At 35.1% G+C, this 56,972-nt stretch carries 56 protein-coding genes and 1 pseudogene; 21 read left to right on the plus strand and 36 right to left on the minus strand.

Going from position 1 to position 56,972, the window contains the following annotated elements:
• Positions 1–190, plus strand: a 190-nt coding sequence (locus tag DBX25_RS21355; protein WP_240620277.1) for a superoxide dismutase family protein, incomplete at its 5' end; no start/stop codon positions are given.
• A gap of 335 nt (positions 191–525) precedes the next feature.
• Here the strand turns inward: DBX25_RS21355 and DBX25_RS11905 are convergent.
• On the minus strand, positions 526–1,329 hold the full coding sequence (locus tag DBX25_RS11905) for an EcsC family protein (RefSeq protein ID WP_108671022.1): 804 nt from the start codon (positions 1,327–1,329) through the stop codon (positions 526–528).
• Between the two features lie 192 nt (positions 1,330–1,521).
• Between DBX25_RS11905 and DBX25_RS11910 the strand changes: the two genes are divergently transcribed.
• From DBX25_RS11910 to DBX25_RS11925, 4 genes are all read left to right on the plus strand, one after another.
• Entirely contained in the window at positions 1,522–2,196 is a 675-nt protein-coding gene (locus DBX25_RS11910) for a response regulator transcription factor (protein WP_108671023.1), read from the plus strand.
• Positions 2,193–3,569 (plus strand): sensor histidine kinase, encoded by a 1,377-nt coding sequence (locus DBX25_RS11915; protein WP_108671024.1) that lies wholly within the window; start codon positions 2,193–2,195, stop codon positions 3,567–3,569. Before DBX25_RS11910 ends, DBX25_RS11915 begins: the two co-directional genes overlap by 4 nt.
• 90 nt (positions 3,570–3,659) lie before the next feature.
• On the plus strand, positions 3,660–4,745 hold the full coding sequence (locus DBX25_RS11920) for an ABC transporter permease (RefSeq protein ID WP_108671025.1): 1,086 nt from the start codon (positions 3,660–3,662) through the stop codon (positions 4,743–4,745).
• The gene (locus DBX25_RS11925; RefSeq protein WP_108671026.1) at positions 4,746–5,423 is read left to right on the plus strand and encodes an ABC transporter ATP-binding protein; all 678 of its coding nucleotides are present in this window, start codon (positions 4,746–4,748) and stop codon (positions 5,421–5,423) included.
• 41 nt (positions 5,424–5,464) lie between these two features.
• Here the strand turns inward: DBX25_RS11925 and DBX25_RS11930 are convergent, their stop codons facing one another.
• From DBX25_RS11930 to DBX25_RS11980, 12 genes are all read right to left on the minus strand, one after another.
• Entirely contained in the window at positions 5,465–5,854 is a 390-nt protein-coding gene (locus DBX25_RS11930; RefSeq protein ID WP_108671027.1) for a Ger(x)C family spore germination C-terminal domain-containing protein, read from the minus strand.
• The gene (locus DBX25_RS11935) at positions 5,820–6,632 is read right to left on the minus strand and encodes a Ger(x)C family spore germination protein (protein WP_108671028.1); all 813 of its coding nucleotides are present in this window, start codon (positions 6,630–6,632) and stop codon (positions 5,820–5,822) included. Before DBX25_RS11935 ends, DBX25_RS11930 begins: the two co-directional genes overlap by 35 nt.
• Positions 6,629–8,146 carry a spore germination protein gene (locus DBX25_RS11940; protein ID WP_108671029.1) on the minus strand — a complete coding sequence of 506 codons (1,518 nt, stop codon included), beginning with the start codon at positions 8,144–8,146 and terminating at the stop codon, positions 6,629–6,631. The genes DBX25_RS11935 and DBX25_RS11940 overlap by 4 nt, the downstream gene beginning before the upstream one ends.
• Positions 8,127–9,296: a GerAB/ArcD/ProY family transporter gene (locus tag DBX25_RS11945; protein WP_108671030.1), complete on the minus strand. Its 1,170-nt coding sequence runs from the start codon at positions 9,294–9,296 to the stop codon at positions 8,127–8,129. The genes DBX25_RS11940 and DBX25_RS11945 overlap by 20 nt, the downstream gene beginning before the upstream one ends.
• 220 nt (positions 9,297–9,516) lie before the next feature.
• On the minus strand, positions 9,517–9,975 hold the full coding sequence (locus DBX25_RS11950; RefSeq protein WP_108671031.1) for an SAM-dependent methyltransferase: 459 nt from the start codon (positions 9,973–9,975) through the stop codon (positions 9,517–9,519).
• A 156-nt stretch (positions 9,976–10,131) separates the two neighbouring features.
• Positions 10,132–11,151, minus strand: a complete 1,020-nt coding sequence (locus DBX25_RS11955; protein ID WP_108671032.1) for an STAS domain-containing protein — start codon at positions 11,149–11,151, stop codon at positions 10,132–10,134.
• A 140-nt stretch (positions 11,152–11,291) separates the two neighbouring features.
• Positions 11,292–11,672: a hypothetical protein gene (locus tag DBX25_RS11960; protein WP_108671033.1), complete on the minus strand. Its 381-nt coding sequence runs from the start codon at positions 11,670–11,672 to the stop codon at positions 11,292–11,294.
• 90 nt (positions 11,673–11,762) lie between these two features.
• Positions 11,763–13,478, minus strand: coding sequence for an ABC transporter ATP-binding protein (locus DBX25_RS11965; protein ID WP_108671034.1), 1,716 nt, complete (start codon positions 13,476–13,478; stop codon positions 11,763–11,765).
• A 269-nt stretch (positions 13,479–13,747) separates the two neighbouring features.
• Positions 13,748–13,885, minus strand: coding sequence for a hypothetical protein (locus tag DBX25_RS20630; RefSeq protein ID WP_157950956.1), 138 nt, complete (start codon positions 13,883–13,885; stop codon positions 13,748–13,750).
• A 39-nt stretch (positions 13,886–13,924) separates the two neighbouring features.
• Positions 13,925–14,062, minus strand: a complete 138-nt coding sequence (locus DBX25_RS20635; protein WP_157950957.1) for a hypothetical protein — start codon at positions 14,060–14,062, stop codon at positions 13,925–13,927.
• 278 nt (positions 14,063–14,340) lie between these two features.
• Positions 14,341–15,147 carry an alpha/beta fold hydrolase gene (locus tag DBX25_RS11975; RefSeq protein WP_108671036.1) on the minus strand — a complete coding sequence of 269 codons (807 nt, stop codon included), beginning with the start codon at positions 15,145–15,147 and terminating at the stop codon, positions 14,341–14,343.
• A gap of 139 nt (positions 15,148–15,286) precedes the next feature.
• The gene (locus DBX25_RS11980; protein ID WP_240620287.1) at positions 15,287–15,703 is read right to left on the minus strand and encodes a peptidylprolyl isomerase; all 417 of its coding nucleotides are present in this window, start codon (positions 15,701–15,703) and stop codon (positions 15,287–15,289) included.
• A gap of 165 nt (positions 15,704–15,868) precedes the next feature.
• Between DBX25_RS11980 and DBX25_RS11985 the strand changes: the two genes are divergently transcribed.
• Positions 15,869–16,132 (plus strand): YpbS family protein, encoded by a 264-nt coding sequence (locus DBX25_RS11985; protein ID WP_108671038.1) that lies wholly within the window; start codon positions 15,869–15,871, stop codon positions 16,130–16,132.
• Between the two features lie 342 nt (positions 16,133–16,474).
• Positions 16,475–17,191 (plus strand): L,D-transpeptidase family protein, encoded by a 717-nt coding sequence (locus DBX25_RS11990; protein WP_240620279.1) that lies wholly within the window; start codon positions 16,475–16,477, stop codon positions 17,189–17,191.
• 67 nt (positions 17,192–17,258) lie between these two features.
• Here the strand turns inward: DBX25_RS11990 and DBX25_RS11995 are convergent, their stop codons facing one another.
• From DBX25_RS11995 to DBX25_RS12010, 4 genes are all read right to left on the minus strand, one after another.
• The gene (locus DBX25_RS11995; RefSeq protein ID WP_108671039.1) at positions 17,259–18,017 is read right to left on the minus strand and encodes an exodeoxyribonuclease III; all 759 of its coding nucleotides are present in this window, start codon (positions 18,015–18,017) and stop codon (positions 17,259–17,261) included.
• A 348-nt stretch (positions 18,018–18,365) separates the two neighbouring features.
• On the minus strand, positions 18,366–18,971 hold the full coding sequence (gene clpP, locus DBX25_RS12000) for an ATP-dependent Clp endopeptidase proteolytic subunit ClpP (RefSeq protein WP_276309604.1): 606 nt from the start codon (positions 18,969–18,971) through the stop codon (positions 18,366–18,368).
• 8 nt (positions 18,972–18,979) lie between these two features.
• Positions 18,980–19,681: a sigma-70 family RNA polymerase sigma factor gene (locus DBX25_RS12005; protein ID WP_108671041.1), complete on the minus strand. Its 702-nt coding sequence runs from the start codon at positions 19,679–19,681 to the stop codon at positions 18,980–18,982.
• Between the two features lie 75 nt (positions 19,682–19,756).
• The gene (locus DBX25_RS12010) at positions 19,757–20,545 is read right to left on the minus strand and encodes a phosphotransferase family protein (RefSeq protein WP_108671042.1); all 789 of its coding nucleotides are present in this window, start codon (positions 20,543–20,545) and stop codon (positions 19,757–19,759) included.
• A gap of 138 nt (positions 20,546–20,683) precedes the next feature.
• On the opposite strand from DBX25_RS12010, the gene DBX25_RS12015 reads away from it, so the two are divergent.
• Positions 20,684–21,403, plus strand: a complete 720-nt coding sequence (locus tag DBX25_RS12015) for a hypothetical protein (RefSeq protein ID WP_108671043.1) — start codon at positions 20,684–20,686, stop codon at positions 21,401–21,403.
• A 34-nt stretch (positions 21,404–21,437) separates the two neighbouring features.
• Here the strand turns inward: DBX25_RS12015 and DBX25_RS12020 are convergent, their stop codons facing one another.
• Together DBX25_RS12020 and DBX25_RS12025 are read right to left on the minus strand one after the other, a co-directional pair.
• Positions 21,438–22,526 (minus strand): branched-chain amino acid aminotransferase, encoded by a 1,089-nt coding sequence (locus DBX25_RS12020; RefSeq protein ID WP_108671044.1) that lies wholly within the window; start codon positions 22,524–22,526, stop codon positions 21,438–21,440.
• A 138-nt stretch (positions 22,527–22,664) separates the two neighbouring features.
• Positions 22,665–23,177 carry an HD domain-containing protein gene (locus tag DBX25_RS12025; RefSeq protein ID WP_108671045.1) on the minus strand — a complete coding sequence of 171 codons (513 nt, stop codon included), beginning with the start codon at positions 23,175–23,177 and terminating at the stop codon, positions 22,665–22,667.
• A 151-nt stretch (positions 23,178–23,328) separates the two neighbouring features.
• Here DBX25_RS12025 and DBX25_RS12030 point away from each other — a divergent pair, with 151 nt between their 5' ends.
• Positions 23,329–24,183: a formate/nitrite transporter family protein gene (locus tag DBX25_RS12030; protein WP_108671046.1), complete on the plus strand. Its 855-nt coding sequence runs from the start codon at positions 23,329–23,331 to the stop codon at positions 24,181–24,183.
• 63 nt (positions 24,184–24,246) lie between these two features.
• Here DBX25_RS12030 and DBX25_RS12035 read toward each other — a convergent pair whose 3' ends face one another.
• Positions 24,247–24,930, minus strand: a complete 684-nt coding sequence (locus DBX25_RS12035; protein ID WP_108671047.1) for an HAD family hydrolase — start codon at positions 24,928–24,930, stop codon at positions 24,247–24,249.
• 118 nt (positions 24,931–25,048) lie between these two features.
• Between DBX25_RS12035 and DBX25_RS12040 the strand changes: the two genes are divergently transcribed.
• A complete protein-coding gene (locus tag DBX25_RS12040; RefSeq protein WP_157950958.1) occupies positions 25,049–25,540 on the plus strand; it encodes a DUF1648 domain-containing protein in 492 nt (163 codons plus the stop codon).
• Positions 25,541–25,601: 61 nt separating this feature from the next.
• Here DBX25_RS12040 and DBX25_RS12045 read toward each other — a convergent pair whose 3' ends face one another.
• The 6 genes from DBX25_RS12045 to DBX25_RS12070 all read right to left on the minus strand — a co-directional run bounded on the left by DBX25_RS12045 (position 25,602) and on the right by DBX25_RS12070 (position 32,291).
• Entirely contained in the window at positions 25,602–26,489 is an 888-nt protein-coding gene (locus DBX25_RS12045) for a CPBP family glutamic-type intramembrane protease (protein ID WP_108671049.1), read from the minus strand.
• Between the two features lie 12 nt (positions 26,490–26,501).
• On the minus strand, positions 26,502–27,356 hold the full coding sequence (locus DBX25_RS12050) for a hypothetical protein (RefSeq protein ID WP_108671050.1): 855 nt from the start codon (positions 27,354–27,356) through the stop codon (positions 26,502–26,504).
• A 109-nt stretch (positions 27,357–27,465) separates the two neighbouring features.
• Positions 27,466–28,950 (minus strand): D-alanyl-D-alanine carboxypeptidase/D-alanyl-D-alanine endopeptidase, encoded by a 1,485-nt coding sequence (dacB, locus tag DBX25_RS12055; RefSeq protein ID WP_108671051.1) that lies wholly within the window; start codon positions 28,948–28,950, stop codon positions 27,466–27,468.
• A gap of 134 nt (positions 28,951–29,084) precedes the next feature.
• Positions 29,085–30,329 (minus strand): S8 family peptidase, encoded by a 1,245-nt coding sequence (locus DBX25_RS12060; protein WP_108671052.1) that lies wholly within the window; start codon positions 30,327–30,329, stop codon positions 29,085–29,087.
• Between the two features lie 166 nt (positions 30,330–30,495).
• Complete coding sequence (locus DBX25_RS12065) at positions 30,496–31,425, minus strand: ABC transporter permease (protein ID WP_108671053.1); 930 nt, start codon at positions 31,423–31,425, stop codon at positions 30,496–30,498.
• Complete coding sequence (locus DBX25_RS12070; RefSeq protein WP_108671054.1) at positions 31,422–32,291, minus strand: ABC transporter permease family protein; 870 nt, start codon at positions 32,289–32,291, stop codon at positions 31,422–31,424. Before DBX25_RS12070 ends, DBX25_RS12065 begins: the two co-directional genes overlap by 4 nt.
• Positions 32,292–32,675: 384 nt before the next feature.
• Between DBX25_RS12070 and DBX25_RS12075 the strand changes: the two genes are divergently transcribed.
• Together DBX25_RS12075 and DBX25_RS12080 are read left to right on the plus strand one after the other, a co-directional pair.
• Positions 32,676–33,647: a nuclease-related domain-containing protein gene (locus DBX25_RS12075; RefSeq protein ID WP_108671055.1), complete on the plus strand. Its 972-nt coding sequence runs from the start codon at positions 32,676–32,678 to the stop codon at positions 33,645–33,647.
• Positions 33,648–33,778: 131 nt separating this feature from the next.
• A pseudogene (locus tag DBX25_RS12080) lies at positions 33,779–34,338 on the plus strand (AAA family ATPase).
• A 68-nt stretch (positions 34,339–34,406) separates the two neighbouring features.
• Here the strand turns inward: DBX25_RS12080 and DBX25_RS12085 are convergent.
• Both DBX25_RS12085 and DBX25_RS12090 read right to left on the minus strand, forming a co-directional pair.
• Positions 34,407–35,339: a manganese-dependent inorganic pyrophosphatase gene (locus tag DBX25_RS12085; protein ID WP_108671056.1), complete on the minus strand. Its 933-nt coding sequence runs from the start codon at positions 35,337–35,339 to the stop codon at positions 34,407–34,409.
• Positions 35,340–35,413: 74 nt separating this feature from the next.
• Positions 35,414–36,640, minus strand: coding sequence for an alanyl-tRNA editing protein (locus tag DBX25_RS12090; protein WP_108671057.1), 1,227 nt, complete (start codon positions 36,638–36,640; stop codon positions 35,414–35,416).
• 225 nt (positions 36,641–36,865) lie between these two features.
• On the opposite strand from DBX25_RS12090, the gene DBX25_RS12095 reads away from it, so the two are divergent.
• Entirely contained in the window at positions 36,866–37,639 is a 774-nt protein-coding gene (locus DBX25_RS12095; RefSeq protein WP_108671058.1) for an MBL fold metallo-hydrolase, read from the plus strand.
• 62 nt (positions 37,640–37,701) lie between these two features.
• Positions 37,702–38,112, plus strand: coding sequence for a hypothetical protein (locus DBX25_RS12100; protein WP_240620281.1), 411 nt, complete (start codon positions 37,702–37,704; stop codon positions 38,110–38,112).
• Positions 38,113–38,446: 334 nt separating this feature from the next.
• Here the strand turns inward: DBX25_RS12100 and DBX25_RS12110 are convergent, their stop codons facing one another.
• A complete protein-coding gene (locus DBX25_RS12110; protein ID WP_108671060.1) occupies positions 38,447–38,992 on the minus strand; it encodes a GNAT family N-acetyltransferase in 546 nt (181 codons plus the stop codon).
• A gap of 172 nt (positions 38,993–39,164) precedes the next feature.
• A complete protein-coding gene (locus DBX25_RS12115) occupies positions 39,165–40,397 on the minus strand; it encodes an aminopeptidase (protein ID WP_108671061.1) in 1,233 nt (410 codons plus the stop codon).
• A 156-nt stretch (positions 40,398–40,553) separates the two neighbouring features.
• On the opposite strand from DBX25_RS12115, the gene DBX25_RS12120 reads away from it, so the two are divergent.
• Positions 40,554–42,752: an AAA domain-containing protein gene (locus tag DBX25_RS12120; protein WP_108671062.1), complete on the plus strand. Its 2,199-nt coding sequence runs from the start codon at positions 40,554–40,556 to the stop codon at positions 42,750–42,752.
• A gap of 65 nt (positions 42,753–42,817) precedes the next feature.
• On the opposite strand, the gene aceA is transcribed toward DBX25_RS12120, so the two are convergent.
• Both aceA and aceB read right to left on the minus strand, forming a co-directional pair.
• Positions 42,818–44,116: an isocitrate lyase gene (gene aceA, locus DBX25_RS12125; RefSeq protein ID WP_108671063.1), complete on the minus strand. Its 1,299-nt coding sequence runs from the start codon at positions 44,114–44,116 to the stop codon at positions 42,818–42,820.
• A gap of 15 nt (positions 44,117–44,131) precedes the next feature.
• Entirely contained in the window at positions 44,132–45,724 is a 1,593-nt protein-coding gene (gene aceB / locus DBX25_RS12130; RefSeq protein WP_108671084.1) for a malate synthase A, read from the minus strand.
• Positions 45,725–46,004: 280 nt separating this feature from the next.
• Here aceB and DBX25_RS12135 point away from each other — a divergent pair, with 280 nt between their 5' ends.
• On the plus strand, positions 46,005–46,526 hold the full coding sequence (locus DBX25_RS12135) for a MerR family transcriptional regulator (protein ID WP_108671064.1): 522 nt from the start codon (positions 46,005–46,007) through the stop codon (positions 46,524–46,526).
• 284 nt (positions 46,527–46,810) lie between these two features.
• Here the strand turns inward: DBX25_RS12135 and DBX25_RS12140 are convergent, their stop codons facing one another.
• A complete protein-coding gene (locus DBX25_RS12140; RefSeq protein WP_108671065.1) occupies positions 46,811–47,389 on the minus strand; it encodes a hypothetical protein in 579 nt (192 codons plus the stop codon).
• A gap of 147 nt (positions 47,390–47,536) precedes the next feature.
• Positions 47,537–48,484: a hypothetical protein gene (locus DBX25_RS12145; protein ID WP_108671066.1), complete on the minus strand. Its 948-nt coding sequence runs from the start codon at positions 48,482–48,484 to the stop codon at positions 47,537–47,539.
• A 439-nt stretch (positions 48,485–48,923) separates the two neighbouring features.
• Between DBX25_RS12145 and DBX25_RS12150 the strand changes: the two genes are divergently transcribed.
• Positions 48,924–49,160 carry a hypothetical protein gene (locus DBX25_RS12150; RefSeq protein WP_108671067.1) on the plus strand — a complete coding sequence of 79 codons (237 nt, stop codon included), beginning with the start codon at positions 48,924–48,926 and terminating at the stop codon, positions 49,158–49,160.
• Between the two features lie 676 nt (positions 49,161–49,836).
• Here the strand turns inward: DBX25_RS12150 and DBX25_RS12155 are convergent.
• Both DBX25_RS12155 and DBX25_RS12160 read right to left on the minus strand, forming a co-directional pair.
• Positions 49,837–50,664: a HEPN domain-containing protein gene (locus tag DBX25_RS12155; protein WP_157950959.1), complete on the minus strand. Its 828-nt coding sequence runs from the start codon at positions 50,662–50,664 to the stop codon at positions 49,837–49,839.
• A gap of 240 nt (positions 50,665–50,904) precedes the next feature.
• A complete protein-coding gene (locus DBX25_RS12160; protein ID WP_108671069.1) occupies positions 50,905–52,017 on the minus strand; it encodes a hypothetical protein in 1,113 nt (370 codons plus the stop codon).
• 959 nt (positions 52,018–52,976) lie between these two features.
• Here DBX25_RS12160 and DBX25_RS12165 point away from each other — a divergent pair.
• The 4 genes from DBX25_RS12165 (at position 52,977) to DBX25_RS12180 (ending at position 56,628) form a co-directional block, all read left to right on the plus strand.
• Positions 52,977–53,852 carry a nucleotidyltransferase-like protein gene (locus DBX25_RS12165; RefSeq protein ID WP_108671070.1) on the plus strand — a complete coding sequence of 292 codons (876 nt, stop codon included), beginning with the start codon at positions 52,977–52,979 and terminating at the stop codon, positions 53,850–53,852.
• Positions 53,853–54,040: 188 nt separating this feature from the next.
• Positions 54,041–54,943, plus strand: a complete 903-nt coding sequence (locus DBX25_RS12170) for a nucleotidyltransferase domain-containing protein (protein WP_108671071.1) — start codon at positions 54,041–54,043, stop codon at positions 54,941–54,943.
• A gap of 5 nt (positions 54,944–54,948) precedes the next feature.
• Positions 54,949–55,569: a Cap15 family cyclic dinucleotide receptor domain-containing protein gene (locus DBX25_RS12175; RefSeq protein ID WP_108671072.1), complete on the plus strand. Its 621-nt coding sequence runs from the start codon at positions 54,949–54,951 to the stop codon at positions 55,567–55,569.
• A 198-nt stretch (positions 55,570–55,767) separates the two neighbouring features.
• Complete coding sequence (locus DBX25_RS12180) at positions 55,768–56,628, plus strand: hypothetical protein (RefSeq protein ID WP_108671073.1); 861 nt, start codon at positions 55,768–55,770, stop codon at positions 56,626–56,628.
• Positions 56,629–56,972 lie beyond the last annotated feature (344 nt).

The raw sequence follows: 56,972 nt of genomic DNA on the forward strand, positions 1-56,972 counted from the left end.
GGTATCCGATGATGGTAAAGTCGATATTGAAATGCACGCTTCAGAAGTAACATTAGTCCAAAGGAAAAACAATTCACTATTAGACGAGGACGGAAGCGCTTTGATTATCCACGAAAAGGCGGATGATTACAAAACAGATCCAACGGGCAATGCAGGTAACCGAATTGCTTGTGCTCCTATCGTAAACTAAAAATTTTTTAAATAATTTAACAAAGGCAGAGGCTGACTCAAAGGTTGAAAAATATCTTGAGATTCGCCTCTTTTTTTAATGGAAGCGTTGAAAATTAGTTTTGTGAAAAAATGAATGTAGAAACCTGAGCTAATTGGATTGGTCGGCGCGAAGACTCCAGGGCGATTGGCTGGACAGCTGAGACCCCGCATACGCTATTGGTGGCGAGGGTGATCAGCGTCAGCCCCACGAAAAGCGAAGCGCCTGAACATAAAATCAACGTCATTTTGACAAGCAGTCCCAAGAAGAAGGAGGTGCCCAAAAAGTTTATACCTTTTGGGACACTCTTTTACTTATCAATGTTCCATCCCTTCCATTCTTTCTAAAATCCTTCTTTTCCGATATAGCATAATTCCTACTTCTGCCAAATCATTAATCATGCTACGATTTGTAAAAGCACCAAAAATTAATCCCGCAATAGGAACCATTTGGAATAGCTTTTTCCAGCCAAAATTGTCTCTATATGTATACACGACTTCACGCCATCCCTGCAATTGAGAAATCATCTCCACTGATTTAGTACGTTCTTTATTAAGTGATGACAGCTCATTTAATATGGCTCGCTTTCCCACAATGTCAGCAGATGAGAATTGCAAGCATTTAACAATGAATACCCGTTCGCTTTTTTCATTTGGATCGTATCCATGTATGATGGCGATTTCTTGTAACGTCTTTAATGAAAGTGCCAAAATCGCAGGAATGTCAATAGCAAGGGTAAATATCCCCCCAATGCCTGTACTAGCACCTTGAATTGTGGCCATTTTTTTTCTTTGCCCCATTACCTTTTGACTTACCTGATCCATCGTTTGTAATGGGATATTCTTAATTTCTTCTATATTTTCAATAGGTTTTCCTAGTACATTTTCTAACTCTTTGAAAATATTCTTTTCACTAATTAAGTACTTCCCACCGTTTTGTATGTATCCACCTAATTCGTCTAGCAATGTACCGATTTTAGTATGGATAAATTGTGGAGTAATTTTATCTAGGATTTTAAATGGAAGCCTTCCAAGCTTTTCCCAAAACCATAAATCACCTTGATCTTCTTCCCACTTTTTAATGATGTCTAATTCTTTGATTAATTGTTCCTTAGATTCCATAATTATCACCTACTTCTTGTTATCTAAAGACTATTTTGAAATATGCTTTAGGAAAATAGCCTTTCAAAATTAATCTTACCACTAAATGATGGAGCTTAAAAATTCCTATCCTCCATTCAACCCTGCTTCTTTTTTTTCTCGTAATCGTTTATCGTAATAGAAGTATTATTAAAAGAAGGAGTGTACTCACCTATGGTTTCGATATTAATCGTAGATGATGATTCAAATATTCGGGAATTAGTAAAACATCATCTTCAACTTGAAGGATATATGGTTGTTGAAGCGATTGACGGAGAACAGGCATCCTTCATTCTTGGGCAAAAACAGATTCATTTAGCAATTGTAGATGTCATGATGCCAAATAAAGATGGGTATCAACTATGTCAAGAAATTCGAAAACACTATGATTTTCCGGTCATCCTTTTGACTGCAAAAGATCAATTAGTTGATAAAGAAAAAGGATTTTCAGTTGGTACAGATGATTATTTAACGAAACCATTCGAGCCAAAGGAACTAATTTTTCGTATCAAAGCTCTACTAAGACGTTATCAAATAGTTAGTTCGGAAAAGATAAAGTTAAATGGAACAGTTATTGATCGAAAAAGCTATGAAGTTCTATGTAATGGGAATCTTCTCATGCTACCAATGAAAGAATTTGAATTATTATCACAATTGGGTAGCTTTCCGAATCGCATTTTTTCAAGAGAAGAGTTAATTAACTTAATTTGGGGTTCTGATTATGAAGGTGATGATCGGACAGTAGATGTACATATTAAACGACTAAGAGAACGCTTTTTAAATAAAACCGATGATTTTTCCATAAAAACTGTTCGAGGTGTTGGATACAAACTGGAGGTCAAAAAGTGAAGACTCTTTATTTACGTATCGTGGTAACTACCATCCTGTTTATGATCATCAGTAGTGTTATAGCCTTTATCTTATCGAATGGATACTATCAATATTACTTAAAGTCCTTTAATGATCGCAAAGTAACCAACATGGCATTGAACGTTCAAAAGTATTATGAATCGAATGTGGATGGTAATATGAATGACTATTTTCAAAACATTGGTGCATTAGGATATCAAATGTATCTCACAAATGGAAAAGAGATGGAATCTTTCTTCGGTGAACCGTTCCGAAAAAAAGAGTTATCATCAAACATTATTGAGGAGGTACTAGAAGGTAATATCTATCACGGAATCTCACAATACCCTTCTAAACCTTTCAATACTGGATTTTTTGAAGATTCATTAATTAATTCAATTGGTGTCCCGATAAACGTGGAAGGAAATACACATGCTCTTTTTATTAGACCAAATGTGAAAGTCCAATTCGGTGAATTGCGTTTCTTCTTTGCTCTTCTTCTTGTAGTAACTGTTGTTTTAAGCATCATTTTTGTGGCAATCAGTACTAGGTATATTGTGAAACCGATAATCAAATTAACTGAGGCAACTAAACAAATTTCAAAGGGAAATTATGATATTCAATTATCTACGAATCGGAAAGACGAAATGGGTCAATTAGCAACACACTTTTCACAGATGACAAAAAGCTTAGAGAATCTTGAAGCAATGCGCCAAGAGTTCGTTTCTAATGTATCCCATGAACTGCAGACCCCCCTCTCTTCTATACAAGGATTTTCAAAAACCTTACAATCAAGTAATCTTTCAGAACAACAAAGGAACGAATATTTGTCTATCATAGAAGATGAAAGTAAAAGATTGTCCCTATTAAGTAAACAATTATTAACTTTAGCTTCATTAGATAAGGAACAGAATAGTATTGAAATGCAGACGTTTGATGTGGCCGAACAAATTAAACAAGTATTGTTCTTGACCGAGTGGAATTGGAGAGAAAAGGATCTTGCAATAGATTTGGATATCCCTTCAACCTTCATCAACGGAGACCGTAGACTACTACACCAAGTTTGGACAAATATTTTGACAAATAGCATTAAATTCACAGCCCCTGCTGGGACGATTGGAATACGATTATTCGTACATAACGAAATATGCCATATCGAAATAAAGGATTCCGGAATAGGAATTGCATCCTCTGACCTACCATACATCTTTAATCGTTTCTATAAAGCTGACAAATCAAGAAGTAGAAAGGAAGGGACGGGATTAGGTCTTGCCATTTCCAAAAAAATCATTGAAATGCATCATGGTACAATTTCTGTTAATAGCACTTTAGGAAAGGGCTCCACATTTATTATTCAACTTCCTCAGTTGTAATCTGTTGTTCATATTCCGTTCATGTTTCATTCGTATACTTCAAAATGAAGATAGTAAATCATCATTATTTTGAAATGGAGCTGAACGGATATGTTTCTTGCCTTTCGGGAATTAAAATTTGCCAAGCTGCGGTATATTCTCATAGCCTCAATTATGGTCCTAATTTCTTGGCTAGTCCTTTTTGTTTCGGGCCTGGCAAATGGACTTAGCACTGACAATGCATCTGCTATTCAAAACATCGATGCAGAATTTTTTGTGCTTCAGGAGCACTCTGAAAATCGATTAAACCGATCCATCATATCTGAAGAAATTTTTCAAAGTGTAAAGAATCTTGATAGCTCTACTACCCCATTGGGGATGCAAATGTCGAGTATTTCTAAAAAGGGCTCTGAACAAAAATGGGACGCCACCTTTTTTGCTATAGATTTTTCAAGTATGTTAGCACCTAATATCGTCGAAGGAAAATCGGTTTCAAACAAAACATCAAATGAAGTTGTTGCTGACGTGTCTTTAAAAAATGAAGGATTCGTAATTGGGGATTATATAACTGATCAAATATCCCGTAAAGAATTTAAAATCATTGGTTTTACTAATGGACAAACCTATAGTCACTCACCTGTCATTCATATGAATTTGAACGATTGGGAGGAATTGCATTCAAATAAATTACCTTCATTTAACGCTCTAATTATTAATTCAGATATAAAAACATCAAATACCATAGCCGCTGATATTTCAGGAATAGAGGTTATTAATAAAGATGATGTGTTAAAAGGAATACCTGGATTCAAAGAGGAACAAGGCTCTTTAATGATGATGATCGTATTTTTATTCGTCATCGCAGCTTTTGTTTTAGCCGTTTTCTTTTATGTAATGACCATCCAAAAAATAAATCAATATGGTGTCCTTAAAGCAATTGGAGCTAAGTCTAGTTATTTAGCACGTTCTATAGTCTCACAAGTATTATTGACATCGATTCTTAGTCTAACAGTAAGTGTTACCCTTTCCTATTGTGTAGCATGGATCCTGCCAAATGATATCCCTTTCTCCTTAAGTCCGACATTGGTAATCGGTTGTATAGTTATCTTTTTAGCCGTATCAATCATAGGATCTTTGTTATCACTTTATCGAGTTGTAAAGGTGGATGCTATTGAAGCAATCGGGAGGGCTGCTTAAATGAATACAAAGCTGATTTTGCATAATATCACCAAGGTGTATGAAGACGGTGATCATTCAGTTTCTGTACTAGATGGAATTAATTTACGTGTTAAGGCAGGTGAATTCGTTGCAGTAGTTGGTCCTTCTGGTTCTGGTAAAAGTACATTTCTATCGATCGCCGGTGCATTATTATCTCCTACAAGTGGAACCATCATTGTTGGAGATTATGAAATTAGTAGATTATCTCCTCATAAAATGAATGAAGTACGGTTAAATAACATTGGATTTATTTTTCAATCATCAAATCTAATCCCTTATTTAACTGTACGAGATCAGTTATTACTAATTTCAGAATTAGCTAATAATCGCTCCAAACATTCTGAGCAAAAAGCAGATGAATTGCTAGAGAGACTTGGTATGAAGCACAGGATGAATTACTATCCAGAGCAATTGTCTGGTGGAGAACGTCAACGAGTGGCTATTGCGCGGGCCTTGATGAATGAACCTGAATTAATTCTTGCAGATGAACCAACCGCTAGTCTAGATGCTGAACGTGGAAGAGACGTCGTTCAATTGCTTGCTCACGAAGTAAAATTATATCAAAAAGCAGCGATTATGGTTACTCATGATAAACGAGTGTTGGATTTATGTGATCGAATTGTATATATGGAAAACGGAAGATTAATTGAAAAATAAAATTAAAGGTAAAACCCTGACCACTATTTCGGTCAGGGTTTTTATTTAAATACTGGTTCTTTCTTGTTTTTACCCCCATGCATCACTTTAATTTTCACTTTTACTTCACTAATAGAATCTTTGTCTAATGGGACTTTTCCATCTTGTTCTACCTTTTTCCAAGTATCCAATTTTTTTCGATATAAAACCTCAGATAGCCTATAAACATCAGAATCAATCTTTAGTCCTTCTTTGTAGGTTTTCAGTACTTGTTCCTTAATTTTTTTACTAGCTTCTTCCTCAATTTTTTTCATGGGTACATCCTGCTGCAATTGATCAATGATTGCTTTACCCTCAATACTTAACTTAAACGTAACCTTCTCCCCTTTTACCTTTGGATCAATTTTAGTTTTAACTTTAGAAACAAGTAAAATTAACTGGTGAGTATCCAGGGACCTCTACGGTTAATTCGTCTCGCTTAAGTTCGTTATTCATCCATTTCAATCCCATAGCATTGATTCCTTTAATGTGGCCTTTAATCTTATTAGAAGTGACCACTGTAACACCACTAAACATTAATGCATCATGTTTTTGTTTTTCAGTCGAATATCTTTCTTTCGAAATTGAAACATTAGGTATTTTTGCTTCGTGAGGGGGTTCGTGTATAGACAATAGTATCTCTCTTAAATCCAAAGATCGTATAATTGAGCTTTGATTATAGGAAGCTTCCGGATTGCTTAAAAGAGAATCACCAGTTGATTTTTGGTACATCGGAATGGTAGTAAAAACTTTATCAATCGAATCTCTAGAAGAATACAGCCATATTCTATACCTAGTCTCACGATAACGATCCATTAATTCTAACAATTGTTCAAGTGCACCATGATTCAAAGCTTCATCTGTTAATACAAGATAAGCCAAATGCCCCCAAAATACTTGTATTTGAGTAGTATGATATAAATTGAATGCGGCTGCGTCAATCGTGTCACCTGAAGCATGGCCAACCTCTACCTTTGTTTCAGCCGCACCGCCTGCAACCTCTGATTTTGCTAATAAACCCAAATTTATAATCTCTAGATAAACTGTATATACACCATCTTTATAATCCACTCCTAACCCATGTGCGTAAACCATTCCCTCTGGCTCGTTCGAATCCCAACAGCCTGACATCAGCAAGAGAGAAAAAGTAACAAATATGAGAAGCACTGTTTTTTTTATATAATGCTTCATTCATTGCCACCTTCTCTTCTGGTTGCATCTTTTGGATTTAACATACTGGGTCTTTTCAATCTCTTTTGCTCTGGTATTCTTAAAATAGAGTTTAAGATATGGGCCATATCGATTCTTGTCGCAAGTGCCATGTAAGGAACGCCAAATGTCCTGATTTTTGCAATGTACACAAGTATAAAAAACAATGAAATAAATAATCCAAAGAATCCAAATACAGATACAAACAAAATCACAAAAAAACGAATGAGTGAAACAGTACCCACTAATGATTGATTGATTAATGTAAAAGTTGCAACCGAGGAAGCTGCAATGACAACCAAAGTCGCAGGGCTTGTTAAACCTGCCCTTATTGCAGCGTCACCGATGATCAATCCACCAATTACACTCAATGTTTGACCAACTGCAAGTGGAAGACGTAATCCCGCCTCTTTAAAGAGTTCAAATAGTAATAACATTAAAATGACTTCAGCTGTTGTTGATAATGGTACACCCCGCCTCGACTCGACAACGGTAGCTAAGAAGGTGAGAGGCAGCTGATTTTGATGGAAGGCGGTTAATGCAATCCAAATCCCCGGAAGAAAGGTGGCAACTAACATACCTACAATTCTTATAATCCTTTCAAATGAGTTGTAGGCGAAAGCGTATTCCTTATCTTCTGAGCTTTTTAATAAGTAAAACATATTAACAGGTGTAATATAGGCAATTGAAATGCCGTCAACTAAGATAATGACCCTTCCGTTTAACAAGGACTGAGTAGCAAAATCAGGACGACCTGTATAGTAATAACGTGGAAACATTGTAAACCATTGATCGTTTAATAATTCTTCTAGCTGAGTTCCACTAAATAAACCATCAATTTTAATGGAATTAAGCTTATCTCGAATCTGCTTTAGAAACTCATCATTTGCTATATCTTCCATATATAATAAAGCGACCTTCGTTTGGGTTCTCTCTCCAATTTCAAAGGCTTCACTTACTAATGTTGTAGTTCTTAGCCTTTTTCTGATTAAAGCCATATTAACAATAATATCCTCGATAAAATTATCCCTTGGCCCCATCAAACTCATTTCTGTTTTTGTTTCCTCTGGATTCCGTTGAGGTCGATCACAAATATCTAATGAAAAAACAGTTCCCTCAATACCAAAATCAATAAAAAGCTTTCCAGCAAAAATATCCTTGATCACTTGTTTTGAATCCGTAACTTCATCAATAGAAGGAATATGAATTCCGTTAAGAATATTCTCTTTTGTCGGCTCTCCGTCTAACGTTTCGAAAAATGCTTCCAGTGTCTCTGGAATTTTTCTATATAAAATTTCTGTACTAACAAGTCCAATACAATAAAAAAGGACGACTTTATGCTCGTTATAATTTAAAGTTACAAATTTAACATCTGAACATTTTTTAAACAGTTCAGCCAAACTCTGTTCATTGACGGGCACTGAAGGTTCAGAGGTATCTCTTTCTATTTGTAAGTCTTGTTCATTATTCTTCGCCTTATTTTTCTGGAACCACATTTTTTGTCCTCCTTTCCCTATTCGCAAATATTGCTACGATTGCACCAAGGAAAATGGATATACCGAAAATAAACCAAAAAGTCCAAGGTAGAATATTTTTTGTCAATATGTCGCTATATTGAAAATCACTAATTGGCAAAAGGGTAAAGCCTGCAATCACTAAAATTACAATTCCAATGCACCATCTTTCTGCTACTTTCTTTAAAGGAATCAATTCACGAATCACAAGCAAAAGTAACGATATCCTGATGAATGCACCCGATAACCACTGATAGATTGATAAAAAATCAACATGTTCGATAAAGTGTCCAATTGTAACAAGTCCCCATTGTTCATAGGCAGGAAATCGAAGTTTTCTAGCTTCAATAGGTCCAAATTCCACGATAGCGCCCATTAATGGTCCCATCGTTAGCCCAGTTAAAATAAGAGCGATAATAGCTAAATGTTTATATTTAAAAGGTTTATCTGTTTTATGTTGAAGAAATACAAATAATAATATCTCAACCATTCCTGATGCTTGATAAACCATACTGTTCAAAACGGGTTTATATCCATTCTCAAGAATTGGTGTCAATAAAGTATAATTTTTAAATTTGATATTAGAAAATGCTACAAAAAAACCTAATATTACAATCATTATTAATAAGAAAAAATTGACGATACTAATGGTTCTAAAATCTGTACTAGCAAGAATCCACGCTAGTAGGCAGAGGACAAAAATCAGCAAAAAAGCTGGCGTTTCTGGCAGGAATGCAATCCCAATCCATGTAATCGTCTCTCTAAGAGTAACACCCGCAAGTATGGTCAAATAACAGATGACTGAAAAAAGAATGATATAAGTTGTAACCCTACCAATTTTTCCACTTAGCCATTCAAACAGATTTTCGCGCTTAGTTTTCTTTTGAATATAGAGTAAGAGAAAACACCATATAAGGGTTATGATTAGAACTAAAATGGTCCCCATCCAAGCGTCTCTTCCCCCTGCCTTAATCATAGGTGGAATAACAATGACATGATTTTGCAATCCTACAGAGGTCATTAATAACAATATCAATTGCAACACAGTAATTGAATCTGAGTTCTTTATTTCAACCACCCCGAACAGAATTATATGGAAATTAGTATTTGTTGAAATAGATTGCTTATGCATGACAGGATCATTTGCTAAGTAGGTACCTTAATTTAAAAACCTAGACTAGCGCCAAGTCCTAGCTGTAAAAGGCCTAGATGCAATAATACTTGATTGCGAAAATTATCCACTGCAACGACATACTACTATGCTGAAAGCTTTCTTTTAAAATGCAAAAAACCCGCCAATGGCGAGTTTATATTCTTTAACTATTACACATAGTTTATTGTATTTACATCTATTATTTCCAATAATCTTCCATAAGCTCTGCTACCCAAGAGGGTTGCTTAATCTCTTCTCGAGGTAAAAATTCCTTCATCACTGGTTTAATATCAAGTATTGGTGTCCCATCAATTGCATCTAAGCCTTTTACATAAAGTTTTTTTCCTTCTTTTTTTATGAGAGATACAATGGTTGCACCAATTTTATTCGGTCTATTTTTGCCTCGTTGTACAAAAATTCCAACCTTCGGCCATTCCTTGTTGTTTCTTGGGTGTCTCGAGCCATATTGGATTTTCTCGTCATCAACGAGGTGAAACAGATAAATAATTTCTAAATGTGAGAATGCATCGATTTCTTCAAGACTACTTTCATCCAGATCTTGTGAGATTTCAATCACTGACGTTACCTCACCCCAAAAATCATCCTCTACTTCACTACGATTATTTGTTACGGTTCCAATCGGTTTAATAGAAAACATACTTACCCTCTCCTTACTAATAATATCCTAGACATACTTAATTCGCCATTTATTCACCAAATTTTCCCTAATTTCAGTATATCTTACGCCTATCCGGCTAGCTAGTATAATGAAAAAAGCTATCGAGTGTCACTCGATAGCTTTAAAGGAAATAAATTATATAATCTTTCTTCCATTTTGAGCTAAGGCATAGTGGATGCCATGCTGTAATGTTTGGAAGCATTGGAACTTGGAAAAATCAATGTCCGTTTGTGAAATGATTTGACCTAGAGATGAAGTTATCCCAACTAAAATCGTATCTGTTCCAATAAGCTTAGCTGCCGAACCTAGTTTTTCTATTAGGCTTGCTGTGTGGTTTGTCATATCCTTATCGAGACCCGTCAAGTCTAAAACAAGGTATTTCACTTTATATTTAGGCAAATTATTTAATGTTTTAACGATTAATTCCTCAGACCGTTCTTCATCATATTTTCCCAATAATGGGACTACAACAATATCTTCTAGCACGGGGATGATTGGCGAAGAAATAGTTTTCACTAATTCTTTTAACTCTTTCGTCTTATCCTCGACTAGTGCTTCGAGATGTTGAATTTGCGTAGCTTCTTTGCTTCTCGCAAGCTGATGAATATTTTGCTGGACAGTAATATCAGATTGGAAGTATTCAATTACACTATAATCATGACCTTCAATTTGATATTGTCGAACCTTATACCACATATTTGTTTTAAGTAAGCCGGAAAAGATTCCTGCATAATGGGCCGGAAGGAATGGTCCACCTTTTTTCTTCCCTTGGGCAATGTTCATTTTATATTCCCAATCATCTTTTAACACTACCAATAAAGTTTTTTCCTCTAAATTGATTTCATTTAGAAAAGCTACTCCCCACCCAGCAGTGGCATAAGTATTCGTAATTAATGATGAAATCTCTTCTAAGCTTTTTCCTTTTATATTTTGAAAATATTCACCCACTAACAATCCTTGACGGAATCCTGTAGTTTCCAATACAAGAGTTGTTGCTTCTTCCCCAGACACCTCTTCAATTGTATCAAAGAACGTTTTCATGGCTGAGGAAATCCAAAATAGAACCGCATCCTCACCTTCATAAGTAAACTTTCCTTTTTCTACATCCCACCCAAAATCGATTCCTGCAATTTTATGTTTAATGTTTAAATCCATAGTATTGTCCCCTTTAGTTCTGTCCATCATTTTATTTATTGTATTAGTATAACCAAATAACTAATTGACAAGCTAGTTTAAGCTAAACTTAAAAACAGTGTGAAGGATAAATCCCCCACACTGGATTAATCACTATCCTTTTATTTAAACAGTCTTTCCTTCTTCATTGTCTCAGAAAAATACTCGTACACCTTCCAAGACATTGACCCTTCCTTAATCCACTCATTCACTTGGTTTTTATTAAAGTACTTTTTACCTTTCAGCTCAATATAAGGAATAAAATTATATGTATCGAATGACTGTAAGGTTTTTCGGTATTGATCCTGCTGATAGATAAGAGTTTCAAAGTCGTCAAACGGCATACTTAAGTATTCTGCCGTTTCCTCCATCGTCATCAATCCGGTTTCAACCTTTTCCTCTACATTTGGTTTTGCCTGAATAGATGACTTAAATTGAAAACCACAGTAGATTAGAGAAATACTTAGAATTATAATTGAAACTGCTAAAATATTATTTTTCATTAGCGTACCTTCTTCCGTTATTTTTCAAACCTATTATTATACATTGAATAGTAGATAAATTTAAATGATTATTTGAAGAATGTAATCTAGTTATTTCTGAAACTGTACACGGTGTAAGTTTGCAAATACACCATCCATTTGCAATAGTTCTTCATGGTTACCTTGCTCACTTATACCTTCGTCTGTCACGACAATAATGCTGTCTGCATTACGAATAGTAGCAAGTCTATGCGCAATAACAAGAGTCGTTCTGTTTTTAGAAAGCTCTGTTAAAGCATTTTGGATAATTTGTTCTGTTTCAGTATCCAAGGCTGAGGTAGCTTCATCTAATATCAGAATAGGTGGGTTCTTTAAGAACATTCTAGCAATCGCAAGTCGTTGCTTCTGACCTCCAGAAAGCTTCAAGCCCCTCTCGCCAATTTGAGTATCGTAGCCCTCTGGCAAGGATTGAATGAATCCTTCCAAATGAGCACGTCTTGCTGCAGATTTAATTTGTTCATCCGTTGCATCGAGCATACCGTAAGCGATATTTTCTCGAATCGTACCAGTGAAAAGGAACACATCCTGCTGAACAATTCCAATTTGAGCGCGAAGTGACTGCTTTGTCATATTTCGAATGTCTATTCCATCAATCGTAATAGCACCTGATTTCACATCATAAAAACGAGGAATCAAGGAACAAATCGTGGTTTTCCCCGCACCTGATGGTCCAACAAATGCTACTGTTTCACCCGCATTGATTTTGAAGGAGATGGAATCTAGGACTGGTTTTTTATCATCATAAGTAAAGGTTACATTATCGAATTTGATATTCCCTTTTAAGGAGTCAACCTCAACAGCATCCTCCACATCGATCACATCAGGCTCTTGATCGAGTAATTCTGTAAACCGTTTAAAGCCTGCCATCCCTTTAGGATACAATTCCATTAAAGCACTTATTTTATCAATAGGCTTGAAAAGTATATTCACATATAGGACAAAGCCAACAAGCTCCCCGTATGAAAGCTGTTTTGTAAAACTCAACCAAGCACCCACAACTAGTACAGCAAGCGTCACAAATCGGGTCATCATATAAATACCTGAGGAACTAAACGACATTACTTTATAGGCACCTAATTTTGCTTTTCTAAAACGATTATTATCGACCGTGAATCTTGAAATCTCGAAATCTTCATTAGTAAATGATTGCACAACACGGGCACCAGACACACTATCCTCTACACGAGCATTTACATCTGCAATATTGCTATACATATTGCCCCATGCTTTATTCATCTTCAAATTGCTGATTACAATAAGGAGAATTAAGAATGGTAGAATGCAAATTGTTACAAGTGCAAGTTTCACATTGATTGTTAACATAATCCAGAACGCACCTACAAAGGTCATAATCGTAATGAATACGTCCTCAGGACCATGGTGGGCAAGCTCTCCGATATCAAATAAATCATTTGTTATTCTACTCATGATATGCCCCGTTTTCGTATTATCAAAGAAACGGAAAGATTGCCTTTGTACATGAACAAACAACTGTCTCCTCATATCCGTCTCGATATTAATACCAAGCATATGCCCCCAATAATTGACGACAAACTGAAGAAACGTATTAATTACATAAAGTGTCAGTAGCGCAAGACTGACCGATACAATCGTTGACCAATCTTCACTCGGCAGCAGCTTATCTATAAACCATTGAACTGCCAAAGGAAATGCCAATTCAAGAATAGCCACAAAAATCGCACTACTAAAATCCAAGATAAATAGTTTTTTATGTGGCAAATAATAAGAAAAAAATCTCTTTAACATAGTTGTCTCCATTCAAATTTAATAAGCCTAATAGTAGGATTATAGTTTGAAATTTTGAAGAATTCAATATTTTGGTAGGTTGAGTGTGGGATTAAGCCTATGAAAGCAAGATAACTTAAGTCAAGTTTTCTGGTTATTATTAGGTCATTAGGAAGGTTATCCTTCGCTTCGCACGTTTTACTCTTCACTTCGTACTCGATATCCTTCACTTGCCCCCGAATATCCTTCACTTTCATCCCTTATACCTTTCACTTTTCAAAATTTACCCTTCACTTTTTGGGGAAATCAGATTTTTTCCCACGGGAATCTACTTTTATCCACTTTTGTAGGCTGTTATCCTTCACTAGACCCGCTTTACTCTTCACTTCGTACTCGATATCCTTCACTTGCCCCTGGATATCCTTCACTTTCATCCCATGTACCTTTCACTTTTCAAAATTTACTCTTCACTTTTTGGGAAAATCAGATTTTTTCTCACGGGAATCTACTTTTATCCACTTTTGTAGGTTGTTATCCTTCACTAGACCCGCTTTACTCTTCACTTCGTACTCGATATCCTTCACTTGCCCCCGAATATCCTTCACTTTCATCCCTTGTACCTTTCACTTTTCAAAATTTATCCTTCACTTTTTGGGAAAATCAGATTTTTTCTCACGGGAATCTACTTTTATCCACTTTTGTAGGCTGTTATCCTTCACTTGCCCCGCTTTACTCTTCACTTCTCCTTGGTTTTCATTCACTCTCTATACGTCGGAGAAATTACATCAATATTTCTCTCGCATATTATACTTTACCTCACCCCCACAAATTCAGAATTCTCTCATCTAACTACCCCAACAAAAAACGGGCATTCGCCCGCAAATTACGCTCTTAAAAATAAAAATAACTCTCTATTAAACTTTTCCAATTCATCAAAGAACAGTCCATGGCCGCTTTTTTCAAAAGGAACTAATGTTGAACCCTTAATAGCTTTGTTCATCTCTTTTGCAAACTCAAATGGACATATTTTGTCTAGGACACCATGAAAGATAGCCGTTGGCACCGTTATGCTAGTAAAATCTTTCCTTAAATCCTCATCACGTAGGGCTTCTAACGAAAAGATTGTACCGTAGCTAGATGCCTCCCATTCTAGTGATTGAAACCAAAGACTAAAGCTGGGATCCACCTTTTTGTAAAAGAAAAGCTTCCCAAAATCCTCAAGCGCCTTTGGACGATTTGTTTGAACTGATTTAATTAGAACATTCACTTCTTCTCGTGTTTTACCATAGGAATAACCCGGCCGCTGGACAAAGGATGGTGCAGCAGCTCCAAATAGCATTAACTTTGATACACGATGAGATTTATGGCGTGCCATATAACGGATTGCGACTGCCCCTCCCATCGAAAACCCAGCGAGAATAAATTTTTTTAGTTTCAAAGCGTCTACTACTTTACGAATATCATCCGCCATGCGGTCATAAGTATAACCCTCCCACGGATGACTCGACTTGCCAAATCCACGTAAATCCACACCGATAAAGCGGAATCCTTTTTTTGGAATCTCATTCATTTGGTATTCATACATTTTGTGATTGACTGGCCAACCATGAATACACAAAATTGGTGTTCCTCTACCAATATCATTTACAAAGAGGGAAACATTTTTTTCAACCTTGATGTAATGTTCCATGAATTTCCCCTTTCATCCATGTAATCTCCATTGATTGTTGTAATAAGCCCCAATTTTATTTATGCGGATCACGGTGAAAATAGAATTTCAACTGAAATCAAAAAGACACTTGGAAAATCCAAGTGTCTAATCATTAAAATTATTCAGCGTCAAAAACTTTAACTTCTTTCATAACATCGCCATTTCTCATGTTCAATGCTGTTTCTAATCCAGAAGTTACTTTTCCGAAAACAGTGTGAACACCGTTTAAATGTGGTTGTGGCTCATGTACGATAAAGAATTGGCTTCCGCCTGTGTCTTTACCAGCATGTGCCATAGAAAGAGCTCCTGCAACGTGCTTATGTGGATTTCCTTGTGTTTCACATTTGATTGTGTAACCAGGACCACCAGTTCCAGTTCCAGTTGGACAACCACCTTGGCTAACGAAGCCAGGGATTACACGGTGGAAATTCAAACCATCGTAGTAGCCTTCTTTTGCAAGCTTTTCGAAGTTTTCTACCGTACCTGGTGCTTCATTTGGATATAATTCGAATTCGATTTTCTCGCCGTTTTCCATTAATATGTATCCTTGTTTTGTCACAGAAATCATCTCCTTAGTAAATAAAATCAGTTATTATCATATCATTTTTCATATTGGAATGAAAAGCGTGACACATTAGCCCTTACGTAATCTTTCAAATCCTGTTATGATAAAGTCGAAAACGAACATAGGAGAGACAATATGAGTGTACATAAAGCAATTAGCAAACATGTAAATGGTCAGAATGAAATTATCCGTCATTTTGCATACTTAGATGAACAACGAGAAAGATTCATTGAGGAAGCTACGACACTTTGTAAAAATGGTCAACCATTTTCGACCGATCTAATTAATGCGGTGACAAAGGAAATGAATGAGCTCTCAATGAAAATTGAGAACCTTCCATCACGTAAATTGGTTACACAAGAAATGATTAAAGATTATGTGAATCTGCTCGAACAATAATAATCATTTTTTTAAACGAAATTATCCGAAAAAGGACTAAATTTGGCAGAAGAAATTCTGTCAATTTTAGTCCTTTTTATTTTCCAATTTATTACCTTTTTATTTATTTCGATTCTAAACGCAAGTTACTGCAACCAACAACTTTTCATCACATTATTTTTTTCTACAAATTCCAATGTTTAGATAAAAATGAAATAGGTAATTTTAAGGATAAATGGGATTAATATTTTGGAGGTACAAAGAATAGTAGTAATGGACTGTATGGAAATAAGTCCTTTGCCTTTTCAATAGCGGAATTCTTTCACCTACTATTATAGAAAGTATTGAAAATTGGAGGGAAGCATGAAGAGGAATTTATTAACCATCATTGCCATAGTATCCATATTTATTTTGAATCACGGTAGCACTACTCTTGCTGCAACACCAATAAGTGATTCAAATCTACGAAATACTCTAACGAACGTAAAAGATACTGATCAAGTTATTATTGTCAAAGCTAAACCAAATTCCACAACAGCCTCTGTGCAAGGATTCGAGAAAATCAATGGACAATGGATGGCTTCATTCCAACCAATTCCTGCTGTGATTGGGAAAAATGGAATCGGAAAGACAAAAGAAGGCGATGGAAAAACACCGGTAGGAGCTTTTCAAATTGGAAATACATTTGGTTGGGCGAAAAGTCCAACTAATATGAAAATGCCTTATAAACAAACAAATAAATTTCATTATTGGGTCGATGATGTAACCTCTAATGATTATAACAAATGGATGTATTATACAGGCAACCCTTCTACTCGTTGGAAGTCTTTCGAAAGGTTACTTCATCCATTATATAAATATTCATTTGTAATTCGGTACAATGACCAGCCGATTGTAAAAGGAAAAGGAAGTGCGATTTTCTTTCACGTATGGAAGGGGCCAACCTCCTATACAGCAGGATGTGTAGCAGTTAGCGAGAAACACACCGTTAACATATTAAGATGGCTAGATGAGAATAAAAAACCAATCATAGTGATTGGCGAACATAGCAAAATTAACTCCTATTTAAATAATTATTAAAAAGACTTGGAAAACCCAAGTCTTTTTCATTTTTCACTATTTGCTTTACAGTTTGTTCTGGCTTGTCTTAATCCAATTCAATCTCAAGCATTACCGGACAATGGTCACTACCCATGATTTCTGCATGAATTTGTGAGTCCTTGATAGAAGGAGCTAACCGGTTTGAAACTATGAAGTAATCAATTCTCCAACCAATATTTCTCTCTCTTACTTTATTCATATATGACCACCAAGTATAAGAGTCGGTCTTCTCAGGATATAAATAACGGAATGTATCAATGAAACCAGTGTCCAATAGTTGTGTCATCTTCCCTCTTTCTTCTATAGTAAATCCTGAATTGCCAAAGTTGGATTTCGGATTTTTTAAATCAATTTCTGTATGTGCGACATTTAAGTCCCCACAGTATATAACGGGCTTCAATTTATCTAATTCTATTAAATGAGCTAGAAGTTCTTCTTCCCATTGAAGACGGTAAGATAATCTGGCAAGGTCTCTTTGTGAATTCGGGGTATATACATTTACCAGGTAGAAGTTCTCGTATTCTAGAGTTAAGATTCTACCTTCTGCTTCTTCATTAGCTAACCCGACACCATACTTTACAGTGATCGGTTCAGTTTTTGTGAATACCGCTGTCCCTGAATACCCTTTTTTCAAGGCGTAATTCCAGTATTGGTGGTACCCTTCAAGTTCCAGTAAAATTTGTCCCTCTTGCAATTTTGATTCTTGGATACAAAATATATCTGCATTAATAGCATGGAAATAATCGAGAAATCCCTTTCCTACACATGCCCTGATTCCATTCACATTCCAGGAAACTAATTTCATTTATATATTCTCCTCTACCTTTTTCATGATGAGTTACTGCTATAATTAGAAAACTTGGCTAGCTCCAAGCCTAAGCGCATGCTAGTTGTACTCATACTTTATTTCGATAATTGGCCATTACGTCGAGTTCCTTCTGCCATTTTAAACTCTCATAAAGTATAAAATAACATAATTGAACTAAACAATGTAAGTTTATTAGAAACCTAGTCGCTAGCCAAGCTTAAAACCAAGACGTATGCATCATTACACAATTTTTCCCCTACAAGTTGCCACGACCTTAAAATTTTTTCCTAAAGTATAAATAAAAACAGAGTATCCTTTCGATACCCTGTCTTGTGATAGAAATCATTATTTATTTTTCGGATATACAATTTCGTCGATGATTCCATATGCCTTCGCTTCTTCAGCCGACATAAAGTAATCACGATCAGTATCTTGGTTTATTTTCTCGATTGATTGTCCGGTCCGTTCGGCTATGATTCCATTAATTAGTTCGCGGTGCTTTAATATGCGTTTAGCTGATATTTCGATATCAGTCGCCTGGCCTCTCGAACCTCCTAATGGCTGGTGGATCATAATTTCGCTATTCGGCAGGGCAAATCTCTTTCCTTTTGTCCCAGCCAATAATAACATCGCACCAAAAGATGCCGCCATCCCCGTACAAATCGTTCTTACATCAGGCTTAATGTATTGCATCGTATCAAAGATGGCAAAACCTGCTGAAATTGATCCACCTGGGCTGTTAATGTAGATAGATATATCTTTATCTGGGTTATCGGCTTCAAGAAATAATAGTTGTGCTACTACACTATTGGCAATATGATCGTTGATTTCATCTCCAATCATAATAATCCGGTCTTTTAATAATCTTGAATAAATATCGTAAGAACGCTCTCCTCGACTGCTTTGTTCAATCACATAAGGAATCGTGCTCATTGTTTGGACCTCCTCCATTATCGTGGCTATGCAGCCATGTAGAGAGATGAGAAGGAAGGATACTTGTTTTGGTTTTTGACTGTTTCAGTCGCAAGGCTCGATAGACTAGGGAACATAGGAATGGCCAGTAATAACAATGATGGGTCATCGGTTAAAAGTGCTGAAAGAAACAATTCTTTAATTTTCCTTTCTTCCTCATGAACGAAATGGCATTTCTTTGATGTTAGCGATTCGGTTTCATTACAGTGAATTCTTTGCTTAGCCCTAAATAGGATAGATTTCACTGCCATCTCGGAGGTCTGAAGAATTTCAGCAATCTCCTTCGTCTTATAGAGGAACGCTTCCTTCAATATAAAAACGACCGCTTGCTTTGGAGTTAATTTTTCTAATAAATACTCAACCATTTCATTTCCTTGTGAATGCCGAATCGTCCTATCCTGTAATTGATCTGTCAATTGCTCTTCTCGCTGTCGAGATTTCTTCCTTAACGTATCAACCCACGTATTGTAGGCAATTTTTTGTAATAAAGATTGACATAATGATGATTCAGGATAGGACTTCATCGCTTTCATGAATGTTTCCTGTGCAAGGTCATCCCCGTCCCAGGAGCTTTGTGTCAAAAACCGGCAATACTGATTAAGGCGGGGAAAATATTGTTCCCAATTCTTTTTCTCGCCACTTTCTACATTGTTACTTATCACATGTAGGTGAATAGCTTTACCATCCATCTACCATCACTCCTTTTCATCCCTCTGTTTTTTAAACGAAACATGTGAGGAATTAGATACGGGTAAAAAAAATTCTTAGAAAAAGTTATAAAGACCATTTTCAAAGTAGTCGTATTCTTCTTCGGAAATGAGCTTTTCACCATATCCGCTGTAAAATGCAGAACTGTCTTTTTCATGATCGAATATTCCATCTTTTTGTCGGACAGCAAGGCTTACATCATAACGAGGGTCACCATATCCCCCTCCACTCCAATCGATAATCGCCACTATTTTCTGGTTCACCACAAGAACATTATCAATTGTAAAGTCTCCATGAACAAGACATGGCTGAATTGGAGCTGGTCTATTTTTAACCAGTTTATCCAATAATTCTGGTGTTCCTTCTGTACCATATGTAATCAAATTATGCTTTGCTTCTATTAGCTTTGTTTCAAGCCAATCACTGGTTAATATAAGTGACTTTGGACAACTCGTTGAATGAATTTTCTTTAATGTTACTCCAAATTGATATATCAGCTCTTTTCTAATAGACTCATTCCTGGCACTTACTAAAGCTTCCCTTAAGGTTACTCCTTTAAAATACTCCAAGACTGCCCATACTTGTTCATTTTCCATATGAGTTAGGTAAACCTTTGGAATAGGAAGATCTGTATGGATAGCCAGCTCTTTCAATACTTCTAATTCTTTTATGAACCATTGATTATATTTTTCTTTTTTAGTTCTTTTTAGCGCAAAAGTTCCCTTTTTTGAATTTACAATCGCAACATCAGATGTCCATCCTTGTCTTGGAAATTCAAGACTATTTGTTTCAATAAAGAATTTTTTAATGGGTTCTGGGATTTCATTAACATTTATCGGAATCAACGTGAAGCCTCCTGATTGGTCTTTTTTCCATACTATATGACATTATCAATGCTTCAACAAGCAAAAATCCGTTAAATTTTCCCAATATATAGTCTTTTTGCATAGTATAGTATCAATTCTTTATTAGGAGGTGAAAATATGGGACTTTTCATTAATGGGAAGTTAGATGTTTATAAATTCTCAGGCGAACTTGAAACTCCTAATCAAATAGAGGATAGGAAGAATTTTTTACAAGAGTTATTGAAAGAACAAGAATTATTCAATCAGTCTGTGCAAGACGTCATGCATTCTTTTTCCCGTTCTTTTGACAAAATTGAACATGAACAAGCGGCCAATTGGAATGATATTTCCAACCAACTGATTGATTTAAAGCAAAATGGTAAATCACAAAATGAATTTGCAGAAATGATGGTCACTTGGATGAAGACAATTGATGAAAAAACGGAGGCATTAAAGGAAATCATCGCCAAAGAAGAAAGTATGAAACAAGTGATGATTGAACAGATGAAGGTGCAGAGTCAAGCAACTCTTGAAATTGCGGAGAAAGTTGATGAAGTACAGGTTGAGCATAAAGAATTCAATGTGCAACAAAAGGAACTTTCCGCTAAATTGGATCAACAGGAAAATCGGACAAAAGAGGTTCTAGTAAGGTTGGATCAACAAGATGCCTTGCTCCAACGAATATTAAGGCAAATGAATGATTTCCGTTCTATCCTATATGAAAGAACGAATCATTTAGTGGAGAAGATTGAAAGTGGATATGAATTAACCTCCTCATATATATATAAACTGATGACTGGTAGTGATCAACCACTGACTTTTTATATGAAGAGAGAAAAAAAGCAGGAAACTAAGTAAGAGGAGCTTCTGACTCCTCTTACCAACCAAAATATTATGAACGTTGGAGAACGTTTACTTCATTTACCCACCCAAATGGGTCTTCAAGTTTCCCTGTCTGGATTCCTGTCAAAGTCTCAAAGAGTCTACTGGATAATATTCCAGTCTCCCCATTGTTTATAATCATGTCATGCTCTTGCCAATGGAAACTTCCGATTGGAGAAATGACTGCTGCTGTACCTGTTCCAAAAGCTTCTTCAAGTAATCCCATAGCATGTGCTTCCCTGATTTCTGCGATTGAAATCTTCTTTTCCGTAACTGGAATTCCCCAATTCTTTAGTAAATCGATGATGGAAGATCGAGTAACTCCCGCCAGGATACTTCCATTTAGTGCAGGAGTGATGATTTCTCCATTAATTTTAAAAAACACATTCATACTACCCACTTCTTCAATATACTTTTTCTCAAGACCATCGAGCCAAAGGACTTGTGCACATCCTTTTTTCGTTGCCACTTCTTGTGCCTTTAAGCTTGCAGAATAATTACCACCTGTTTTTGCAGTCCCTGTACCGCCTTTTACTGAACGGACAAACTCTTCTTCCACGGCAATTTTCACAGGATTAATACCCTCTTTATAATAAGCCCCAACTGGTGACAAAATGATAATGAACTGGTAGCGTTTCGAAGGAGAAACCCCTAAAAACGGCTCGGTCGCTATAATGAATGGACGGATGTAAAGTGAGGTCCCTTCTGCTGTAGGAATCCATTCTTTTTCTAGATCAACCAGTTTTTTTAAAGCAAACAGGGCAAATTCTTCATCAATGGCTGGAATACATAACCTTTCATTAGAAAGATTCATCCGTCTCATATTTTGCTCTGGCCTAAATAACAATACTCTTCCTTCTTCATTCCGATATGCTTTTAGTCCTTCAAATACGGTTTGCCCATAATGGAATGCCATGGATGACGGTTCTAATGAAATCGGTTGATAAGGAACGATCCTTGGATCATGCCAACCAATACCTTCCGTATAATCCATCATAAACATATGGTCGGTAAATGTTCTACCGAATACCAGGTTTTCATGTGAAGGTTTTGGTTTTTTTGTAGGATTTTCAGTAATTAAGATTGAATGGTCATACATAGACATGGCTCCTTGTTCCCTATTCTTTTAAAGGGTGATGTTGTAAAGTGTTAATGAATTAGAGTTATTTTACTCCTATAACAACAAGGTATCAAGTGTAATTACAAAAAATTCAAAATATTTTCATCGTCATAAATATTATTGTAAGATTTCATCAATCAGCTGATCTAATCTTTCTAAGCTTTTTGTAGCCCTTTCAATGGATAGTTTTCTGTAATGGTGTTTACCTCCCTCTTCCTCATCCATTTCATCTGCTAATTTAACGATTTGTTGTAATGGCGTTCTTATAATATCGTTTGAAGGTAGGAAGGAATCGGTATGAAACAGAATTGCCAGCGATATGGTTCTTGCTTTAACCGGATTTTCACCTAGTCTTATTAATAACTTATGGGCCCTTTCCGCACCCTTTATCGGATGAATATCATTTTTCTTGTATAAATCATAATCCCATTTTCCATTTTTATACCATGTAAAATGGCCAATATCATGAAGTAATCCAGCCTTTGCCGCACAGTCGACGTCAAGTCCATTCTTTTTGGCAAGCTTAACTGCATGATATGATACAGCAATTGCATGTGCTAGCCCAGAACGATTCAAGTATTTTTGGGCGATATGATGGTTGATGATTTGTTGTAACGTCACATCTCTCATAGCTTGCCTCCTTAAGAATTTTGTTTTTTAGTGTACCATTTTATGTTAAGTTTGCTCAAACATTATTTAAGGTTTCCCCCACATACTATTTGACTTTTGTTTAGGCGCGCACCAATTGGGAAAAGATGAATAAAAAAGTGGAGTGTAAACTTTGAAAGAAAAAAAAATTAAACCCATCCAAAATGGATATACATTAAGGCAATATTACTTCCCTGAACAAATTGTAGAATCCTTTATTAAGGAAGGAGAAAACTCCCAAAACAAATCGATTCTTGCTCAATTTATCCTATCATTAATGGCGGGTTCATTTATTGCATTTGGAGCATTGGCATCAGTCCTCTTGTCCTTGGATGTAAAAACAAGTGGAGTTTTCAATGTACTATCTGGAATCGGTTTTGCTTCTGGATATGCCATGATTTTCTTATCAGGTTCCATATTATTCACAGAAATTAACGTCCTATTGCCTAGCTATATTCTCCACAACAAATTTAGATTTACTAAACAAATCTTAAAATTTTGGGCTGTATGCTATATCGGAAATTTTCTTGGAGCATTGTTCGTTGGTTTTCTCCTAAACTTATCTGGATCATTGGATGCCTCCTTCTATAAAGGCGTTTTATATTTCATGGAAAAGAAGACACAATTTTATGATCGAGGGACGTGGGGATGGTTCCAGGTGTTATTTTCAGGAATCCTTGCAAACTGGTTAATAGGGATAGCAGCAGTATTGGCAACAGCAGCGCGGGATGTTGCTGGTAAAATTCTAGGAATCTTTCTTCCAGTCATCATATTTGAAGCAGGGAATTTTCAACATGCTGTAGCGAACATGGGATATTTCAGTATTTCAGTGTTAGAAGGATTTAATTTTAGTTGGTATGAATTCATATTCCGCAATATGATTCCGGCTTCAATTGGCAATTTAATTGGGGGAGGCATCCTAGTTTCTTTATTATTGTCATTTGCTTTTAAAGAAAATATAGATGAAGAATTACTAGAGAATGATTAATGAATACGAAAAAGGATACGAAAGGAACAAGTATTTGAACTGCTCCTTTCGTATCCTTTTCTGTTATGTATGATTAGAGGCTGTTTCCTTTGACTTAAGTAAATCTGGTATCTCCATCAAATCGTGAATCCAATAGTCCGCTTCAGCATACTCCCACATCCCATTGATTTTCCAAGCGGTCTTCATCCCCACCTTCTTTGCTGCAAGAATATCATGAATCGGGTGATCTCCAACAAATAAACATTCTTCTGCTGACACTTTTAACTCCTTTAAGGTATATTCAAAAATGGCTGGGTCGGGCTTTTTCATACCAACTGCTTCAGAGATTACGATTACTTCTAAATCATTTTCAATTCCTAATGCACGGATTACATCCTGTTGGAATTGCTCCCTTCCATTCGAGATAAGTCCTATACGAATTGAATTTTTTTTCAGTAGCTCCATCATAGTGTGAAGATGTGAAAAAGCAGTACAATGATTTTTAAAATCCGTCATGTAGTCTGCTAGTAGGTAGTCCACTGAAACATCCATCCCGAATTTTTCTACCATTTTAGTGTAAACTTCATCCTTCCACACCAACCCGTTACAATCTAATTCCAAAAAGGTTTTTATAAAGTCGGACTTTGGCACTTGAGAAAGCTTGTGATACAGTCTATCGTATTGATTTTCTATGAAATTCATGATTGAAAACTCTCTATTTAATAAGGTTCCATCTAAATCGAAAAGAACCGTTGTAATTTTGTCCATTCTCATCATCCATTTCCACTGAAAAATAAATAAAATAACGAAAAAGAAAATATTTCCTAAAAATGCACTTAAATTGTATATAATATTAATAAAAATAAAATTGGGAGGTGTTATTTCATTGGAAAGACCTAAGCTTAAAATTCCTAAAACTAAATTTGAAATCCTTTTTGATTTACTTGGCCTTATAGTATTCATTGTAACAACAATTTTTGTAGCACAACATTGGGTAGATCTTCCCGATTCTATTCCAACGCATTTTGGCGCTGATGGAAAGCCGGATGATTGGGGTTCTAAACATACCATATGGTTTTTAACGGCGATAGGAATCCTTACCTGGATTGGCATGAGCGTACTCGAGCGATATCCTCATATCTATAATTATATGAATCTCACACCTGAAAACATTGAGAAGCAATATAAAATGGGTAGAATCCTTGTCAATTCACTTAAAAATGGAATGATTTTTTTATTTTCCTATATCCAATGGATTGTGATTCAAGTAATTGAAGGGTCAACCGTAGGGTTAGGCAGCTGGTTTGTTCCTTCCACATTGTTAATCACTTTTGGTACGGTATTTGGTTTTATTCTGTATTCTTTAAAGAAAAAGTAAAAAGGGGTGACTCGAATGTCCGTTTATTTACGGTCTGAGTCTCCCTTTTTTATTTACTTTACTATACGTCCTGGGTTATCACTGTGGTTTGATCTTTATTATTACGTCTCATTATTCCATATATAATGCCCATGCCAAGTACTGATAGTGCTAAATAACATAAAACTGCATATTCGAAATAATGATAAGATAATGTGGCCATTACATCATACATCGAATGAACAATTACACACGTCCATAAGCTTTTCGACCATAATAAAAGCAAGGCAAATAATAATCCCATATTTGTATATGTGACAACAGTTCCGATTGTGATTTGCCAGTCTGTTTCCGTTGATAAGGCATGTCCCACCCCGAACAATAGAGAAGAAATGAACACGGACATTATCAAGAATCGATCACGTTTTCCCTCTTCCCACAGGTTTCGGAAGAAAAACTTGCACAATAATAGAATAAAAATAATATATGATAATCTCCAGACTTCTTCTAAACCTGCTAAAAGGTCAGTATAAAAGTCATACCCAATTAAATCAATTGTATCAAATAAGGAAGCAGATTCAGCACCTGGATACTTCTCCAATTCCGAATCCTCCATAATTGAGAGGGAGTTTGAATAACTTTCCACATAGTCTATATAACTATTGTTAAAATCTTTAAATATATTAGAAGTGTATAAATCCGAAAGAATGCTTCCTGTAATAAAAATAGAAGATACGATAAAAAAACGAAACAATTTCTTAGTAATAGATGATTTTTTTAAGTTCGGTTTTAGTTGATCATTGAGCTTTATTCCAATAAAAAATGCCACGATCATTAGTGCATCATAAATGGTACTAAAAAAATAACTATAGCGATTTAAAAATAATGTTATCTCTGCACCAATTGTAATTAGAAGCATGCCAATAAACAACTTTACAGAGATTGGTTTGGTTAAACGATCTGTTAGCATAAGAATTACCGTCTATTCATATAAATTTTGGATATGCATTTCTAAATCATTTTCATATTTCTTTGGCCACGTTGTTTCAATTTCATTTGTATAACGAGTCCACTCTTTTTGAAGATCAGCAAGTGATTTCCCATACACAGCTTCCATGTTCAGTTCCACCGTATGGTGATTGAATAGTTGTAAATATTTCTTAGGGCCATAATGCTCTATTAAATACAGACTAAACGATGCGATTTTCCAATAAGAAGCCTGATTTTGTGTGTAAGTATCATGGTCTTCCTTGCCACGTATTATAGCGTAAAAAAACCAGTCTTTTGTCATTAGCTCATGAAAATCAGGAGTTTCATAATGCTTTTTATGTATGATCCACATATCATGTGCTGTATATTGAATTCCTTCGTTAGGCAGATAGTGAAGATAGTTTCCTAAACCAATTGTGGTGAATGGTCGCATTTTGATTTTAGGATATAAACTATAAATCAACATCTCATGAAAATTCCAGTCTTCTAAATAAATTTGGTCTGGATCATATAGATACATAGATACATAGCTTGGCGGAATATATTGAACCGCTTTACTACTATTAAGGACAATAGTTGCCTTTTCTTTCGGCGTAATGGAAGACTTCATTGCCCCAAGAACGTCTTCTGTCGCGGAAGTGATGTGTTTTTCGATTTCATCTAGAAGGACATCATCATAGTTACCGTCATTTTGGATGACGATGGTAATATTATTTATTTTAATATATCTATTTTTTTCTTCACTAGTATTTTCATTTATTAGCTTGATTGAAACAAAACCAAGCAGGTTAATAATAGCTAGAAAAAATAAGCAGGCCACTCCCCACTTCAATGTGCGTCTTTTCATATTTCACTCCCTTCCTGAAAAGTCCCATATGACATATGATATACATTATTCAACATTTCGAGGAATTGAGCAATCCATTTTGCAATAAAACTTTAACATATTAATACCGTTATGGATTTACTAGTATAGTAGCGATTTCATCTTGTATGAACGTTACTTTTTCCTCATCCTTAACGTTATTAATTATAATTGAAAAAACATACTTATCCCCATTTGAACGGTTTGCATAGCCTGAAAGTGTCGATACAGATGTAATGGTTCCTGTTTTAGCTCGTATATTTCCTTTAGCTGGATCATTTTTCATCCTTTTTCTTAAAGTGCCTCCAATCATTCGATCAGGATTTCCCGAGACAGGCAATGAATACTCAAAACTTGGGAACCATTGCTCATTTTGGATAGCAACCAAAAAATGGGACAAAGCATTTCCCGTTACTAAATTCACATGCGATATTCCCGATCCATCTCTAATTAAAAGATTGTTAGGATTGACCCCAAAATCCTTAATAGACTCTTCTATCACTTCTATCCCTTTTTTCCAGCTGCCCTCTCCTTTGTGGACTCTCCCCATTTCCTTAACCAATACTTCTGCAATGCTATTATTACTTAACTTCATCATTGGTACTATCATTTCTTTCAATGGCATCGATTGGTGCTTAAGTACTAATGTTGCCTTTGATGGTGTGGTGTCAAAGTGTGTTTTCCCCAAAAACAGGATGCCTTGTTCAAGAAGAGCTTGTTTGAATTGATCCATGACTAGCTGCGACGGGTCCGTTACCGCAATCCATGACCTTGAGGATAAGTTAACAGGTAAGGCACCCTCAATCTTAATAGAATTAGAATCATGTCTTCTTTTAATATTAATTTCTTTTTTCTCACCTTTTTTTACCGTTTTAGTTTCATTCGTTATTGAAACCAAGGATGTAAAGGGTGATATTTTAACTCTGGCTGGATTTCCAATTTTAGAGGAAGGTTGTAAATCTATCATGACCGTTCCTGCATCATAATCTTTATTTGGTGATATGGTTAATGCTGATACTGCCGCTCCGTAGTACTCACCTTCATCACTCCATGAAAGGTCTTTAGAATAGCGTTCTGAATCATACCAGGTGTCATCACCAATTATATTCCCTTTAATAACGGTGACTCCCCTCTTTTTCAATTGAATGACTAGTTCCGATAGGTCTTCTTTTAGTAGTGTAGGATTTCCTTTACCTTTTACATATAAGTTCCCCTGTAAAACATTCTCAACTATTACTCCATCGGTCCAGATTTCAGTTGAGAATCTATAATCCTCCCCTAATACCTTAAGAGCCACTGCTGCCGTTAATATTTTCATGTTGGATGCTGGCCTTACATTGACATCACCCATTTTCTCGTATACTAGTTCTCCTGTTTTCGCTGATCTGATGCTGACGGATGTCAAAGCTCCATCTAAAATTGGATTCTTTAGTACCTCTTCAATTTTTTCATCGAGAGAATTCAATACTACTGGTTCAGCATCTACTTGAATTTCCTGCTGTCCAATTGTCATAGGTTTGACGGTAACTACCATCATTACCAATACCGTAAAGATCCAAAGGAATTTCTTTTCCATGTACCGCCCATCCTTTTAAAGTTATTGGTATGTTTTTCGGTATATTGTTGGAATTATCCTTCATTCGAGAAAAATTAAAAAGAAACACCAAAAGACCTATTACCGAAAAGTGATAATAGGTCCACGTAATCTTATTAGTTTACTGTTGGGAAACCATAGCCAGATGCATAATCATCACCTGTTGCGGCTCCTTGTCCTCCATTAATATCATTAGACTTCGCTCTATTTTGCAGTTCTGCTCGTACTTGTGCTGAAGTTAACGACTTGTTGGCAGACCAAATTTTTGCAGCCAGACCCGAAACATGAGGAGTGGCCATGGATGTTCCGCTTATTGTGTTATACCCACCATCCATCCAAGTGGATTCGATCGCCGCACCTGGAGCTGAAACTTCAACATCTTTTTCTTGAATGATATAATCTCCGTCTGTTAATGGATTACCTCTTGATGAGAAATTTGCTACTCTATATGTGCCGTTTTCTTGGACATTTTCTAATGCAGCTACAGCAACTACATTGGATAGTGCCCCTGGATAACCGATGGTATTGGCAGAGGGACCACTGTTACCTGCAGCAGCAATGATAAGAACACCTTTACTGTATGCATAGTCCACTGCGCTAGCTATTAAACTATCTTTCGCACTTGAACCTAGAGACATTGAAATGATAACCTTCGAACTAGTACTAGTTGCTTGATCTGCGGCATGTCTAATAGCGTAAGCAATGTCATCGGAATACCCTGAACCTCGGTCATTCAATACTTTGTATGCCCAAAGCTCAGCCTCTGGAGCAACTCCGTATATTCCTTGGCCATCGGTTCCACCATTTGCTAAAACACTCCCAGCTACGTGCGTTCCATGACCATTTCTATCATTACATGAATTATTAACAAGTGGAGATTTTGTTTGAGTAAAATCCTTACATTGCTCAACATTTTGTACTAAATCAATATGAGATTTATAGACTCCTGTATCCAATACGGCAACTTTAATTCCGTCACCACCGCTTGACTGAGATAATGAATTATTTTTATAAATTGCCTTTATCCCCCATGGCACTTGATTTGTAGGGACTGCCTGTGCAGTATTAGTTGGCGGAGCTTCAATACTTGCCGTTTCAACTAAACGAACTGACAAGTTCTTTTTATTTTGCAATGCTTTGTATTGTTTTTCTGTTAAGTCTACTGTGAAGCCTTCACTATTAAATTCTCGATGTACCCCATAACTCTCTTTTAAAACTTTTTTGTCAGAATCAGATGCAGTAATAAGAACCCTTAATAATTCTTGCTCATTTACCTCCTTCGCAGTAGCCACTGGCATCAATGCAGAAAAACACATCCCAACACTTAAAATCGTTGCTCCCAACCATTTTCTCTTTTTCATCTTCTCTCCTCCGACTAGTCTAATTCTCAGCTATTCTCGATGTAAAACTACTATAATACAATTATAAGATGTCGAATATATGCTGAATTTATCAAATTTTCAGAATAATTAAATTAAAAAACAGAGTCAAAAGACCCTGTTAAATAGGTATAATTATTCATTTTTACTAAATTTTACCTTCATCTTTTAATCGAAATGCCTTTTTAAGAGATTCTAAAATTGTAGATAAAGAAAGGATGCTTAAAGCAAAAAAGATTATTGGTGTTAACGGAATCCACGGATATGCTCTTAAATATCGATAAGAATCCCCAATGATTCCTGACCATTCCATGGAAATAGATTTTGGCGGCTGACCAGTTTCATAGTCTATGAAGGTCCCACCAAAAAATAATTTCAGGGTGCCTAAATGCGCTAAAATGATTAATGCTTGTATAAATTGCTGGATAAATAAGAAAAAGATTTTATCTTTCATGTTAGGCATTATGTGCTTCCAAAAAATATGCCATTTAGAACCACCTAATATAATTGCACTTTCTATGTATTCTTGGTTCCACAATTTCCTCATCTGACTAGTAAACTGTAAGCTTAAAGTTGGAAGGGCTAAAAAGGATAACACTAATATTTCAAATAAAGCTCGTTCCCAAAATGGATGATCGAAGCCCGTTGTTTTCATCCATAAAACGTTAAACAAAATAAAAAATGCTATCAACGTTTGAGGGACAATAGAAAAAGGTTCGGATACCCATCTCATGAATGTCAGTATTCTAGGGAAATAGGTTGATACTGTTGATCCAATGAATAAACTCATCAAAACGCGCAATAAGGCAATGATTAATCCAACTGAGAGAGTATACTTTGCTCCAACAATAACCATCTGAAGCATATCATAACCTAACAAATCGGTTCCAAAAGGAAATTTTTCTAATGGAGAATAAGGCGGTACTGATAACACTTCTGCTTTCTCGTTCATTTCTAAAAGTGTAAGTTTGATTTTATCGTCAAAGAAAACTCCATAACAGATACTATAAACAAATAGCCCCACAAAGAATGTAGTACTAATCATAAACTTCCAATCTTTTAATAGATAGGCCTTCATTCTCTTTCTCCTTTCATTATTTGTGGGGTAATGAGCTCGTACAGTTTATAAATTAGAAAAAATGGAACAAAAATAGATAATGCTACGATAACAAAAAGTTCTGGTGCTTCAAACGTTAATATAAACATGGAAACACCTTGAATGTTAAATAAATATTCAACGACCACCATAGAAGATAACAGAACCCAGATAAGCGTTTTCGAATTAATCCATATTTCATCAATAATATTTCTTGTAATATGTTTTATTAGAATTGAAATATGTGTTGTACCTGTACTCTGTGCTAGTAAGACATAATTTTTCTCAAATTCGCTTTTAATAGAAATTAAGATGATTTTAATAAAGTAAAAACTTGCCGGAATGCTTAGTGAAATTAAAGGTAGAACAATACTACGCTCAGATCCCATCGATATTACTTGAGTAAGCTTTATCCCATAGTTTTTATAAATGAATATGACTCCTAATTGTAGAACTGAAATGATCAAAATGTCTGGAATAGATTCGAAAACTATTAATTTCCTTAAGAATGAATCTACTTTTTTAAAGAAGAAAGCATAGCAAATAAATACTACTAAAATAGAAAATAATAAACCAATTAATAGTGAAGCTCCTATAAAAATCAATGTTTCTCTATATTTCACCCAAAAGATAGGAAATAATTCAGTATGCTCCCAGTATGTTGCATTATCAAAGAATAGCAATTTCAAAGTTAAGTTTTTAACATAAACTAAATACTCTTTCAGGTGGAATCCTAAATTATCAAAAAGAATAGGCATTCCCGTCACAAGTATGATGATCCCTACCCCAACTAAAAATTGCATTAATATCAAAAATAATTTCAAACTAATTCTATATATTTTTTCCATTCCCTCACCATCTTTTGTAAATATTTGGTCACAATTATTACAAGTATATAACAATAAAATCAACAGTAGCAATTTTCTAAAGAATATTTGTTTTTTATGAAGATGTATTTGTAATTATTGTGTTGGTGGCACAGACCGTGTATTTCTTAACAGCACTGATTGGCTGAGTGTTTTGTCGAAAAATCGATATTTTTTGATTTTCGTAGTTATTTTGGCCATATCGATTTTATTTTTCCTAGTTTCGCAGTTATTTTTTCTGTTTCGATTTTATTTTTCACAGTTTTAATGATAGGAGAATCTGTATTATAAAATCTTTCCTTTTTCATGAAGGAATCCTAGCTGAAATGTAGAAATTATCATGGAAACCTCGAAAGGAGTAAATAAATGATAATAAAAGACTTAAAAATTCCTCTCTCTATTCAAAAATTACAAGCATTAGAACGCAGACTTCCATCTCATCATCAAAAAATCCCCTTAATTAAGGAAGAACTCAAAAATCGACAAGCTGGATACAACGGCGAAACTGCCATCACCTTTCCTCTTAGCTTTCTTGATCCTAAATCCTACCATATTTTTCGCGGACTACGTTTATTAGACCAATCTTATTTTTTCCAAATGGATATTCTCATACTTTCTGCCAGTTTTATTCTAATTATTGAAGTCAAAAACTTTGGTGGGAAAATTTTCTTTGATCCAGTTTTTAAGCAGCTCATCCAAACAAAAGATGGAAAAGAGATGGCTTATCCTGACCCTATCATTCAAGTCAAACGTCATGAGATGCAACTGAAAAAGTGGTTATCTCAAAAAGGACTCCCCCAAATCCCGATTTATTCCTTAGTCCTCATAAGTAATCCAAGAACCATTATCCGTACTACTCCTGAAAATCATTCCATATCAAATCATGTCCTGCATCGCGACTTATTACCCTTAAAAATCATTCAAATTGAAAAATCCAATCCTAGCCCCATCATATCCGATAAGGAAATGAAAAAGATTATTCGCCTATTAAAGAAACAACACACTGAAGGTGAATCTTCCATCCTTGAACAATATCAAATTAACCAAAAAGACATATTAAAAGGCATTTTTTGTCCTCAATGTAGCTATCTACCTATCCATAGACATCATGGAGCTTGGTTTTGCCCTAAGTGTAAATTCAAGAACAAAGACGCTCACTTTACAGCCTTGCATGATTACAGGCTTTTATTCGGACCAACCATTACCAACAGCCAAATACGGGAGTACCTGATCCTTGAATCCTCTTCTTGTGCTACCAGACTACTATCGTCTATAAATCTTCCCTATTCAGGAACAAAAAAAGACAGAGTTTATCACCTAGCCTTTAATGAGGAATAGAAAAACGTCAATTGTCCTAATTGATACATAAAAACAAGAAGATAACAGTATGACTTGTCATGGGATGATTTGTAAATTAGTGGTATTATAAGTAAAAAACAAATAGAGATAAAACCTTAAGGAGAGAGCATATGAAATTTGTTCATATTTTCGGACCTCAAGCGGTTGGTAAAATGACAGTTGGGCAGGAATTAGTGAAAATAACAGATTTGAAACTTTTTCATAACCATATGCTATCGATTTGGTCGGTCATTTTTTTGATTACAGTACAAAGGAAGGAAAAAGATTAGTAAATTTGTTTCGCCAGGAGATATTTGAAGAGGTTTCAAAGAGTAATTTGTACGGAATGATTTTCACTTATGTCTGGATGTTTGATAAGGAATCGGATTGGGATTATGTTAAGCGACTTTCCGAACTTTTTGAGTCAAGAGGAGGCACTGTCTACTATGTAGAATTAGAAGCTGACTTAGAAGAAAGACTTGAGCGAAATAAAAGTTCAAACAGACTGGAACACAAGCCTAAAAAACGAGATATTGAATGGTCTGAAAATGATTTAAAAAGCACATTGGAAAAGCATAGATTAAATTCATTAGAGGGTGAAATCAATTTCCAAAACTATATAAAAATCAACAATACAGACTTAAGTGCACAAGAAGTAGCAAAAATCATTAAGGAAGAATTTCACTTATAGGGATTCAAAAAAATAAAACTGCACCTATATGCATTGGACTAACAATGATAGGTGCAATGATTTATTGTTTATTTTTTTGTAAACGTATCAGTCAAGATAGGCACGATTTGTTTTTTACGTGATACAACACCTGATAAAACAGCTTTGTTATCATCAAGTTTTACGTTATATGCTTTTTCTACTGCCCAAGTATCTTTTCCAAGAGCAAGAACGGTTGAGTCGCTATTTAGTATGTCAGTAACAGCTAAAACGAAAAGATCTAACCCTTTTACGTCTATAACAGCGTTGATTGCAGATTCAAGCTCAGCTTGTCTTGCCATAACTTCTGACACATCGATTGCATTAACCTGTGCGATTTCAACTTTGCTATCACCCATAGGAAATTCCTTAGAATCAATTGCAATTAATTGCTCAGCAGTTTTGTCTCCAAGGCTTGCGCCAGCTTTAAGCATTTCCAAACCATATTCTTCAGCATTTACACCAGCTATCTCAGCTAATTCTTTCGCTGCATTTACATCTTCTTCTGTGCAAGTCGGAGATTTAAATAGAAGGGAATCCGAAATAATAGCAGAAAGCATTAATCCAGCTACACCACTTGAAATTTCAACATTATTTTCTTTGTACATCTTGTTTAGGATGGTTGCTGTACAACCAACAGGTTCAACACGGAAATACAAAGGATCACTTGTTTCAAAGTTTGCTACACGGTGATGATCAATTACTTCAATGATCTTCACTTGATCAATATCATCAGCACTTTGTTGACGCTCATTATGGTCGACAAGAATGACTTGTTTTGCTTCACTCGCTACTGCTTCTACTAGACGAGGAACTTCAGCTTTAAAGGTATCCAATGCATATTGAGTTTCTGCACTCACCTCACCTAAACGGATTGGTTCAGCATCCATACCTAATTTATTTTTTAAGTCTGCATATGCAATTGCAGAACAGATTGAGTCAGTGTCCGGTTTTTTATGTCCAAAAACTAAAACCTTTTCCATGATCATTCGCTCCTTCACTTATGTATTTTTGAATAATCGCATACCTACTATCATACAATTTTTTTTCTCAATTGTTAATATGTAAGTTGTTTCTCTAAATGCACTAATGCTCTATTCAATAGTTCTATGGCTTGTAGACTGGATTCTCCTCCACCTTGAGCAAACGTATCGTTCCCTCCACCTTTGCCGTCAATTTCCGAGAGGATTGATTGAATCCAGGTTTTCATGCTCACAGATACATCACCTGTTCGTCCTACAACCACTTGAAGCTTACCTTCATATATAGAAATTAAACCCACAATCATGGCTTCATCCGTTTTGGCTAACATAGTTTTGGCTAACTTCTGAAGGTCTTGCATCGATTTTCCCTCAAAGCTTTCAGCCACCAATTTCCAGGTTTCATTCTTATAAAGCTCAGCATCATCAATAAGCTGTTTGGCATTGACTTCTAGTATCGTATCAAGTGTGGCTTGTAGTTCCTTTTCTAATGACTTTGCATTTTCTTTTAAAATTGTCACTGCATCTAGCAACTTTTCCTCGGGAGCATTCAATAAAGGTTTCATTTTTGAGATTGTATCATGTTTAGCCTGTAGCTGGTTTAAAACACGAATTCCACAAACAAAAGTAATTCTTATGCCATTTTTCTGTTTTTCCCACTCTAGGATTTTAATAGCTTGTACCTGCCCAGTGGAATTTGGATGCGTACCCCCACAGCCGTTATAGTCAAAATCAGGAATAATAACTAATCGTATCTCATCAGTAACAGATAAAGCCTTTCTAAGTGGTAATGCCTTTGCTTCTTCTTCTGTCACCCATTTTGCTTGAATAGGATGGTTATTTATAATGATTTCGTTAGCATAGGCTTCTACTCTACTCGCCTCATGGTTTTCAAGTTGTTTAATATCTAGATCAATCGTACAAAGCTCATTCCCTAAGTGAAAGCTCGTAGTTCGAAAACCGTATATTTCCTCAAAAGCTGCCGACAAAATATGTTGGCCTGCGTGTTGCTGCATATGGTCAAACCTTCGATTCCAATCGATAGAACAGTCTACGATTTCAGATGTTGTTGCAAGGGGTAAATGTAAATAGTGTCTAATTTCCCCTTCCACTTCTTCTACATTCCAAACTTCATAACCACCAATTACTCCCTTGTCATGAGGTTGTCCCCCGCCGGTTGGATAAAATGCCGTTTCATTTAGGACGACGTACCATTTACCTTCGAGATCTTGATTCATTTTTTGGATTGATGTTGAGAAGTTCACTAAATATGGATCTTGATAATATAATTTCTCAGTCAACATGCTTACTCCCTTTTTATCTATTTATTACATACCATATCAAATTCTTATATGGAAGAAAACACAAGCTTCCGGCACGAAATTAATTGTTGACATCCTAACTATTTTATGTTATAATGTAAAATTTTATTTACAATAGATGTAAATTAATATATTATCGTTGTAGATATACTTCCAGATTTTTCAACCTATTAATCATTCGGTTGACCGATTATTTAGGAGGAATTTATGAAACTAGCTAAAGGTTTGGCCATGTTAGAAATTTCAGCACCTATGATGGGGAAGATTGAAACCATTTATCCTACTATCCTATTTGATGAAAACGGCATTACATTAATTGATACTGGCTACCCTGGTCAAGAATCTTTGTTTTCTACTGCAATTGAGAACGAAGGTTTATCATTTTCACAAATTCATACCATCCTTATGACCCACCAAGATTTAGACCATATCGGAAGTTTACCTGCAATTATTGAACAATCTCAACCAAACAAAATTCAAGTAAAAGCACATCCCCTTGAAATCCCTTACATCCAAGGGGAAAAACGATTAATTAAAATTACACAAGAAGCTATTGATACAATTGATCAATGGTTTCCAACTGGAGTGCCCGAAGACTTTAAAGCAGCATTTAAAGCACTATTACAAAATCCTCCAAAAGCAAAAGTGGACCTTCCGCTAGTAGATGGGCAAAATCTTCCAATCATTGGAGGGCTTATTTGTATCCATACACCTGGGCATACACCAGGACATATGAGCTTTTACCATCAAGACTCTAAAACCTTGATTGCTGGAGATGCACTCTTAATAGAGGATGGAAAATTGATCGCATCACCTGCTCAATATTCTAGCCATTTAGATGAGGTTTTCCGTTCAATTAAGAAACTAGCAGAATTTGATATAGAAAAGATTATTTGCTACCACGGTGGATTATACGAATCATCAGACATACAAGAAAGACTGTTAGAAATTGCTGAGAAATCGTCACAGCTTATTAACTAATACCTAAACAAACACCCATTTCCTTTTCCTTACATAATGTAGATAAGAAAAGGAGTGATACCATGTTTCAAAGACGACCTGGTAAAGTAAATGTTCATGGGGGGTTTGGGGGTGGAGGCTTCCCTACCCATGGCGGAGGTGGCTTTCCTGGACTTGGCGGAGGCGGTTTTCCTGGTCAAGGTGGAATGAATATTAATCCTAATCATCATGGAGGATGGAATCCAGGGCCATATAATCCTGGACATCATGATCAGTTCAATCATTATGGGCCAACTGTAGTAGGAGGTCATGGCTATCCTTACGGAGGTGGATTTGCAGGAGGCTTACTGTTAGGAGGGCTTGCTGGCGCTGCTGCAGGATCAGCATCGTCTCCTGCATATCCTTATCCTTATCCTTACCCGTATCCAGTTCCGTACCCAACCACTTACCCATATCCATATCCTTCCCCATATCCAACTGGGACACCATACTAATTGATTTTCTATTTTGTTCAAGTAGTTAAATAAGCGCGAACTTGCAAAAGAGACTGAATCAAAAGGTTGAAAATCAACTTGAGATTCGCCTCTATTTTGTTTATCCATTTTCAAGGTATGAATAGAAGGAAGGGTTAAAATTTAGGTTTTGTGAAAAAATGAATATCAAAACCTAAGTTAATTGGAGTGGAAGGTGCGAAAACTCCTGCGGGATCAGCGCCAGCCCCACCGAAAGCGAATACCCTGGACCGGAAATTAATGATCATCTTTACAACCCGTCCAAAATACTTGAGGGTGTCCCAAAAGTTTATAACCTTTTGGAACACCCTCTTTTTTACTCGTGCAATCTTCCCATCATAATCGTGTTATAATACTTACCGTCTGAGAGGATTTTGTCATTTTTTAAAATGCCTTCAATTTCAAAACCAAGCTTTTTATAAAGTTGGATAGCTTTTTCATTTGTTTCTAACACACTCAAAGTCATTTTTTTAATACCATTGCTGTCTGCCCATGAAATAGACTCTTTCAACAAGTTTTTTCCTATTCCGTATCCCCAATAATCTTTTAACACCCCAACTCCAAATTCCACTTTATGTGAGAATCTTTTCAATTCATTACCTTCACATCTTGAAAACCCAACGATACGACATTCAACTTCAGCAACTAAAAATATGTTTTTAGCATTCTCAGAGTCGTTTTTAATAATCTGTTCAAAACCAGGTATGTCTATAAAGGCCTCGCCCTTTTCTCTATCTAAATTTTCGGTCTCCCCATCTATCCTCAAACGTAATTCTGACATTTCTTTTGCATCTTTTACGTTCGCTGATCGAATTGTATAGGAAACCCCGTTAACAAGAAATTCTTGATTTTTTATAATCATGTTAATACTCCACCCACTAGTTATGTATGCTACTTTTTCAAAACTAAAAATCTATTTTTTAAAATAAATTAATAAATAATAAACGGGCAGGGAAACCCCACCCGTTTTATATTTATGCTTTGTTTAAAAGAAGTCAGATGTTTTAACTGAGCAATTTGCTAAAATCACCTAATTAAAATGCCCAGTTTCCATTTCTAAAAATGGCTTCTGATTTTCCATCTTCAGTCACTCCGTCAATATCCATCTCTGCTGAACCAATCATGAAATCAACGTGTGTTAAACTTTCATTTAAACCGTTTTCTTCTAATTGCTCTTGAGTCATTTTCTTTCCACCTTCTAAGCAGAAAGCATAGGCGCTACCAATCGCAAAGTGGTTGGATGCATTTTCATCAAATAAAGTGTTGAAGAACAAGATATTTGATTCAGAAATTGGAGATTGATGTGGGACAAGTGCAATCTCACCAAGATAATGAGATCCCTCATCTGTTTCAATCAATTTCTTTAATACTTCTTCTCCTTCTTCAGCTTGGAAGCTTACGATTCTACCATTTTCAAAAGTAATGGAGAATTTGTCAATGATGTTTCCGCCATAGCTTAAAGGCTTCGTGGATGAAACTGTTCCATTTACACCTGTTTTTAAAGGAACAGTGAAGACTTCTTCCGTTGGCATGTTAGCCATGAATTCATGACCTTTTTCATTAATACTTCCTGCCCCTACCCATAAATGACCTTTAGGTAATTCAACAGTAATATCTGTGCCTGGAGCTTTGTAATGAAGCTTTGTATATTTCTTTTCATTTAGATAATCGACTTTTTCATGTAGTTTTTGATCATGTTTTTCCCATGCTTCTACAGGATTATCTTCTGTCGTTCTCGTAGCTGCAAAAATCGCATCCCAAAGCTTAGATACCCTTTCTTCTTTAGGCTCATTCGGGAACACCATATCAGCCCAGCCTTGTGAAGGAACAGCAATGACTGTCCAGCTTACTTTATCTGATTGAGCCATTTGTCTATATTCTTTTAATGCTGTACCTGCAGCTTTCTGGAAGTTAGCGATTCTTTCAGTCTTGACTCCTTTTAATAAGTCAGGACTAGAGGACACGATGCTCATAAAAGCTGCTCCCTCTTTAGCAAGCTGAATCAATTCCTTTGCACGATGCTCTGGGTATTCAGTAAATACTTCGTCTGGTGCCATGTCGTATTTAATACGATTTAGTTCATCATCATTCCAGTTTACAACGACATTCTTTGCTCCTACTTCGTATGCCTTCTTCGCAACAAGACGAACGAATTCTGCACCATCTAATGTCGTATTCACAACTAACGTTTGTCCAGGTTGAACATTTACCCCAACCTTCACAGCTAGCTCAGCATATTTCTCAAGATTTTGTTTAAAATTACTCATATGTATCGACTCCTTTTTCCTGAATCTTCATTTATTTTACCTTTTTACATTAAGAAAATAAACTAAATATTCTATATATACGTGAGATTAGCTAATTTATTTTATGATCAGTATAATAGTATATTCAAAATATCATAATTGATTGGTTTGAACACGATGAAAACTTCACAAATCATAACTCAATGGCAAGATGCTTTGCAGATTGAAATGAATTTTATTAAAACTAAAGGGAGTAGTAAATATCGTCTAATAAACGGTGTGAGCTTATCTTCAAGCGACGGATTTTCGTATCTATTTGAAACATCTCGTCCTCTTTCCATTCCTACTGGTACAAATGTGACGATTCAATGGGGACATTTAGAACTTCCTGCAAGACTAGTGTCTTCTGACAATAAGCATGTGGTATTGATACTAGAAAAAAGCATAGGTGATACGGTAACTGATGCTATTCTAATTTATGACCCATGGCAGCTGTTAGAGGAACTAGCTACCCGATTAGAAGAAATTAAAAAAGATAAGAAAAAACGCGGCAGAGTTCATAGAACGATTAAGCCATCTAATGAAATCCAGCAGCCTTCTGAAACTAAGAATCAAAGTTTTGTCAAACAGCTTTTCGATCGGTCCAAAAGTAATCCGGTCACGTTTGTATGGGGCCCCCCTGGTACTGGAAAAACCTATACATTAGCAAGAGTAGCAGCCAATAAGTATTTGGTAGGAAAAAGGGTTCTCATTCTATCCAATAGTAATAGCGCAGTTGATGTATTAATATATGAAACTTTTGAATTTCTGCTGCGAAAAGATAAATTCAATAAGGGTACTGTATTACGTTATGGAAATACAAACATGAACGATTTATCTTTAACAGAGTCGGTAACCTCTATTCAATTACTTACCGAAACAGAGCCTACTCTAGTAACGGATTTAGACAAACTTAAAATTCAAAGGGAACAAATCAAAAATGATTCTGGTTTCGCAAAAAACCAACGCGATACGAAAGATTTGTTAGAGATTGAACAAAAAATACTAGGGTTAGAAGAGAAGATGCGACGTAAAGAGAAAAAGCTTCTTGAAGATGCGAAAATTATTGGCACAACATTAGCCAAAGCGGCAAGTGATAGTACCATTTATGAACAAGAATTTGATTTGGTGATAGTGGATGAAGCAAGCATGGCCTATATTCCTTATATTGGTTTTGCTGCCTCCTTAGGAAAAAGAGTGATTATCTGTGGTGATTTTAAGCAGCTGCCTCCCATCGCACAAAGTAGGCATCCATTAGTCCATCAGTGTCTAAGACAGGATATTTTTCTAGAAGCAGGAGTAACTGATTCAATTAATCAAGGGATTCTTCATCCTCAATTACTCTTATTATCCGAACAAAGAAGGATGCATCCACAGATTTCAGCTTTCACTAATCAGTATATATATCATTCTCTTGTATTTGACCATTCTTCTGTGTTAGCTAAACGGGAAAACTTAGCACAAAAGCTTCCATTTCCCAATATCGCTTCCATACTTGTAGATACAAGTGGAACTGGAACTTTTGCTGCAATTGATCCCATTACTAAATCAAGATGGAATGTTTGGCAACTATTATTATCCTTTCAACTTATAAAAGAACTGCTTGAAGGTGGCACTACCTCTATTGGATACATTACACCTTATAGAACTCAGGCTGAACTCATGGATATTCTGATTGAGGATATACTTAATAATGAAAAAAAGAAGGCAGACATTATTTCCGCAACTGTCCATCGCTTTCAAGGTAGTGAACGTGATGCCATTGTTTTTGACACAGTCGACTCGCTTCCCTTCCATAAACCTGGGATGCTTTTGACAGGCCCTGAGAGTGAAAGGCTACTGAATGTCGCCATTACTAGGACGAGGGGGAAGTTCATTCATGTGAGTGATGTTTCATTTATGAAAGATCGATTGAATATGAACAACACCGTACGTAAATTAATTGTGCATCAATTAGAGCATAAAAAAAGAGTGCCCCATTCTGCTATTGGTAAATGGGTTAACAATCAAGACGCTCGGCTAAAATGGGTGCACTCACATAGCTTAGACCCTTTAAAAACGGATGTAAAACTTGCGAAACAATCTATTAGCATTGGAATAAATGCATCAACACTTAATAATCAGTGGACTACCTTATTTAGCGAAAGACAAAATCAAGTTAATTGTACGACCACCGTTAATCAAAATGTGCAATTTCCATATATGATTATCGACGAAAAGATCCTGTGGATTGGACAACCTTTTGATTACATGAAAAACGCTCTTCCACCACTTGTATCTGTTCGAATTCAATCTGAAGCATTTATTAAACGATTCCTTCAATTAGTAGGCACCTAATAAAAAAAGCAAGCCAATCTGTATCTAATCCCAATAGATAACAAGAAGGCTTGCTTTAATATTATTTATTGTTCAACTGTTTCTTCTGCCGATGTAAATTGTTCAGTCTCCGTTGATCCTTTCAATGCTGTTGTTGAAGACATACCTCCAGAAATCACTTGTGCAACCTCATCAAAGTATCCAGTACCAACTTCACGTTGATGTCTTGTTGCAGTATATCCGTAAACCTCGCTTGCGAACTCTGCTTCTTGAAGTTCAGAGTAAGCTGCCATCCCGCGATCTTTGTATTGTCTAGCCAGCTCAAACATACTATGGTTCAGAGAATGGAATCCTGCTAATGTCACGAATTGGAATTTGTATCCCATTTTTCCTAATTCCACTTGGAAGGTAGCGATGGTTTCGTCATCTAGCTTCTTCTTCCAGTTGAATGACGGTGAACAGTTATAGGCTAATAATTTTCCTGGGAATTGTTCGTGAATTGCCTCTGCAAAACGACGTGCTTCTTCTATGTTCGGTTCAGACGTTTCGCACCAAATCAAATCTGCATAAGGTGCATACGCTAGCCCCCTTGCAATTGCCTGATCTAACCCTGCTTTTGTTTCAAAAAACCCTTCAGGTGTACGGTTTCCAGTAATGAACGGAGCATCATATGGGTCGACATCACTCGTAATTAAATCCGCTGCATTTGCATCGGTACGTGCAACTAACACAGTTGGTACTCCAAGAACATCTGCAGCAAAACGAGCAGCAATTAGATTTTTGACAGCTGTTTGTGTTGGTAATAACACTTTACCTCCAAGATGGCCACATTTCTTCTCTGAAGAGAGTTGGTCTTCAAAGTGAACGCCTGCCGCTCCAGCTTCAATCATACCCTTCATCAGTTCAAAAACATTGAGCTGTCCACCGAACCCAGCTTCTGCGTCTGCCACAATAGGCGCAAACCAATCAATGTCTTCTTTTCCTTCCATATAATGAATTTGATCAGCACGTTGTAAAGCTTGATTGATACGTTTTACCACTTGCGGCACACTGTTTGCTGGATATAAGCTTTGATCCGGATACATATGACCTGAAAGATTAGCATCAGCTGCAACTTGCCAGCCGCTTAAGTAAATAGCCTTTAGTCCTGCTTTCACCTGCTGCATTGCTTGATTTCCTGTTAACGCACCAAGAGCATTAATAAAGTCTTCTGTATGAAGATAATTCCATAGCTTTTCTGCTCCACGTCTAGCCAAAGTATGTTCAATTTGAACAGAACCTCTTAACTTTACTACATCTTCTCCACTATACGGACGTGTAATTCCAGACCATCTTTCATCCGTTCTCCAATTCTCTTCTAACCTTTTCCCTAATTCTTCTCTCATCGTCCATTCCTCCAATTATGATAATTTTTCATAAGCCGGTAATGTTAAGAATTCTGCAAAGTCATTTTGAGATATTAATTGTTGAAATAATGTAGCTGCTTCTTCAAAGCGTCCTTCATTATAGTTTTCTTTTCCCACTTGTCCGAAGATGATTGAAAGCTCTTCTTCTTGCAATTGATTTACCAATTCTAATGTAACTTTCCGTCCATCCTCTAGAATCCCTTTAGGGTGGCGAATCCACTGCCAAACTTGGGCTCGAGAAATTTCTGCAGTTGCTGCGTCTTCCATGAGGTTATGAATCGGCGCTGCCCCTCTCCCATTCAACCACGAAGCGATATATTGAATACCGACGTTAATATTCAAACGAAGTCCTTGTTCAGTGATGCTACCAGAAGGGACTTCAATCAAGTCTTCTCTAAAAACTTGAACATCTTCTCTTTTCTTGTGGATTTGATTCGGTGTAGTCATAATTCGATCAAAAACAGCCTTTGCAGTAGGAACCATGCCTGGATGCGCTACCCAAGTTCCATCATGGCCATCAGTCGCTTCTCGTTCTTTGTCAGCTGTTACCTTTGCAAACGCCTCTTCATTCGCTTGTTGATTGTTTTTCACTGGAATTTGCGCAGCCATACCACCGATTGCAGGAGCATTTCTTTTATGGCAAGTCTTAATGACCAATAATGAGTACGCTCTCATAAATGGACTCGTCATTGTCACTTGAGCTCTGTCAGGCAAAATAACTTCTTGTCGGTTTTTAAATTTCTTTAAATAACTAAAAATATAATCCCATCTCCCACAATTTAACCCAGCGGAATGTTCCTTAAGTTCGTATAGAATTTCATCCATTTCATAGGATGCTAGAATCGTCTCAAGTAATGAGGTTGCTTTAATCGTACCTTGAGGTATTCCAAGGCTGTCTTGCGCAAATACAAATACCTCATTCCATAAACGCGCTTCTAAATGGTTCTCCATTTTAGGTAAGTAAAAGTATGGGCCGCTACCCTTTTCTATTAACGCTTTTGCATTATGAAAGAAAAACAAGCCAAAATCGAACAAACTTGCTGATATCGGCGAACCGTCTAGTAGTACATGCTTTTCTTCTAGATGCCACCCACGAGGCCTCACTTTTAAAACGGCAGGATTTGAAGAAAGTTCATATTTTTTCCCATTTGGAGCTTCATATTGGATCGTTCCACGGACAGCGTCACGTAAATTTATTTGACCTTCAATACAGTTATCCCAGGTAGGAGAATTCGCATCCTCAAAATCTGCCATAAATACATTGGCTCCAGAATTTAAAGCGTTTATCACCATTTTCCGATCAACAGGTCCAGTAATTTCAACTCTTCGGTCCTGTAGATCCTTCGGCAATGGACCCACCGTCCAATCACTTTCCCGGATATGTTTTGTTTCTGGTATGAAATCAGGATAAATGCCGTTGTCAATTTTTTGTTGAATTTCTTTTCTTCTTTCTAACAGTTCTGTTCTCTTTTTACCGAATTTTCTTTGAAGATTTTCTACGAAGTGCAAAGCTTGTGGTGTAAGTATTTCTTCATACCCTTGTTTCAAAGGCCCTGTTACTCTCAGGCCTTTTGCTTCTGTTTTCATGATTCGTAGCCACATCCCTTCAAGCACCTATGTTATAATACAGATTTATTATTCCTGTTCGTATTATATAACAACCTTTTCAGAAATGTCACCATATTTTTTGAAAATTATAAAATTATTTTAAAAAGGTAATTTCAAGTAAACTTAGCTAATTAAAATCGACAATGATGAAATAAAAGTAGATTTTTCACTACATTTGCCGAAATTGTTCTAGTTCTGTCACCAGCATAGGAATAAAGGCGTTCTATGGAGAATGTAAAGGTAAAAGGGGGAATGAGTTGTGAATACAAAAACTGTTTCAAGAATCTTAAATGTTTCACCTAAAACGATTCGAAAATGGGTTAAACAACTAAATCTCGACCTAAATAAAAATGAACTAGGCCACTTTTTATTTGAAAAAGAAGATGTAGAGGAATTAAAAAGGTTACAACAACAATTGCAAAAAGGGGTTTTATTACAGGATGTGCAAGTAATCAAGAAGCCGGACAAAGAAACTAGAACGATTAAAAACGAAACTGAAATGATGGAGAAATTTTTATCAAAATTAGATCAAGTCGAAAGGAAACTTGATCAAAAAGCTGACGCTGTTGTTTCTTATCAATTATTACAGCATCGCCGTGAAATCGAAGAATTGCATGAGGAAATCACACGATTGAACCATCGAATTGTAGCACTAGAAAAAAATCAAAGACCTTCCATTCCAATAGATCCGTTACCTTTTCTCGACCACAAGATTGTGACAAATAGAAAAAATAAGACCAAGATAAAGAATTTACTGACCATGCTTTTTACTATGAAATGAACTACTCTAAAACTATAATCGCAAACGATTTGTCCTAACCAGCTATCAAATAAAATTTTGACTCGAGGGATCATTACGGATCCTTTTTCTTTTGTTTAAGGAAGTTTTAAGATTGATCCGTTCATTATGTACGGGATTCAAGCAAGATGGATGAGGTAGTGGACTTGGCAAAACCTGCGTTCATCCAGCATTTCCAAGTCTATCGTAACATTGCTTGGGAAGTTAGATTGTATAATAAACCATGAAAAAAGCGCTCCATTGAGCGCAAGGACTAAATATTTTCTCTAGTAAAAATCACTTCCGCTTACTCTAGATACAGCCTTCCGGAATTTTGTCCATCTCGGTGGAAAGTGATTGCTGCCGGTCTTTATTTCACAATGGGTATCATATTCTATCCTGACACTCCAATGGGTGCCATCCTGAGCATAGATAAAATACTCCTCAGCCCAATTGATGAAATCACATTTATACAATTCGGATTTAAACCATTCCATCTCTTCATGCGATAAGGAACGGAATCGGTCAAACTTTTCTAAATCCCTCACTAGACCATCGACGTCCATTTCAACCGTCCCATTTTCTAAATCAATTTTCACATTGAAGTAAAGTCCTGGAAAGCCACCAACTTCCGCATGAATCACTTTGATCTTATCGTAAGGCTTCTTGCCCCGGTACTTTTTCCATGTGTGACCACAATTTAGACAATGGTATTTGGCATTACCGACAGTGAATGTATCTAAATAGTTCAACCTATTTTCGTTCAATTGTTCTTCATCAATTTTCGGTAGTTCAGGAATGATGTCATACGTGTTTTGCTGCTGGCATTTTGGACAAGTTGGTGAAATTCTTCTAACGGTGTTCAAATTTAACTCACTCTCCATAACAACGATTATTTCTTTTAGTAAATTAATTATTAATTCAAACCTGTACATCCAACTACATTTAGTTATGATCCGGTTCTTTGTAACCTATCTAAATTCGAAAAAACAAAAAAGAGGCATTATCCCCCTTCACTCACCAATGACCATTTGTGCTATCTTTACAGTCTGTAGTTCTTTTTGAACTTTGTTTATTGATGTAATACTACTTTTGGATCGTTGCGCTAATTCATTAGGTAGCTTTTGAATCTTCTCTATAGATGCATCTAAATCCTTATCTAAACTTTCTTTTATAATTACAGAACTGCCTTTATTTTCTTTCCAAAACTGAATTGCATTTAGCGTATTTTTCCCCATTTCCTGTGCTGAATTAATAAGGGACCTCGTTTTATTTACTGTAATCAAAACACTTGAAGATAGTTCAAAAACTTTATGAGCTTCTTTAGTTGTATTCCTTAAATCTTCAATCTGATAAATCAAGTTTGAGTTTAACTCTTGTTCAATCTGAAATAACAGTTCAATGCTTTTTTCTTTTTGATATTCTTCGAATAATAAACTTAACTTTTGATGAGAATCACTCATCTCTTTTTGAACAACTGTTAAGTTCTCCAAACCCATTAATATACTATCAATTTCATTAAATTGAATCTGTGCAAATTCAAATTTAGTACTTATGCTATCTACAATAGGAATATTAACTAAAGTGCTGACTCCTTGAACAACGTTATTTGTTGAGTCAAATTTGCCTATTGCATCCCTTATAGGATCTAAATTTCCCTTTAGCCACTCAACATTTTCAACTAATAAATTTATATCCTGATTATATTGATCTAGATTACTAATGATTTTAGGTAGTTCGGTTTCTATTACTTTTAAAGAATGATTTCTAGCTTCATTTACTTGGTTGTTCACAGAATTTATCTCTGGTGTGTCTCTAACACTATTATTGACAGCTATTTGACTAGCCATATATCCGAATGCACCTGAAACTAGTATTGATGAAATAATGGTGATAGGAAACATATACCTTTGAAATACGTGTTTCTGATTAGAAACAACCCTCTCCTTCTTCACTTCCATATGCGGCACCTTCCTCCTTAACAAAGGGAATTCTTTGTAGTTATTACCAACGCTGACCCGCACCTAAAACTTTCTAATAAACCGTATTCTGAATGTCCAATTATCAATCTTATTTATTATACAACGTTTTTCTTTAAAATTTTTTGTCATAATTTAACATACTAGCGAATCATTCAACTAGCTAGTAAAAATAAATTCAAACGTTTTCAACGAAGATTTGATACAACATAGAGGATATGAAGAAGAAAATCTTACTAGAAACTAATGATCTAAATGAACATTGTTTAACTGGAGATTAATCTTTGCAACATCAACTGACACAAAATTGATAAAAAAATACATATTGAAGATTGATACCATAACGCTGAGGCAATTAGATCATAATCTAGTATTAAATCATATTCCCTCAAAATCAAAAATTAAGCGTGGAGGTATCTTTATGAAAATCAGATCAATAAGAAAATGTGTTGAACTAGAGGTTTTTGAGATTTATGTAGAAGGATATTATATTACTATTGAAGTATTTAATCGAAGCAATGATTTCGTGGGATTTGCAATGACTACATATCCAAAGTACGCTTGTTTTACCGGAGTAGGCTTTCATATAAATAAAATAGAATGTGCTATTGCTGCTTATCAAGATTTTCAAACGCAGATAAATGAAAACATACACTAAAATCGCGTTAGTGTGGTTTAGAAAATTAATTGAAAAGTTTGAGAGTCAGCACATAAGTGTTGACTCTCATTAGAGAATAATTTACTTTCCCCTAAAACGATAAAACTTCTTTCCAAACATCATAGAGAACAGTAGACTTAAAAACTATGTCTACCTATAATCGATACTGGACACTTATATTGTAAAAAAGTAAAGAAATCTGAGAATCAGAACGAATTCTCTTATTGTAATAAAACACAAAATTGTCCATTTGGTAGAGACGATTCTTTAGTTTTGTCCACGTGTGGTACCTGGTACTGATTTTGCACCTATCTAAGAGTAATAAATAGAATGAACAGGGGATTTTTCACCCTGCTCTCAAAAATTAAAGGCTGGCTTAATACTTTTTAATTCAACCTTTCAAGCCACTCTTTTTCTAGCACAACTCAACTCTCTGCTTTTCCACTATTTGTGATACAGTCCATTTTTCCCTTTTATTTTATGTATTGTTTGGAATTGGAATCGTCTCTATTTTTATTCATTAACATGTTTCCACACTCTAAGTGTGTGGACTGTAATTGACAACACAAGGAGATGTTGGTGGGTTTATCAGCAAATCCAATTAGGAAACCTTACTAAAAGGAACGATTTAACTGAATGAGAAAGAAGGGCTTTACAATAATTATGAAAAGTTTATTTATTTGTTGTCATCGTGAAGGAATTCTAGATCTTTTGGAACCAAATTGTACTTCCTTAGTTTCTGATAAATTTCATCGTTTTTTTTCGGGTTGGAGTAAACTTCTTCAAATAATTTCAAATCAACATTACCTTTTTCAGAAAGGTACTTCTTTTCAACCAACTTATCAGTGATATAATTCCTTACCTCTACGTAACTATCGTATGCTGCTTGAGCCTCATCATTAGTAACAAAGTACTTTCCACTGTGAACTATTTCGTTTCTGATTTTATATAAGTGTTTATACCATTTATAAACCACTGGATGTTTAAAGAAGTCGAGCTTCTCCCCTAATTTTTTTGAGAGGTGTTGTTCAATCAAGTTCCTAAATGCAATATTTTTCTTTTGTTCAATTTCTTTTTCTATCTCTTTCTGTGGCCTATTCTGCCTTTGCCCATCAATTTTAACAATTAACCGCATTGTGTTTCTAATGAAAATCTCAAAGGATGTTTGTAACTCAATGATTGCAGAAAGAAAGTTCTCAGTTTCTATGGAGTGTTTTGCGTTTGAATAAAAACGGTCAACCAACGCAACTTCGGGATATTTTTGCCAAGTCACCATCATCTTTTGTGCTAACTGTAGTTTTTTTGAGGGTAAAATTTCACTTTCTTTGAATAATTTCATTGGAGAGGTTATATATAAATAAGTTTTACCATCTACTTCAATATGGAGGTAATCAGGCAAGTCATACACAGTGATATCTTTAACAAAATTAAGATCAAGTGTGAAGCGTATCGAAGTCAAAAAGTCATTAACATAGCCTAAACAATTATAAATTATTCCTCTCAATAGATTTTCCACATCTGATGGTACATCTTTATCATCATAAAGGTATGTTACCTTCAATTGAGTATTGTTGATATCATCAAAATTTTTCTTGTCCTCCGAGAGATATAAATGATAATCCTCTAGTTCAATACTAAAATATTTATTATTTTCATACCTTGAAACAATTTTAAGTCCTTCTTTAAAAGGCAGTTTAAATGATAAAGGAATATATATTATAGCTTCTATAACAAATGCACCCTCTTAAATGTTATTCTCTTTAAGCTTATTAAGTAACACCGCTTTGCTAATCGGCTCATTATAATGCCATTCAATTATTTTAACATCTGCATTTTTAGCTTTTTCCCTTTTCAGGCCATCTAAATACTGCCTATGTTTAAAGGCTTCCTCACCACCAAAAAAATCTACTGGTTGGTAGTGAATAATTCCTTGATACTCTATCCCCACCCTCAAAGAAGGAATATAAATATCTAGACTTTGCCGTTCTAACCAGCTATCGTAATATTGAAAAATTGCGTCATCAAAATTACTTTTGACCAACTTGAACAGAGCCATTTCGGATTTCCATTTAGTCGATATTTCCCCACTTTCTACTAGATTACTATAGAGAAGTTCTAATTCTTTCTTGTGCTTATCACGAATCAATTCTACTTTCTTTTCATAAGCTTCCGTTCTTCTCTTTGAACCAGGGATTGAAGAATAGAACTCATCAATCCTCATATTAACTTTAAGGTATTCCATTTGCATCCCATACATATATTGAAAACGCAAGTAATGCCCTAAATCATTACCAGTAGAAAAATTGTGCTTCTCCATTAATACCTTGGCAACTTTTTTTGCAGCAATATTTCTATGTTCATTTGTGTCTCTTCTGAGATGGCAACCCAAAAAATGAATTAATTCATCGCATCCTTCAGGCATATAACTTCTTTCACCTTTGTTTTTACATAATGTGATTATTGTATCTAAGCTAATACCATAAATTGCATAACCCGCTATACCTTCATTTAGACTCCAAGTCGAAATTAAATTATTTAATATAATAATGTCGTCTAATTGATCTTCTGTAAAAATGGCTAAATGATTTATAGTTTCATCATCATCTAAATGGTTTTTTAGGATTGTGTGATAAGCTGCTCTTTTCGCAATCTCTTTTGCTAGGAAATACTTCTTTTGCGGAGTTTCATAAAAATACATTTTATACAATGGCCCTTCTATCTTTGGGGTAAAAGAAATATATCGAGCAGTTGAAAATTTAAAAGGAGAAACACCCCTGCGTTCAAAATCCTCTAAAACTCTATTTTTTTCGATATTCTTCATTTCAATTAACCTTTTTATCTTAAAATCATTCTTCATTTAGCTCCAACTTCCAATCTAGCATTATAATTAAATATAGGTGATATTTCCCCGGTCCAACTAATTTTAAAATCTTTTTTCGAAATACTATATAAAACCCGAATCAACTCATTAATTTCCCCAGACTTGATAAGTTTAATATGATATTTATATCTTTTCTTTTCACGTTTTCATATGGATCAAAACGGTTTTACTTTTGGCTCAAGTTATTTAATATTTCAAGGTCATTCTTATTATCAACCTTTACGGATTTTTCCACGTTGAATTTTTCTATTAATATTATACCTAATTAAATCAGAATATTGTTAAAATTCCTTAATTAAGCTCAATTGAAAATTAGAAAGCCATTTTAGAGGTTGTATATACCTATTGGTGGCAAATCAGAACAACTGTTAAGCTTAATTAAATATACTTAAAATGCCACCCTTGCTCGGTCAGCAGATTAGGGTGGCATTGTTCATCGGTGACATACCAATGGACTTTTTTCAGTCAAACTATATTATATGTAATTTATCTAGTTTTTATTCAAATTAATATTAGACCTATATTTTAACCATTACGATAGGTGATTTTTTTGAAAATCGGATTTAGGATTTCATCTATTTCAATCTCACTAATAATGAAAGAATGCTCAAAAGAGTGGCTTATGGAATGTACAGATTGTAAAGTTTTTAGGCATTACAATTCTTTTCCACTTATCGATCTCAAAAGAGATTTTAGCTTGTATATTCCTTCGATTAAATCTTGAATACTGGAAAAACACTATTAAAAAAGACTCAAGGATATCCAAAATATTATCAACCAAAGCTTTTGGACCAATTGAATCTAAGGTTATTTCAAAACGCACTTTAGTCGGGACAAAATATGGTAAAATAAGCCTAATGAGATAATCGAGTTAGAAATTTAATTAAACTTCTCCTTTTCCTTATATTTTTGATTAAATGGAAGGTGGTTCAATTATGACAATACCAGTAGATCAACTCAAGATGTGGGCGGTTAAGGGCAGCAATAAGATATCAAGTCCAGCCCATAATAAGTTAAGAGCGGTAGTATCCAATCCGGATTATTCGATATTATCACAAAAAAAGGTTAAATTTACAACAATGCTACAAGGCTCTTATGTCAATTTTACCGGTATTAAGGATAATAGTGATGTTGATTTAGTTATAAAATTATCCAATTACATAAAAAGTAACATTGATCTAACTCCAATGTATGAAAATATTAATACACCACCCTATACTTTCCCTACCTTTAAAGAAGATTTATTTAAAACTCTAATAAATTTTTACGGTAAAGATAAAGTATTAGTAGATTCAAAATCAATAAAAGTAAATATCGAAGAGGATTTTTGGGCTGATGTAGTGCCAGCATTTCAATATTACAATTGTAAATTTATTGATACTGAACTTAAAGTAATTAAAGGAATTTATTTAGAAACGGAAAATGGAGAACCAATAATAAATTATCCAAATCAACATCAAGCAAATGGACAAAGAAAAAGTAATGAGACTAACGAAGTTTCAAGAGTTATGGTACGAGTTTTCAAAAATGCAAAGACGTATTTAGTACAAAATCAAATAATCGATAAAAAAGTAGCTCCTTCTTATTTTATTGAAAATCTTATTTATAATGTCCCTAATGAATACTTTACTAATAATTTGCAAGAAACCTTTTTAAATATACTAAATTACCTTAACCTAGCAAATTTAGAAACTTTCAAGTGTCAAAATGAACACGATTATATATTCGGAGACAAAGTTTGGCATTGGAATACTAAAGATGCTCATACTTTTATTAAGGCTGTATTAGAGTTATGGGAATCTTGGCGATAAAAGAATTGTAAAAACTGTTTAAAATTAATTATAGAGTGAGTGATATGAAGGAAAATCTAACTCGTTAAGTAAGAATTTAATCTACAAAATAAGATATATATTTTTACATTTTAATACATTATCTGCATATTCCTTACAATACTTGTATAATAAGAGTAGCAGATAAATTTGCAAGGAGCGTGTCAAATATGGGGATACCAGCATCACAAATAGAGGTATGGGCAAAGCAAGGCAGTGTAACAAAAGCTATGGAATCTCATCATAAATTAAGAGATGTTCTAAATCATAATGAGAACTCAATTATTAAAACCAAAAGTATACAATATTCAATGTTTTTGCAAGGCTCTTATATTAATAATACTAATATTCGTGGAAACAGTGACGTTGATCTGGTAGTAATGTTAGAATCAACATTCTACAGTAACAAAGAATCACTTTCTAAGTATGATCAAGATAGACATAGCAAATCTTTTCCAACAGCTTCTTACCATTTTAATGATTTTAAAAGCGATGTATTAAACACATTATTAAATCATTATGGTATGCAGAAAGTAGAAGTAGGTAGCAAATCTATAAAAGTAAAGATGTCGGATGGGTATTGGGCTGATGTTGTACCAGTAGCTTTGTATAGAAAATATTTAACAAATAAATCAGGAATAGACTTTTCCACTGATTATATGGAAGGTGTATACTTTACTTCCTCATCGGGACAAGAAATTATTAATTTCCCAAAACAACATAAGGAAAACGGATATCAAAAAAATTCGGATACAAATGGAATGAGTAAAAAAATGGTTCGAGCTTTTAAAAATGCTCGTATTCGTTTATTAAATGAAGGAATCATTTCTAAAGACTTAGCACCCTCATACTTTATTGAAAATCTTATTTATAATGTTCCCAACCGGCTGTTTACAGCTGATTATGATGAATCATTTATAAATATCATAGCTTACTTGACTTTAAAAGATATGGAAATGTTCTTATGTCAAAATGAGCAAGATTTTATATTTGGTATGGACCCCTGGAAATGGAATATTGGTGATGCTAAGCAATTTGTTAGTTATATGAAAGCACTTTGGGAAGTTTGGTGATTTATATGCATAATTACTCAATCAATACAAACGAAAGAAGTACCGTACTTTTCTTTTTAGCAGTTGTAAGTATGATTATATCTAATTATTTGCCTAATTTACCGTTTTTACAATACGAATGGGTTTCGACCCCAAAGGCGTTTGCAATATATGGTATTCTCTATTACCTTTTTAATAGGTGGCTTTGGATTCCCCTTTCAAAAATAAAAATTTTATCAACACCATATTTAAATGGTGATTGGGAATCTAAAATAGATAGTTCATTTAATTTTGAGAAGGAGTCAATTGTATCTAACCTTGAAATCCGTCAGACTTGGACAAAAATTAGTTTTGATTTAACTACCCCTTTTTCAAATTCTGAAAGCTGTGATGCTTCAATTGATATTCAACCTGATGGCAGGTTCAAAATCTCTTACAATTATAATAATACTCCGAAAAGTAAAGCACCTAAAAGGATGACTGCCCACTCAGGAACAACACATTTAACTGTTTCAAAGAACAAAGACTCTTTTACGGGATTTTACTATACAAGCAGAGATCGAGGAAACTACGGTGATATATTGTTTCAAAGAAAAGAGAAACCAAAAGTTAGAACATTTTCTCCCGCACAGATATTAAAGAGGTAATCTTGGTAACTTATTTTTATGACATTTTTAATTTATAACAATAAATTAAGTATAAAAAGGACTCATATGGTCCTTTTTAATATTGCTCCCTTAAAGTAATTTTTCTGCTCCACAATGGATAAATTGTAGAATTATTTAAAATTACTATTTGAATTAATTACATAGTAGAAGCACCTTGATGAATATGAGGAGGATATTATGTTTACACCGACAGTGGACGAAAAAGCAATGCAGATAACATTAGTTAGTTTATTAGAGTCAGAAAATAAAATTGAATTAGCGAACATAATTAGGATGTCAAAAGTAGTTTACTCTCCTCAATGGGATTTTTCAGGAATAGTTTCCAATCAACGAAAACTATATGTTGAGATAAAGGTCCCTGTTAACCTAAAAAAGATTGCAAGAGAAAATGTCCAGGTACTTTCAGATTATTGTAATGAGATTTATGAAAATGATGAAGTATATGCTTGTTGTGGTGTTATTATTGGAACAAGAGCAATAATTGCAGAAGTCGTTGAATTCGAAAATAAAGTGCTCCTATTAGAAAAAGATTCTGTTTATACTAATTTAATTAAACATCTTTCTGCCGATACAAAAGTTGACTCATTACAGAAAAAGTATTTATACGAAGCCTGTACAACAGGAAACGAGGGAAATATTCTGGCAGCAAGCGTTATGTTAGGCTGTGCGGCTGAATTATTACTAAAAAAATTATGCGACTCCTTCTATTTATATTATAAAAATAACCATACCCAGAAGGAACAAGATACATTTGAACAAAAAGTTATTAAAGCAAAAACAGCTTATATCAGACTTGATGAATTCACTAAAAGAGCAGAAGCAAATGCAGAATTGTTCAAATCATTCGGGTTTGAAAATTTAAAATTAAACTTTAACTTTCTTGATATAATACGACAAACAAGAAATGATGCGGGACATCCTACTGGTAAAAATTTAGAGGAATCAGAATTCAAAACAATGTTAGGTAATTATCAATTATCATTAGGAAAATATCTTACTGCAATAGAGAACTTACCTATTATAAAAGTTAATCAGTGATTAAATAATCCTATTTAAATTAGGGGGTAAATTACTTTTTCCTTTAAATTAATATTTATTAGGAAAGAGAGGCTATACCCTACTTATTCGGACAACAAAATAGACCCTAACCTTTTGGGTCTATTTTGTTGTCTTATGAATGATGATTAACCAGCCAGCCTCCTGAATAAATAAGAGATTGTAATTACACTCTCTACACTAGTTATATTATGTTGAAAAATAACCTAATGAGTTATTCTAGAGTTAATAAGTAACATTAAGATGTATTTGGCAAGCAAAAAATGTATTAAACGGCAATTAAAATTGCATCCACTTGCCAACGTAAAATTAGTTTTGAATTACTG

It is taken from the genome of Peribacillus acanthi (assembly GCF_003073175.1).
In the GTDB taxonomy this organism is placed as follows: domain Bacteria; phylum Bacillota; class Bacilli; order Bacillales; family DSM-1321; genus Bacillus_BN; species Bacillus_BN acanthi.

Excerpts from the sequence above, each read along its gene's own strand:
- DBX25_RS11955 (WP_108671032.1), bottom strand. The coding sequence starts at position 11,151 with ATGGATTTAAACATTAAACATAAAATTGCAGGAATCGATTTTGGGTGG.
- DBX25_RS11995 (WP_108671039.1), bottom strand. The coding sequence starts at position 18,017 with ATGAAATTAGTTTCCTGGAATGTGAATGGAATCAGGGCATGTGTAGGA.
- DBX25_RS12050 (WP_108671050.1), bottom strand. The coding sequence starts at position 27,356 with ATGAAAAGACGCACATTGAAGTGGGGAGTGGCCTGCTTATTTTTTCTA.
- DBX25_RS12065 (WP_108671053.1), bottom strand. The coding sequence starts at position 31,425 with ATGAAGGCCTATCTATTAAAAGATTGGAAGTTTATGATTAGTACTACA.
- DBX25_RS11980 (WP_240620287.1), bottom strand. The coding sequence starts at position 15,703 with ATGGAAAACGGCGAGAAAATCGAATTCGAATTATATCCAAATGAAGCA.
- clpP (WP_276309604.1), bottom strand. The coding sequence starts at position 18,971 with ATGGAGGAGGTCCAAACAATGAGCACGATTCCTTATGTGATTGAACAA.
- DBX25_RS12180 (WP_108671073.1), top strand. The coding sequence starts at position 55,768 with ATGTTTACACCGACAGTGGACGAAAAAGCAATGCAGATAACATTAGTT.
- dacB (WP_108671051.1), bottom strand. The coding sequence starts at position 28,950 with ATGGAAAAGAAATTCCTTTGGATCTTTACGGTATTGGTAATGATGGTA.
- DBX25_RS12095 (WP_108671058.1), top strand. The coding sequence starts at position 36,866 with ATGAAACTAGCTAAAGGTTTGGCCATGTTAGAAATTTCAGCACCTATG.
- DBX25_RS11960 (WP_108671033.1), bottom strand. The coding sequence starts at position 11,672 with ATGAAAAATAATATTTTAGCAGTTTCAATTATAATTCTAAGTATTTCT.
- DBX25_RS12145 (WP_108671066.1), bottom strand. The coding sequence starts at position 48,484 with ATGGAAGTGAAGAAGGAGAGGGTTGTTTCTAATCAGAAACACGTATTT.
- DBX25_RS11975 (WP_108671036.1), bottom strand. The coding sequence starts at position 15,147 with ATGGAACATTACATCAAGGTTGAAAAAAATGTTTCCCTCTTTGTAAAT.
- DBX25_RS12150 (WP_108671067.1), top strand. The coding sequence starts at position 48,924 with ATGAAAATCAGATCAATAAGAAAATGTGTTGAACTAGAGGTTTTTGAG.
- DBX25_RS11940 (WP_108671029.1), bottom strand. The coding sequence starts at position 8,146 with ATGTGGTTCCAGAAAAATAAGGCGAAGAATAATGAACAAGACTTACAA.
- DBX25_RS12075 (WP_108671055.1), top strand. The coding sequence starts at position 32,676 with ATGATAATAAAAGACTTAAAAATTCCTCTCTCTATTCAAAAATTACAA.
- aceB (WP_108671084.1), bottom strand. The coding sequence starts at position 45,724 with ATGAAAACAGAAGCAAAAGGCCTGAGAGTAACAGGGCCTTTGAAACAA.
- DBX25_RS11945 (WP_108671030.1), bottom strand. The coding sequence starts at position 9,296 with ATGCATAAGCAATCTATTTCAACAAATACTAATTTCCATATAATTCTG.
- DBX25_RS11935 (WP_108671028.1), bottom strand. The coding sequence starts at position 6,632 with ATGAAGCATTATATAAAAAAAACAGTGCTTCTCATATTTGTTACTTTT.
- DBX25_RS12115 (WP_108671061.1), bottom strand. The coding sequence starts at position 40,397 with ATGAGTAATTTTAAACAAAATCTTGAGAAATATGCTGAGCTAGCTGTG.
- DBX25_RS12005 (WP_108671041.1), bottom strand. The coding sequence starts at position 19,681 with ATGGATGGTAAAGCTATTCACCTACATGTGATAAGTAACAATGTAGAA.
- DBX25_RS12085 (WP_108671056.1), bottom strand. The coding sequence starts at position 35,339 with ATGGAAAAGGTTTTAGTTTTTGGACATAAAAAACCGGACACTGACTCA.
- DBX25_RS12045 (WP_108671049.1), bottom strand. The coding sequence starts at position 26,489 with ATGCTAACAGATCGTTTAACCAAACCAATCTCTGTAAAGTTGTTTATT.
- DBX25_RS11925 (WP_108671026.1), top strand. The coding sequence starts at position 4,746 with ATGAATACAAAGCTGATTTTGCATAATATCACCAAGGTGTATGAAGAC.
- DBX25_RS12070 (WP_108671054.1), bottom strand. The coding sequence starts at position 32,291 with ATGGAAAAAATATATAGAATTAGTTTGAAATTATTTTTGATATTAATG.
- DBX25_RS12175 (WP_108671072.1), top strand. The coding sequence starts at position 54,949 with ATGCATAATTACTCAATCAATACAAACGAAAGAAGTACCGTACTTTTC.
- DBX25_RS11965 (WP_108671034.1), bottom strand. The coding sequence starts at position 13,478 with ATGTTAAAGAGATTTTTTTCTTATTATTTGCCACATAAAAAACTATTT.
- DBX25_RS12020 (WP_108671044.1), bottom strand. The coding sequence starts at position 22,526 with ATGTATGACCATTCAATCTTAATTACTGAAAATCCTACAAAAAAACCA.
- DBX25_RS11985 (WP_108671038.1), top strand. The coding sequence starts at position 15,869 with ATGAGTGTACATAAAGCAATTAGCAAACATGTAAATGGTCAGAATGAA.
- DBX25_RS12110 (WP_108671060.1), bottom strand. The coding sequence starts at position 38,992 with ATGATTATAAAAAATCAAGAATTTCTTGTTAACGGGGTTTCCTATACA.
- DBX25_RS12025 (WP_108671045.1), bottom strand. The coding sequence starts at position 23,177 with ATGAGAGATGTGACGTTACAACAAATCATCAACCATCATATCGCCCAA.
- DBX25_RS12120 (WP_108671062.1), top strand. The coding sequence starts at position 40,554 with ATGAAAACTTCACAAATCATAACTCAATGGCAAGATGCTTTGCAGATT.
- DBX25_RS12170 (WP_108671071.1), top strand. The coding sequence starts at position 54,041 with ATGGGGATACCAGCATCACAAATAGAGGTATGGGCAAAGCAAGGCAGT.
- DBX25_RS11905 (WP_108671022.1), bottom strand. The coding sequence starts at position 1,329 with ATGGAATCTAAGGAACAATTAATCAAAGAATTAGACATCATTAAAAAG.
- DBX25_RS12035 (WP_108671047.1), bottom strand. The coding sequence starts at position 24,930 with ATGGACAAAATTACAACGGTTCTTTTCGATTTAGATGGAACCTTATTA.
- DBX25_RS12015 (WP_108671043.1), top strand. The coding sequence starts at position 20,684 with ATGGGACTTTTCATTAATGGGAAGTTAGATGTTTATAAATTCTCAGGC.
- DBX25_RS11950 (WP_108671031.1), bottom strand. The coding sequence starts at position 9,975 with ATGTTTTCTATTAAACCGATTGGAACCGTAACAAATAATCGTAGTGAA.
- aceA (WP_108671063.1), bottom strand. The coding sequence starts at position 44,116 with ATGAGAGAAGAATTAGGGAAAAGGTTAGAAGAGAATTGGAGAACGGAT.
- DBX25_RS12060 (WP_108671052.1), bottom strand. The coding sequence starts at position 30,329 with ATGAAAAAGAGAAAATGGTTGGGAGCAACGATTTTAAGTGTTGGGATG.
- DBX25_RS12160 (WP_108671069.1), bottom strand. The coding sequence starts at position 52,017 with ATGAAGAATGATTTTAAGATAAAAAGGTTAATTGAAATGAAGAATATC.
- DBX25_RS12165 (WP_108671070.1), top strand. The coding sequence starts at position 52,977 with ATGACAATACCAGTAGATCAACTCAAGATGTGGGCGGTTAAGGGCAGC.
- DBX25_RS12090 (WP_108671057.1), bottom strand. The coding sequence starts at position 36,640 with ATGTTGACTGAGAAATTATATTATCAAGATCCATATTTAGTGAACTTC.
- DBX25_RS12100 (WP_240620281.1), top strand. The coding sequence starts at position 37,702 with ATGTTTCAAAGACGACCTGGTAAAGTAAATGTTCATGGGGGGTTTGGG.
- DBX25_RS11920 (WP_108671025.1), top strand. The coding sequence starts at position 3,660 with ATGTTTCTTGCCTTTCGGGAATTAAAATTTGCCAAGCTGCGGTATATT.
- DBX25_RS11990 (WP_240620279.1), top strand. The coding sequence starts at position 16,475 with ATGAAGAGGAATTTATTAACCATCATTGCCATAGTATCCATATTTATT.
- DBX25_RS11910 (WP_108671023.1), top strand. The coding sequence starts at position 1,522 with ATGGTTTCGATATTAATCGTAGATGATGATTCAAATATTCGGGAATTA.